This is a genomic window from Helicobacter mustelae (assembly GCF_900476215.1).
Taxonomy (GTDB): domain Bacteria; phylum Campylobacterota; class Campylobacteria; order Campylobacterales; family Helicobacteraceae; genus Helicobacter_H; species Helicobacter_H mustelae.
Genome location: NZ_LS483446.1, coordinates 576,713 through 634,383 on the forward strand (window position 1 = coordinate 576,713; position 57,671 = coordinate 634,383).

General features: G+C 41.7%; 51 protein-coding genes and 1 tRNA gene (2 of these 52 running past the window's edge). 35 read left to right on the forward strand and 17 right to left on the reverse strand.

From position 1 onward, the window contains the following. From DQN48_RS02755 to DQN48_RS02780, 6 genes are all read left to right on the forward strand, one after another. On the forward strand, positions 1-1,390 hold the 3' portion of the coding sequence (locus DQN48_RS02755) for a hydantoinase/oxoprolinase family protein (protein WP_013022848.1). 536 nt of this gene lie to the left of the window's left edge; 1,390 of the gene's 1,926 nt are visible here — the last part of the coding sequence; its start codon lies beyond the left edge, outside the window; it ends in the stop codon at positions 1,388-1,390. 10 nt (positions 1,391-1,400) lie between these two features. Further along, a complete protein-coding gene (locus tag DQN48_RS02760) occupies positions 1,401-1,826 on the forward strand; it encodes an acetone carboxylase subunit gamma (RefSeq protein WP_041913084.1) in 426 nt (141 codons plus the stop codon). Positions 1,827-1,841: 15 nt separating this feature from the next. Next, positions 1,842-3,977, forward strand: a complete 2,136-nt coding sequence (locus tag DQN48_RS02765; RefSeq protein ID WP_013022850.1) for a hydantoinase/oxoprolinase family protein — start codon at positions 1,842-1,844, stop codon at positions 3,975-3,977. Positions 3,978-3,988: 11 nt separating this feature from the next. Beyond that, a complete protein-coding gene (locus DQN48_RS02770) occupies positions 3,989-6,379 on the forward strand; it encodes a hydantoinase B/oxoprolinase family protein (protein ID WP_041913085.1) in 2,391 nt (796 codons plus the stop codon). Between the two features lie 141 nt (positions 6,380-6,520). Continuing rightward, the gene (locus DQN48_RS02775; protein ID WP_013022852.1) at positions 6,521-7,303 is read left to right on the forward strand and encodes a hypothetical protein; all 783 of its coding nucleotides are present in this window, start codon (positions 6,521-6,523) and stop codon (positions 7,301-7,303) included. A 786-nt stretch (positions 7,304-8,089) separates the two neighbouring features. Further along, entirely contained in the window at positions 8,090-8,836 is a 747-nt protein-coding gene (locus DQN48_RS02780) for a 5'-nucleotidase, lipoprotein e(P4) family (RefSeq protein WP_049762176.1), read from the forward strand. A gap of 333 nt (positions 8,837-9,169) precedes the next feature. Here the strand turns inward: DQN48_RS02780 and tgt are convergent, their stop codons facing one another. Next, positions 9,170-10,294: a tRNA guanosine(34) transglycosylase Tgt gene (gene tgt / locus DQN48_RS02785; protein WP_013022854.1), complete on the reverse strand. Its 1,125-nt coding sequence runs from the start codon at positions 10,292-10,294 to the stop codon at positions 9,170-9,172. A gap of 52 nt (positions 10,295-10,346) precedes the next feature. On the opposite strand from tgt, the gene DQN48_RS02790 reads away from it, so the two are divergent. The 7 genes from DQN48_RS02790 to DQN48_RS02825 all read left to right on the forward strand — a co-directional run bounded on the left by DQN48_RS02790 (position 10,347) and on the right by DQN48_RS02825 (position 18,687). After that, the gene (locus DQN48_RS02790) at positions 10,347-11,783 is read left to right on the forward strand and encodes a COG3400 family protein (RefSeq protein ID WP_049762224.1); all 1,437 of its coding nucleotides are present in this window, start codon (positions 10,347-10,349) and stop codon (positions 11,781-11,783) included. Further along, entirely contained in the window at positions 11,770-12,825 is a 1,056-nt protein-coding gene (gene aroB, locus DQN48_RS02795; RefSeq protein ID WP_013022856.1) for a 3-dehydroquinate synthase, read from the forward strand. Before DQN48_RS02790 ends, aroB begins: the two co-directional genes overlap by 14 nt. Beyond that, on the forward strand, positions 12,816-14,402 hold the full coding sequence (locus DQN48_RS02800) for a mechanosensitive ion channel domain-containing protein (protein WP_041913283.1): 1,587 nt from the start codon (positions 12,816-12,818) through the stop codon (positions 14,400-14,402). The genes aroB and DQN48_RS02800 overlap by 10 nt, the downstream gene beginning before the upstream one ends. Continuing rightward, the gene (gene mtaB, locus DQN48_RS02805) at positions 14,403-15,644 is read left to right on the forward strand and encodes a tRNA (N(6)-L-threonylcarbamoyladenosine(37)-C(2))-methylthiotransferase MtaB (RefSeq protein ID WP_013022858.1); all 1,242 of its coding nucleotides are present in this window, start codon (positions 14,403-14,405) and stop codon (positions 15,642-15,644) included. Further along, positions 15,631-17,217, forward strand: coding sequence for an AAA family ATPase (locus DQN48_RS02810; RefSeq protein ID WP_041913284.1), 1,587 nt, complete (start codon positions 15,631-15,633; stop codon positions 17,215-17,217). The genes mtaB and DQN48_RS02810 overlap by 14 nt, the downstream gene beginning before the upstream one ends. Positions 17,218-17,392: 175 nt before the next feature. Then, positions 17,393-17,863 (forward strand): hypothetical protein, encoded by a 471-nt coding sequence (locus DQN48_RS02815; RefSeq protein ID WP_013022860.1) that lies wholly within the window; start codon positions 17,393-17,395, stop codon positions 17,861-17,863. Between the two features lie 464 nt (positions 17,864-18,327). Further along, entirely contained in the window at positions 18,328-18,687 is a 360-nt protein-coding gene (locus DQN48_RS02825; RefSeq protein WP_013022861.1) for a hypothetical protein, read from the forward strand. Positions 18,688-18,727: 40 nt separating this feature from the next. Here the strand turns inward: DQN48_RS02825 and DQN48_RS07585 are convergent, their stop codons facing one another. Then, positions 18,728-18,853 (reverse strand): glycosyltransferase family A protein, encoded by a 126-nt coding sequence (locus DQN48_RS07585; protein ID WP_145980428.1) that lies wholly within the window; start codon positions 18,851-18,853, stop codon positions 18,728-18,730. Positions 18,854-19,484: 631 nt separating this feature from the next. Between DQN48_RS07585 and DQN48_RS02830 the strand changes: the two genes are divergently transcribed. Both DQN48_RS02830 and DQN48_RS02835 read left to right on the forward strand, forming a co-directional pair. Beyond that, complete coding sequence (locus DQN48_RS02830; protein WP_013022862.1) at positions 19,485-21,437, forward strand: HsdM family class I SAM-dependent methyltransferase; 1,953 nt, start codon at positions 19,485-19,487, stop codon at positions 21,435-21,437. Next, entirely contained in the window at positions 21,430-22,680 is a 1,251-nt protein-coding gene (locus DQN48_RS02835; protein ID WP_013022863.1) for a restriction endonuclease subunit S, read from the forward strand. The genes DQN48_RS02830 and DQN48_RS02835 overlap by 8 nt, the downstream gene beginning before the upstream one ends. 1,081 nt (positions 22,681-23,761) lie before the next feature. Here DQN48_RS02835 and htpG read toward each other — a convergent pair. From htpG to DQN48_RS02860, 3 genes are all read right to left on the reverse strand, one after another. Beyond that, complete coding sequence (gene htpG / locus DQN48_RS02850; protein ID WP_013022865.1) at positions 23,762-25,621, reverse strand: molecular chaperone HtpG; 1,860 nt, start codon at positions 25,619-25,621, stop codon at positions 23,762-23,764. Between the two features lie 510 nt (positions 25,622-26,131). After that, positions 26,132-26,707 carry a DJ-1 family glyoxalase III gene (locus tag DQN48_RS02855; protein WP_013022867.1) on the reverse strand — a complete coding sequence of 192 codons (576 nt, stop codon included), beginning with the start codon at positions 26,705-26,707 and terminating at the stop codon, positions 26,132-26,134. Between the two features lie 51 nt (positions 26,708-26,758). Continuing rightward, a complete protein-coding gene (locus DQN48_RS02860; RefSeq protein ID WP_013022868.1) occupies positions 26,759-27,145 on the reverse strand; it encodes a DUF1090 family protein in 387 nt (128 codons plus the stop codon). A 133-nt stretch (positions 27,146-27,278) separates the two neighbouring features. Between DQN48_RS02860 and lepA the strand changes: the two genes are divergently transcribed. Both lepA and DQN48_RS02870 read left to right on the forward strand, forming a co-directional pair. Beyond that, positions 27,279-29,069, forward strand: a complete 1,791-nt coding sequence (lepA, locus tag DQN48_RS02865; protein WP_041913088.1) for a translation elongation factor 4 — start codon at positions 27,279-27,281, stop codon at positions 29,067-29,069. 228 nt (positions 29,070-29,297) lie between these two features. Beyond that, complete coding sequence (locus tag DQN48_RS02870; RefSeq protein ID WP_013022870.1) at positions 29,298-30,983, forward strand: methyl-accepting chemotaxis protein; 1,686 nt, start codon at positions 29,298-29,300, stop codon at positions 30,981-30,983. A 491-nt stretch (positions 30,984-31,474) separates the two neighbouring features. Here DQN48_RS02870 and DQN48_RS02875 read toward each other — a convergent pair whose 3' ends face one another. Genes DQN48_RS02875 through flhA form a run of 3 tightly spaced genes read right to left on the reverse strand, consistent with a single transcriptional unit; the run spans position 31,475 to position 34,961 of the window. Continuing rightward, a complete protein-coding gene (locus DQN48_RS02875) occupies positions 31,475-31,699 on the reverse strand; it encodes a hypothetical protein (protein ID WP_013022871.1) in 225 nt (74 codons plus the stop codon). 2 nt (positions 31,700-31,701) lie between these two features. Beyond that, entirely contained in the window at positions 31,702-32,775 is a 1,074-nt protein-coding gene (locus DQN48_RS02880) for a DHH family phosphoesterase (protein WP_013022872.1), read from the reverse strand. Between the two features lie 8 nt (positions 32,776-32,783). Next, positions 32,784-34,961: a flagellar biosynthesis protein FlhA gene (flhA, locus tag DQN48_RS02885; RefSeq protein WP_049762225.1), complete on the reverse strand. Its 2,178-nt coding sequence runs from the start codon at positions 34,959-34,961 to the stop codon at positions 32,784-32,786. A 151-nt stretch (positions 34,962-35,112) separates the two neighbouring features. Here flhA and rpsO point away from each other — a divergent pair, with 151 nt between their 5' ends. Continuing rightward, positions 35,113-35,385 (forward strand): 30S ribosomal protein S15, encoded by a 273-nt coding sequence (gene rpsO, locus DQN48_RS02890; protein WP_013022874.1) that lies wholly within the window; start codon positions 35,113-35,115, stop codon positions 35,383-35,385. Positions 35,386-35,593: 208 nt separating this feature from the next. Here rpsO and DQN48_RS02895 read toward each other — a convergent pair whose 3' ends face one another. From DQN48_RS02895 to DQN48_RS02910, 5 genes are all read right to left on the reverse strand, one after another. Next, complete coding sequence (locus DQN48_RS02895; RefSeq protein ID WP_081441281.1) at positions 35,594-36,214, reverse strand: glycosyltransferase family protein; 621 nt, start codon at positions 36,212-36,214, stop codon at positions 35,594-35,596. A gap of 50 nt (positions 36,215-36,264) precedes the next feature. Continuing rightward, the gene (locus tag DQN48_RS07755) at positions 36,265-36,543 is read right to left on the reverse strand and encodes a glycosyltransferase family 2 protein (protein WP_081441282.1); all 279 of its coding nucleotides are present in this window, start codon (positions 36,541-36,543) and stop codon (positions 36,265-36,267) included. Between the two features lie 163 nt (positions 36,544-36,706). Continuing rightward, a complete protein-coding gene (locus DQN48_RS02900) occupies positions 36,707-37,681 on the reverse strand; it encodes a glycosyl transferase family 90 (RefSeq protein WP_013022876.1) in 975 nt (324 codons plus the stop codon). A gap of 87 nt (positions 37,682-37,768) precedes the next feature. Beyond that, positions 37,769-38,734, reverse strand: coding sequence for a glycosyltransferase (locus DQN48_RS02905; protein ID WP_013022877.1), 966 nt, complete (start codon positions 38,732-38,734; stop codon positions 37,769-37,771). A gap of 291 nt (positions 38,735-39,025) precedes the next feature. Next, positions 39,026-39,110, reverse strand: a tRNA-Leu gene (locus tag DQN48_RS02910). Positions 39,111-39,261: 151 nt separating this feature from the next. Between DQN48_RS02910 and DQN48_RS02915 the strand changes: the two genes are divergently transcribed. The 11 genes from DQN48_RS02915 (at position 39,262) to DQN48_RS02965 (ending at position 48,016) form a co-directional block, all read left to right on the forward strand. Then, positions 39,262-40,311, forward strand: coding sequence for a ribonucleotide-diphosphate reductase subunit beta (locus DQN48_RS02915; protein WP_041913090.1), 1,050 nt, complete (start codon positions 39,262-39,264; stop codon positions 40,309-40,311). 178 nt (positions 40,312-40,489) lie between these two features. Then, positions 40,490-41,125 (forward strand): protein-L-isoaspartate(D-aspartate) O-methyltransferase, encoded by a 636-nt coding sequence (locus DQN48_RS02920; RefSeq protein WP_013022879.1) that lies wholly within the window; start codon positions 40,490-40,492, stop codon positions 41,123-41,125. After that, positions 41,122-41,736, forward strand: coding sequence for a prepilin peptidase (locus tag DQN48_RS02925; RefSeq protein WP_013022880.1), 615 nt, complete (start codon positions 41,122-41,124; stop codon positions 41,734-41,736). Before DQN48_RS02920 ends, DQN48_RS02925 begins: the two co-directional genes overlap by 4 nt. After that, positions 41,729-42,745, forward strand: a complete 1,017-nt coding sequence (locus DQN48_RS02930) for an LptF/LptG family permease (protein ID WP_013022881.1) — start codon at positions 41,729-41,731, stop codon at positions 42,743-42,745. Before DQN48_RS02925 ends, DQN48_RS02930 begins: the two co-directional genes overlap by 8 nt. Further along, a complete protein-coding gene (truA, locus tag DQN48_RS02935; protein WP_041913091.1) occupies positions 42,745-43,479 on the forward strand; it encodes a tRNA pseudouridine(38-40) synthase TruA in 735 nt (244 codons plus the stop codon). Before DQN48_RS02930 ends, truA begins: the two co-directional genes overlap by 1 nt. Positions 43,480-43,555: 76 nt before the next feature. Beyond that, positions 43,556-43,981: a 50S ribosomal protein L13 gene (rplM, locus tag DQN48_RS02940; protein ID WP_013022883.1), complete on the forward strand. Its 426-nt coding sequence runs from the start codon at positions 43,556-43,558 to the stop codon at positions 43,979-43,981. A 9-nt stretch (positions 43,982-43,990) separates the two neighbouring features. Next, positions 43,991-44,380 carry a 30S ribosomal protein S9 gene (gene rpsI, locus DQN48_RS02945; protein WP_013022884.1) on the forward strand — a complete coding sequence of 130 codons (390 nt, stop codon included), beginning with the start codon at positions 43,991-43,993 and terminating at the stop codon, positions 44,378-44,380. Between the two features lie 476 nt (positions 44,381-44,856). Next, positions 44,857-45,417, forward strand: a complete 561-nt coding sequence (locus DQN48_RS02950) for a pyruvate flavodoxin oxidoreductase subunit gamma (protein WP_013022885.1) — start codon at positions 44,857-44,859, stop codon at positions 45,415-45,417. 10 nt (positions 45,418-45,427) lie between these two features. Then, on the forward strand, positions 45,428-45,826 hold the full coding sequence (locus DQN48_RS02955; RefSeq protein WP_013022886.1) for a 4Fe-4S dicluster-binding protein: 399 nt from the start codon (positions 45,428-45,430) through the stop codon (positions 45,824-45,826). 11 nt (positions 45,827-45,837) lie between these two features. Beyond that, a complete protein-coding gene (locus DQN48_RS02960; RefSeq protein ID WP_013022887.1) occupies positions 45,838-47,061 on the forward strand; it encodes a 2-oxoacid:ferredoxin oxidoreductase subunit alpha in 1,224 nt (407 codons plus the stop codon). A gap of 10 nt (positions 47,062-47,071) precedes the next feature. Continuing rightward, positions 47,072-48,016: a thiamine pyrophosphate-dependent enzyme gene (locus DQN48_RS02965; RefSeq protein ID WP_013022888.1), complete on the forward strand. Its 945-nt coding sequence runs from the start codon at positions 47,072-47,074 to the stop codon at positions 48,014-48,016. Between the two features lie 91 nt (positions 48,017-48,107). Here the strand turns inward: DQN48_RS02965 and DQN48_RS02970 are convergent, their stop codons facing one another. Further along, entirely contained in the window at positions 48,108-48,329 is a 222-nt protein-coding gene (locus DQN48_RS02970) for a hypothetical protein (protein ID WP_231843995.1), read from the reverse strand. Between the two features lie 257 nt (positions 48,330-48,586). Here DQN48_RS02970 and DQN48_RS02975 point away from each other — a divergent pair, with 257 nt between their 5' ends. The 6 genes from DQN48_RS02975 to mnmA all read left to right on the forward strand — a co-directional run bounded on the left by DQN48_RS02975 (position 48,587) and on the right by mnmA (position 54,532). Next, a complete protein-coding gene (locus tag DQN48_RS02975) occupies positions 48,587-50,257 on the forward strand; it encodes a bifunctional chorismate-binding protein/class IV aminotransferase (protein WP_013022890.1) in 1,671 nt (556 codons plus the stop codon). Next, complete coding sequence (locus DQN48_RS02980) at positions 50,254-50,799, forward strand: anthranilate synthase component II (protein WP_041913092.1); 546 nt, start codon at positions 50,254-50,256, stop codon at positions 50,797-50,799. Before DQN48_RS02975 ends, DQN48_RS02980 begins: the two co-directional genes overlap by 4 nt. 242 nt (positions 50,800-51,041) lie before the next feature. Further along, positions 51,042-51,275 (forward strand): acyl carrier protein, encoded by a 234-nt coding sequence (gene acpP, locus DQN48_RS02985; protein ID WP_013022892.1) that lies wholly within the window; start codon positions 51,042-51,044, stop codon positions 51,273-51,275. Between the two features lie 49 nt (positions 51,276-51,324). Further along, complete coding sequence (locus DQN48_RS02990; RefSeq protein WP_013022893.1) at positions 51,325-52,557, forward strand: beta-ketoacyl-ACP synthase II; 1,233 nt, start codon at positions 51,325-51,327, stop codon at positions 52,555-52,557. Between the two features lie 6 nt (positions 52,558-52,563). After that, positions 52,564-53,490 (forward strand): acetyl-CoA carboxylase carboxyl transferase subunit alpha, encoded by a 927-nt coding sequence (gene accA / locus DQN48_RS02995; protein ID WP_013022894.1) that lies wholly within the window; start codon positions 52,564-52,566, stop codon positions 53,488-53,490. A gap of 13 nt (positions 53,491-53,503) precedes the next feature. Next, on the forward strand, positions 53,504-54,532 hold the full coding sequence (gene mnmA, locus DQN48_RS03000) for a tRNA 2-thiouridine(34) synthase MnmA (RefSeq protein ID WP_013022895.1): 1,029 nt from the start codon (positions 53,504-53,506) through the stop codon (positions 54,530-54,532). Positions 54,533-54,985: 453 nt separating this feature from the next. Here the strand turns inward: mnmA and DQN48_RS07860 are convergent, their stop codons facing one another. The 3 genes from DQN48_RS07860 to yedF all read right to left on the reverse strand — a co-directional run. Then, positions 54,986-55,120 (reverse strand): hypothetical protein, encoded by a 135-nt coding sequence (locus tag DQN48_RS07860; protein ID WP_269460492.1) that lies wholly within the window; start codon positions 55,118-55,120, stop codon positions 54,986-54,988. A gap of 12 nt (positions 55,121-55,132) precedes the next feature. Next, a complete protein-coding gene (locus tag DQN48_RS03005) occupies positions 55,133-57,292 on the reverse strand; it encodes a TonB-dependent receptor family protein (RefSeq protein WP_013022896.1) in 2,160 nt (719 codons plus the stop codon). Positions 57,293-57,630: 338 nt separating this feature from the next. Then, a protein-coding gene (gene yedF, locus DQN48_RS03010; RefSeq protein WP_013022897.1) for a sulfurtransferase-like selenium metabolism protein YedF crosses the window boundary here: on the reverse strand, positions 57,631-57,671 show its 3' end. 199 nt of this gene lie beyond the right edge of the window; only the last 41 of its 240 coding nucleotides appear in the window; its start codon lies beyond the right edge, outside the window — the gene reads right to left on this strand; its stop codon occupies positions 57,631-57,633.

Genomic DNA, 57,671 nt, shown 5'->3' on the forward strand with positions numbered 1-57,671 from the left:
TGTGCCGGTGTTGTTTTCTTGGGAATTTGTTCATGATAGTAGCAATGAACGAAGGATTTGGTCCGCGATTTTAAATAGCTTCTTGCATCCTACAATGGAGCGTTTTTTATACTCAGCAGAGCACAGATTAAGGGCGCACAAAATTAAAAATCCTCTTTTGATTTATCGAAATGATGGCGCATCTTCAAGGGTTGCTAAATCTGTAGCGCTAAAGACCTATTCCTCGGGTCCAAGGGGTGGGATTGAAGGCACAAAAGCCCTAGCTAAGGCTTATGGTTTTGAGCATGTGCTAATGGTGGATGTCGGGGGTACCACTTCGGATGTGGGTGAGATTAATGAGCATAAGATCGTCACAAATAGAAGGGGTGATGTAGAGGGCATCCAAGTCTCTTTTGAGCTTAGCGATGTGAAGTCCTATGGTATTGGCGGAGGCTCGATTTTTAGAGTTAATGAGAGGGGTGAGATTACAGTTGGGCCTGATAGCGTTGGTTCCGCACCTGGACCTGCTTGTTTTGGTTTTGGTGGCAAAGAAGCGACCTTGACAGATGTAAATGTAGCACTTGGCATCATTGATCCAGATACCTATCTCAATGGCCAACAAAAGCTAGATAAGGATCGCGCAGTACAGGTCATCACAGAAAACATTGCCAATAAGTTGGGATTAAAGCTTGAAGACACGCTTTTGAAAATGGAAGAAGTCTATGCAGAGAGACTTGCAGAATGCTTGAAAGACAAGGTTCAAAAAGACACCGTGCTAGCAGCCTTTGGAGGAGGCGGTCCTATGAGTGCTTGTGCAGCGGCAAGAAAAGCTGGTATCAAAACAGTGATCGTGCCAAAGTTGGCGGCTGTATTCTCAGCATATGGAATTAGCTTCTCAGATGTTGCGCAGTCTTTTGAGAGGGATATCACCGGTTTGAATAAGGCCCAGATTGAAGAAATCAAAAAAGAAGTGCATGATCATGCAAAGAGGTACATGTACCAGGAGGGCTATTCCATCGATGATTGTAAAACCAATTGGGATGTGATTGTAGAAAATGCAGATGGCTCTGAAAGCCATGTCACAACTCTAGATGACACCACTCAGCTAAACAAAGATCAAAGGCGCATTCTAGCTTACAGAGTGAGGTATGAGCTCTCTCATCCCATATTGCATGCGACCATGCCAAAGCACAAAAAAGAAGTAAAAGTTTCTGGCACTAGAGAGGTGATTGGTGAGCATGGCGTACATCATGACCCAATCATCAATCTATCAGAGCAAGAAACAGCAGCAAGCACTCATGGCCCAGCCATTGTAGAGGGGCCGTTCTTTACAGCTAGGGTACCAAAGGGATGGAGTCTGCTTGTCACAGACAATGGAGATTTAATTCTAAAAGATGAAGAAACCAAATAAGGAGTAAAAAATGCGAGTTCCCATGACTGAATATTTAATGATTGACTTAGAAAGCGAAAGATGGATTTGTCGGATGTGTGGCCATGATTTTGGTGATGCCAGAGACACCTACAAAAAAGGCACTTTGATCTATGATCGCAATCCCGAAGAAATCCATCAAGCAATTATTGACCCCAAGAGATATAAATACACCTTCGCACCAGACCCGAAATTCTGCAGAATTTATGAATACTACTGCCCAACTTGTGGCACTCAAATCGAGACAGACTATGTACCACCACACTATCCACCTATCATAGACATGCTATGGGATATTGATGACCTCAAAAGAAGATGGAAAGAAATTGGCAAAAATCCCGAAGAGGTCATCAACTATGGACCTCGTGAAAATGCTGTGGCTGACTTGAGGGCCAAATTTGATAAGAACAAGAAATAAACAAGGGAGGATCATATGAAGAGAGTATCTGTAGATATTGGTGGAACCTTTACGGATTGTTTTTTTGCTTGGGATGGAAAATACATTGAGTCTAAGTCATTAACCACTCATCATAATTTATCCCTTGGGTTTAACTCAGCCCTAGATAATGCTTGCAAAATCGCTGGGCTAACTAGAGAGGAGGTGCTAAAACAAGTTGACTCCGTGCGCTATGCCACTACACTGGGTACCAACGCCCTGATTGAAGGAAAGGGCCCAAGAGTTGCGGCCATCGTTACACATGGCTTTGAAGACACCATACACCTATCAAGAGGCAAGGGATATGGCGAAGGTCTTGATATAACTGAACAAGGCAATATGCCAAATGCCCAGCGACCTGATCCCATCGTGCCAAGAAAGATGGTGCGCTCTGTAAAAGAGAGAGTGGATTCTGATGGCGTGATTCTAGTGCCTTTGCAAAAAGAGGATGTACGCAAGCAGGTTAGAGAGCTAGTTGATAATGGAGCGCAAGCTATCGTTGTGGCATTGGTCAATGCTACAGAAAATCCAAGCCATGAGCAATTGGTGCTAGAAACCATCCTAGAAGAATACCCAAGCCATGAGCTAGGAGCCATCCCCGTGATTTTGAGCTCTCAAGTTTCTGGTAGAAAGGGTGAATATGTAAGGGCCAATACAACTATCATCGATGCGTTCTTGTATGAAATTATGTTTCATGCGCTCAATCAACTCAGCTCCAACCTAAGGGAGTCCGGGTATGAAAAACCCATGCTAGTTATACATAATAGTGGCGGGATGGCCCAAAGCAATTCTACCGACTCACTCCAGACCATTCACTCAGGGCCAGTTAGTGGGGTGAGCGCAAGCCAGCACTTATCAGAAAATACCGACATTGGCAATGTCGTGTGTATGGACATGGGCGGAACTTCATTTGACATTGGTATCTTGCCAAAAGGTGGAGTGAAGCATTATGACTTTCAGCCAGTGATTTGTAGATGGCTAGTAACCCTGCCCATGATTCACCTAAATACTTTGGGTGCTGGGGGTGGTTCTATCGCGACATATGATAGGATTTATCAATCTGTTAAGATCGGGCCAGAATCAGCAGGCTCAGACCCAGGCCCAGCATGCTATGATAGAGGTGGACTCAACCCGACGGTTACGGATGCTGATTTGATGCTTGGCTACCTAGACCCAGAAAATTATGCAGATGGCTTTATTAAGCTCAATCCTAAGCGATCGGCATTTGTGATTGAAGACAAACTCTGCGATCATCTCGACTTGGATGTAATCGAAGTGTCAAAGGTGATTAAAAGAACCGTAGATGAGCAGATGGCAATTGGTATTGAGATGGAGCTACGAAAAAATGGAGGTAATGTTGAAGACTTTACAATGGTAGCCTATGGTGGAAATGGGCCATTGCATGCCTGTGGTATCGCGCATCATGCTGGGATTAAAAAAATCCTATTCCCTCCATTTGCCTCTGTGTTCTCAGCACTTGGCGCTGGGAATATGAAACCCCTGCATATCCATGAGCGAAGTGGTTACATCGTACTCTATGAACCAATCAAAAGAAAGCTCTTTGATGAATATGACAGAATCAATGGATATATTGAAGAGCTAGAGCAAAGAGGCAGGGAAGATCTCAAGCGTCAGGGCTATGATGTGAGCAAGGTGCAGCATCGTCTAGAAATGGACATGCGCTATGGAAACCAAAGAGTGACAACTTCTGTCGTGCTTGATATGAACCGCATCAATAATGTCGGGGATGTTTTGCGTGCGATTCGAACATTTTCAGATGTGTATGCGCAAAGATATGGTAAAGGCATTGAAGCGCCAGAAGCGGGTGTAAGGGTGCAAACCATTAGAGTTGCTAGCTTTATTGAGACGGATGTTGTTCATTTCGAAGATCTCACTAGTGGCGGGAATCGAACAGTCCCCACTCCAAAAAGCACACGCAAGGTGCATTTTGTAGATGAAAAAGATCCAATTGAGACTGCAATCTATGATGAGAGTGTCCTAAGTGATAAATATGTCATTCATGGGCCTGCGGTTATTACCACTAAGAGTACTACTTATTTGGTGGAGAAGAATTGGAGAATCGAGCCCACTCCACAGGGGGCAGTCTGGCTTTTAAAAGATGATGAAAAATAAAGGAGATGCAAATGAATAAGCAAAAAAATCAAGGAACTCATGTTAAAGCCCATAACCATCCACACGCGCATTCCCATCATGGTGGATGCGGATGTAGTACCAATACAGGCACAAATACAAATACAGGATTAAGCGCTGAAGAGCAAGCCTGGGTAGATGACTTTATGAATGAAACCACGCTCTTTCTAGGACCAGATCCTGAGATCATGCGCCATCATTCAATCGCAGAGCGTACTCCGTTAGAAGAGAAGGCTTTGGCAAAGGGTTCAGATCCGCTATTGTATGACAGAATTAGGAGAAGACTTGGAGGATCGCTAGATGAAGCTTTTGAGATGTGCGAAAGTATGGGAGCGGCACCTGGAGCGAAATGGGCGGACTTGTCTGTGGCGGTTTATACAGCTAGCGGGGATGTGTGCTATATGTCAAACAGAGGTGTTATAGCTTTTGCCGCTGTTTTGCACCATCCCATTCGCTACATCATGAAATACTGGAAGGATGAGCCAACTGTTGGAGTGCATCCAGGCGATGGCTTTTTTCACAATGATGCACGCTTTGGCTGTGTGCATAATACCGACCAGTCCATGCTGACCCCAGTGATTCGAAATGGTGAGATTATTGCATGGGTGGGCGCGACTATCCATGAGGGTGAAAATGGCGCCTGTGAGCCAGGCGGTATGCCAAGCGGATCAGAAACTCCATTTGATGATGGACTGCGTGGAAGCCCGATGAAAATCGTTGAGGGAGGCAAGCTAAGAAGAGACCTTCTGACTTTCTTACAGCATTCAACGAGAGACCCGAAATTGATGCTAGCAGACATTAAGGTCAAGATGGGTGCTGTGCGCAGAGTTATGGAGATCGTGGATAGAATGATTGATGAGTATGGCGTGGATAACTTTGTCGGCGCGATTCGTATGACTGTTGAGGATGTGGAGCGAGAAGTGCGAAAGAGAATCTCTGAAATGCCTGATGGCATGGTAAGAGTGGAGCAGTTTGTAGACTCCACTTTGAAAGAAAATATTTTGATTAAATTTGCATGTGAAATCACCATCAAGGGCGATCACATGACAGTCGATCTAAGAGGCTCAGGCAAGGAAATCATCAACAGAGCGATCAACTCACCACTGGCCTCAACCAAGGCATTCTTTGCTCAAGCCATACTCAATCACTGGTGGCCAGACTTGCCAAGATCCACGGGCGCACTTTCACCCATTGAGATCATTTCAGATGAAGGGACTTGGGGGGACTGCTCCTATGATGCGCCAAATGGTCAGAATTTACAAGCATCTTTTAGAGCCTTTACGGCGTTGCAAGTGGCTTATGCTAAGTTGCAATTCTCACTACACACTAAGTATGCAAATGTGCTAGCCCCTTGGTTCAATCAGATCAATGACTTCTTGTGGGGTGGAGAAACCCAGCATGGAGAGCAAGTAGGGAATCTGTGTGCTGACCTCAATGGTATGGGGGGTGGGGCTAAGGCCTTTAGAGATGGAGAGGATGCTGTTGCTCCCATATTTTGTGCTATGGCTGATATTGGTGAGCAAGAAGTCATGGAAGAAGAAGTTCCTTTCTTGCAGCTGGTTAGTAAGAGGGTGGTAAGAGACAATCAAGGATTTGGTAAATATCGCGGCGGCATGGGGTATGAAATGATCGTTGCGGCGAGAAATACGCCAGAATGGGGCTTTATGACTGTTACTAGCGGTGCTAAGTTCCCAAGTGTTGGCGGGATGTTTGGTGGTTATGGATGCAATACCTATCCTTTAGCCATGGTGAAGGGTATTAACATCTTTGAAATCGTGAAGGAAAATCCAGAAGAGTTTGACCTTTCAATGGAGAGGGTGATGAATGAACAGCCTTTTAAGGGTGGCACTTATACCACTTACCACATGGGCTTGCAGTTTGATAGGTCTCAAGAGGGTGAGCTTTATATGATCTCTCAGGGTTGTGGGGGCGGATATGGTGACCCAATTGAAAGAGATCCCGAGCTTGTTATGGAAGATCTCCAAACAGGTCGCATCTCTGATCATGTAGCTTCTTTTATCTATAAAGTCGTATGGAATAAAGAAACCTATGTCGTGGATGTCGAAGCGACTGAAAAACTGCGCGATAATGAAAGAAAAGCCAGGATAAAAAGAGGGCTACCCTATGATGAGTTTGTAAAAAGACATGTGAAAGATGAGCCACCAGCGGATTTGTTGTACTATGGATCTTGGGGTGAGGAAAACAATGAGGAGCTTATTGCCACTGTTTGGGATCATCATGGTCCAAAAAGAGTGAAGGGCAAACTCAAAGAAATTCCCTTGGTGGTGGTGCCAAATCGCCATGTCCTAAAAATTGCTGAGCTAGAAAAGCGAGTGCAAGAGCTTGAGGAAAAATGTGGCGAGGTCACTCATAAATTAGTCTAGCCAAAGGAGGCTGTGAGTGGCTCCTTGAGTGATGGGCATTGTTCCAGTTATATTGCAAAGCTAGCAGCCCTGCTAGCTTTGCGTGATGAAAGAACATGACAAAATATGTCGTGTTTCAAAAGATAAAACTAAAGGTGAGAGATGCTAAATCCATTGAAACAAATTTTAGAACACCCAAATGAAAAGAAATTTTTTGTAGATGCCAAGGCCTATGCGCATAAAGTGCTGATGCAAGATAAGCCCTATCCTTGGTATGACCCCATGCTCTATAGTAATTACATCAAACAGGTGGCCTCCTTATTGAAGGCTGATGTTTTGGTATTGAGATTTGATAATCTCTTTGAAGAAGAGCTAAACACTAACAAGGAGCTGATCGAAAAAATGAGTGAAAAGACTCGCAGGGGTTATGCCCTAAAAATCTTTTTGAGCGATGAGCGAGTGAGGGATGTGGCCAGTGCGCTCATCAACACCGTCACAAACATCATGCATGTGCATGTTTTGACACAGCTGCCCTCACCCCTGCAATTGCTAAAGCTCACTGCCAAAGCTGCGGGGCAGGATGATGGTCATTTTGAAGACAATGAAATCGAGAATTCCAGCGTTTATTATGCGGACTGGCTGCGCTCTTACAAAGACTCAAAGGTCAAGGGGTTATTATTTGATGAGAGAAGCACTAGCTTGAATATTGAGCATTATATGCCAGTTAAAAACACTGCTGATGGCTATGACTGGGTTATAGGCTTTAGGAGAGATGCTGAGCTTGCCTTTGATGGCTTTGAGTATAGTATCCCTGTGATACCCTCTGATTTCTGGGTGCAGGAAGCAAACCCTGGGCTTGAAAACTACAAGAACAAAATCGTTTTTTCAGAAATCCATAGGGATGCCGTGCCTGAAAAGGTGCTAGAAAAACTAACTTTATTTTAAGGATTTAGCCTTGGTGTGAGTCTACATGAATGGCTGAATAGATGGGATTTGTATGCTCTAAGTAGATATGATCTATAAGGAGTGACCACACTCCTAAAATAAAAGATTTAAAAAGAATTTCAGACATTATGCCTATGTATTGGTGATTGAGTGCGGGGGAAATAATCGCTTTGATGTGGCACCTGTAGTAAGGGGTAATCAATAGCAGATGGGGAATGATAGGTAGACAGGGGTGAGATTGAGGGTTGATGTAGGGCTTAGAAGAGACAAAGCAAAACTGCGTGGTTTGCCGCTCTACTGGGTTTATCATCGCTGCCATGGGGGGGGGTAGGGAAGAGTGAAAAACACCATCAGGTGGATGCAAAAAACGCAAAATCTCTGGGAGTTAGATCCAAAAACTGAGGATTTAATCCTGACGCATTTGGCCAAAAACTATCCGCAAAAAACCTCTTTGCACAAACATCTTTTGATCTCTGACAAACCGCCAAAATAGCACTCAATCCTTGCGGTGCGTTTAGACTGCATGGGATTTTGAATCTAGAGCCAAGCACTCTTTTTGGGTTGACTGGTTTTTTTGATCTGCTTAGTCTTTTTGTTTGCTCACCCCCCCCCTTTTTTTTGCTCCGCGGGCATGGGTTGGCTTGAGCTTGCTCGCCCCGCTGGCTTCCCTTACTATTGTATTGAAAGTTGAGATTTGCTTACAAGTCTTTGCAATGCATTGCATGATTGAGGTTTATTTTCCATCTTTGAACTATAATGAATGCCAAAAATTACGAGGGAGAAGCCATGAAAAAAGTGAAATTCGTCCTATTTGCATTTATGATGCTTGGCCTGTTGAACGCCAAGGAATGCGTCTCACCACTTAGCAGAAGTATCAAGTACCATCAAAATAGTGCAGAAATCAAAGCCTTGCAATTGCAGGCCTATCAAGCGGCCAAAATGGCACTCTTTACCAATCTCAAAAATCTCAAAAAATTCAAAAGCTCTGATGACAAAAAGCCAGCCATCATCCTAGATCTAGACGAAACCGTGCTAGATACCTCAGACTATGCGGCCTATCTTGCCAAAAACTGCCTAGAATACACAGAGCAGACATGGGATGCCTATGAAAAGGATCATACCTCTGTGCTTATTCCTGGGGCGCTTGATTTTTTGCAATATGCTAGTAGCAAGGGGGTGAAAATCTTTTATATTTCCAACCGAGCAAAGAAAAATAAGGCATATTTGCTAAAAACACTAAAAAATCTCCATCTCCCACAGGTTAGTCAGGAATCAGTCCTGCTAAAATCCAATAACACAAAGCAGGAAAGGCGGCTTTTGGTGGCGGAGAATTATGAGATCATTTTGCAGGTTGGTGATACGCTGCATGATTTTGATGCAATTTTTGCTGATGAAAAAGACAGCCAAAAACAGCAGCAAAAGGTCTTTTTGAATGCAGAAAAATTTGGGAGAGAGTGGATTATCTTGCCAAACTCTTTGTATGGCACATGGGAGGGAGACCAGATCTTGCGGACATGGAAACATCGCAAATAACGCGCTGCATCTCTCGCGTGACTAAGCCACGAGGGGGGAGAATAATCACGGGGAATTTTGCCAATACAAAGCGAGTTTATCAAAAGACATCAAGCAAAGGCTGTGTTTTCTTTGTAGGAGCTCTCTCACTCCCCTGCGGGGATTCTTTCTGTATCCCCTACACGCATTCTATTGTGCCGCTTGCACTGCACCTATGTCATACTTCCTCCTCGGTCAGGCTCTACTTTTTACGCGGGCGGGGGCCCACCTTTTCAAGACACTTTTTTTACGCTCAATTGCTTCTCGCCCGCACTAGTCTGCGCAGCTAGCCAATGGGTGAGGGCATGAGGGAAGTCACTGTCTTCTTTTGGCATAAAACTCTCTTTTGAAATGTTGGAATTCATTGGCAAGGATGGCCTCTCTTGCGCCGCGTGTGAGGGTTAGATAGTAGTGGAGATTGTGGATGGTTGCAAGCCGAAAGTAAGTGATTTCATTGGCGCGAAAAAGATGATTGAGATAGGCGCGGGAGAAATTTTTGCAAGTGTAGCAATCGCATTCTTCATCAATGGCTGCATCTTGCTCTTTGTACTGAGAGGATTTGATATTGAGTTTTCCAAAACTAGTAAAAAGGCTACCATTTCGTGCGTTGCGGCTAGGCATGACACAATCAAACAGATCTACCCCACGATCAATGGCCTCAATAATGTTTTCTGGTGTGCCCACCCCCATGAGATAGCGCGGCTTGTGGGCTGGGGTGTAGGCATTGACATATTCGATGCAGTCATACATCTCCTCTGCACTTTCTCCTACTGCCAGCCCACCGATGGCATAGCCATCAAATCCCTCTAGAGCACAGAGCTCTTGCGCGGATTTTTCGCGCATGGTTTTGCTATTGCCCCCTTGGATGATTGCAAAGAGATGATTTTCTAATCCAAGACCCTCTGCTTGATTTTTTTTGTGATATTCTAGACTTTCCTTTGCCCATTTTGTCGTGGTTTGCACAGATTGCAGAATGGAATTTTGCTCTGCTGGCAGGCCGATGAGATCATCTAGCACCATAATGATGTCGCTATTGAGTTGGTATTGGATATCTAGGACTTTTTGGGGAGTGAGAAAATGCCTGCTCCCATCAATGTGAGAGCGGAAGGCAATTCCTTGATCGGATTTTTTCATATTGCCACTGAGGCTAAAGGCCTGAAATCCCCCGCTGTCTGTGAGAAAGCTATGAGGATATTTTGTGAAATGATGGAGTCCACCAAGCTTGGCGATATTCTCAGATCCTGGACGCAGATAAAGATGATAGGTATTTGCCAAAATGATGCGGGTTTGCAGGTGTGTGGTCAAGTCAAAAAAATCTAGCCCCTTCACGCAGGCCTGCGTCCCCACGGGCATGAAGATGGGAGTTTGTATCACAGAATGGGCGGTTTGGATGGTGGTAGCCCTGGCGTGATTTTGTATTTTATCGATTTTAAAATGCATGGAAAACCTTGGTATAATGCTGGAAGTCAAATCAAATTTTCAGGGTATTTTGGTGAAAAAAGTCGTCTTGATATTGGATGGAATTGTAGCAAAAAAATTTCTGCAAATTGTGCTTGAGAAATATTTTAGCAATAATACCTATATTGTCGTGAGTAGTGATGCTAGCATGATTCCTGATGAGATCCCCAGTAGTTTTCATTTCCATATCTTTGATCCTACCTCTTCTTTTCGCCTGCTAAATAGTATTCAGTCTGATGTGGGCGATGTGTTTATCTTGATACAAGATAGCAAAGAGCGCAGCGTGGTGTATGACATCATTCGCAGCAATTGCAAGGATGTTCGCATTATCATCGATTTGCCTGATGATAGAGAGATTTCTTATTATAATCATGAAAAAACAGACATCATTGATGAATCTGCATTTGTTTCCTCAGCCATCATTTCTCGCCTGCCTAATGTCCCCCTGATCCCGCAGGATTTTGGGCTGGGGATTGGGGAGGTGATGGAGATTGGCATCCCCTTTGGTAGCCCCTTTGCTTACCGTCATGTTGGCTCCATCCAGCAAAAAGATTATCGCATCGTGGGGATTTACCGCCAAAATGAATTTTTATTAAGCAATTATTCTTTGGTGATCCAGCCCACAGATGCGTTACTTGTGGCAGGGGATCCCAATACATTGACCAATGTCTATCGCCAGGTCAAAAGCAATATTGGACAATTTCCTGCGCCATTTGGCAAGGATATCTACGTGTATGTGGATATGATTTTGCAGGAATTTGATGAGTTGATGCATGACATTTATCAGGCGGTATTTTTGCATGCGCATCTGCGCAGCACCAAGCTCTATATCCATGTTTTTCGCCCCAATGATATTGAGACAATGAGAGAGATTAAGGCGCTGGATAATAGCGACATTGAAGTGTTTTTCAATTATGCGCAGGATGATTTCATAGAAATGCTAAAAATTCATCTCAAGAAAAAAATCGGGCTTTTGGTTTTGGGAAAAAAGCTTTTTTTAAAAAGAAAGGTGCGCAAGATTCTTTTTGCTAGCGGTGTGCCTGTGTTTAAAACAAGCTACAAGGACATAGCAGATGCGCGCTCTAGCCTTGTAGTCTTGAATGAAGACATGAATGAGGGAGAGAATATTTCTTCAGTGATTTTTGATATTTCCATGCAGATGGATCTAGAAGTAATGGTTTATGACTTTGATCCTGATAGGAAGCATCAAGATGAGATTTTGCAGGATTATCAAGATCTTGCCAGGGCCTATGACATCAAGGTACAGGTGCAAAAAACCAACACCAAAAATCCCATTCTCTATCTTCGTGGGCATAAAAAGCCTATTTTGCATTTCCTGCCCTTTGAGCGTTGCATCACAGGCAGGAGGATTTTTAATTATATTTCCACAAAGGTGGAGCGCATTTCTTTTATGTTTGATGATCATCCTCAAATTTTCATCCCCATTCTTGACCAAAATGATGAACGTTAAAATCCCAATTCTCACCCAAAGCCATGCCTATGATGTGTATATTGGAGCGCTGCAAGATCTCTCTTTTGCCAAAAAATATAGCAAGATTCTTATTTTGAGCAATGAAAAGGTCGCACCCCTTTATTTGGAGCGTATCAAGGCTCATCTGCCTGCTTCCATCCCGCTTGCAAGTTTGATTTTGCCAGATGGGGAGATGCACAAGAATTTTAAGACGGTGCAAAAAATCATTGATTTTGCATCCAAGCAGCGCTTGGATCGCAAGTCTTTGATGATCGCTCTTGGTGGGGGCGTGATCAGTGATATCACCGGTTTTGTGAGTGGAATTTATCAGCGCGGGGTGGATTTTGTCAATGTTCCTACCACGCTGCTTGCCCAGGTGGATGCCTCTGTGGGTGGCAAAACAGGGATTAATACAAGTTTTGGCAAGAATCTTGTAGGGCTTTTTCACCAGCCAGTAGGGGTTTTTGTCTATCCAGAATTTTTATCCACGCTGCCTCCTAGGGAATTTGCCTCTGGGATTGCAGAGATGATAAAAATTGGCGTGTGTTTTGATCGGGGTTATTTTGCTTTTTTGGAGAATTATGATCTCACAGATCCCAAGATCCTCTCCCAGGCCATTGCCAGGGCCATCGCGCTCAAAGCAGATGTGGTAGCAAAAGATGAAAAAGAGCAGGGTATTCGCGCGGGGCTAAATTATGGGCATACCTTTGGGCATGTCATTGAGCTTGAGACGGGTTATCAAAAATACCTACATGGAGAGGCGGTGGCAATGGGGATGCAGATGGCAAATGTGCTGGCCTATGAGCTAGGGTGGCTGAGTCTAAATGAATGCGCGCGTATTTCTAGCGTGCTAGAAAAATATCATTTGCTACTCAAATATCAGGTGCGAGATTTGGAGGCTTTTTATCAAAAATTTTTCTTGGATAAAAAAACCACTCAGGATGTTTTGCATTTTGTTTTGCCTCGTGGGATTGGCGCGATGGAGATTTGCAAAAATATTTCCAAAGAGCAATTATTCAAGGTTTTAGGGGTATTTTCTTGAGAGTTTTTTTGTGGATTTTTGTTTTTGTGGGTGTTTTGTTTTCTGATTCCCTTGCTGAGTCTTTGGAGGAGTTGAAAAATAAGCTTGAGATACTGGATAAAAGCATGCAGTGGAAGGATAATATCTGGGTCAAAAAATATGCCAATTTTGAGAATTATACTAAGGTTGCCAAGCAGGTGCAGGATCTCAAAAAAGAGCTCAAAAAGCAAAAGACTCTACCTAAAACTTCTCATAATCTCTTTCGTGTCTATCAGCTAGAAAATCAGATTGATACGCTGCAAAGGCAGATGGTTTTGCTGCATGTTTATAAGGAGGATCCCTTTGCAGATCTCATCCAAAAGCCAAGTATTGGCGAGGCTCCCTTTGTGGCTAATCCCATTGCCATCATCGGGGCATTTAGCTTCATCAAAAAACTAGAAGATCAAAAAAAATCCCTCTACAAAAGGAAGCAGAGTTTGCAGCAGACGCTAATAGCCCTCAATGAAAGGCTGAAAATCCTGCAGGAGATGCATCAAATCGATGCCAAGGCCTATGCGCAGGATTTTTATCAGACCCAGACCAAGCTTTTGGAGCTGCGATCTGCTGAGGAGATTTTGGAGACGACCACAGACATTTACACCAAAGAAAGCGATGAGATCAAAAATCGCATTTCCCTGCAGATTAAAGCTCAGATCTTCAAACTCATTTACATTGCCATTGGGATTTTGATTAGCATTGGCTTTGCCTTTGTGCTTAAAATCATCACACGAAAATATATTCATGACAATGAGCGCGCCTATGTGACCTCAAAAATCATCAATTTTTTCAACATTACCATCATTATCTTCATCTTGCTTTTTGCCTATCTAGAAAATGTGACCTATCTTGTCACGGTATTAGGATTTGCATCTGCGGGTTTGGCCATTGCCATGAAGGATCTTTTTATGAGTATTTTGGGTTGGTTTGTCATTGTTGTTGGAGGCAGTGTGCATGTGGGGGATCGCATCCGTGTGACCAAGGATGGCAGCACCTATGTGGGGGATGTTTTGGATATTTCTCTGCTTCGCATTACTATCTATGAGGATGTCACCCTCACGACATTTTTGGAGAATCGCAGGGCTGGGCGCATTATTTTTATCCCCAATAATTATATTTTTACTACCATGTTTTCTAATTATACTCATGGAGGCATGAAGACTGTATGGGATGGGGTGGATTTTACTATTACTTTTGACAGCAATATTCCCAGGGCTTGTGCTATTGCTAGTGAAGTGGCCACGAAATATGCCAGGGGTTATACCGAGGCTACTCGCAGGCAGCTTGCTAAAATGCGCGATAAATATTCCCTGCGCAATTCCAATGTCGAACCAAAAACCTTCAGCCTGCTTGAAAATAATGGGGTGAGAATTTCTGTGTGGTATCAGACCAATGCCTATGCCACTTTGAGCCTGCGCAGTACGATCTCCATGGAGATTATTGAGCGTCTTCTCAAAGAGCCAGACATCAAAATCTCATATTCCACAACAAAGCTTATCAAAGATGGCACGGATGGCTTTGGAAACAAAAGTGCTGCACAATTTCCTATCGAGGCAAGTTAAATGAAAGTATTTTTTAAAACCTTTGGTTGTAGGACCAATCTTTTTGACACACAGGTGATGCGACAAAATCTTAAGGATTTTGTGGTTTGTGAAAATGAAGAAGAGGCAGACATCATCGTGGTAAATTCCTGTACCGTCACCAATGGCGCGGATGCGGGTGTACGCAGCTATGTCAACAAAATGAACCGCAGTGGAAAAAAAATCTATTTTACAGGTTGTGGGGCAAAAACCCAGGGCAAAAATCTCTTTGACAAAAATCTTGTTTTTGGGAGTTTTGGCCATACACACAAAGAAAAAATTAATGATTTTTTGCTTGCAAAAGGGCGCTTTTTTTATGAGGAGAGAAGTGATGCCAGTCATATTGACACGACGCTAGTTAGCGAGTTTGTGGGGAAGGTGCGTGCATTTATCAAGATCCAAGAGGGCTGTGATTTTGCTTGCAGCTATTGCATCATTCCTAGTGTGCGAGGGATTTCGCGTAGTTATCCTCAAGCAAGGGTCTTGGAGCAGATAGGGATTCTTGCAGATCATGGGGTGAGCGAGGTGGTGCTCACGGGTACGAATGTGGGAAGTTATGGCAAGGATTTTGGTAGCAATATTGCAAAACTAATCCATGAAATTTCCAAAATCAAAGGGATTTTGCGCATTCGCATAGGCAGCCTAGAGCCAAGCCAGATTGATGAGGAATTTTTAGAGCTTTTGGAGGGGGATTTTTTGGAAAGGCATCTGCATATCGCCCTGCAGCATAGTAGCGACAGGATGCTAGAGATTATGAATCGTCACAATCGCGTTGCAAGCGATCGCGCGCTTTTAGAAAAGATCGCAGACAGGGGTTTTGCCATCGGCACGGATTTCATCGTTGGGCATCCAGGAGAGAGTGTACAGGTATGGGAAGAGGCGCTAGAAAATCTCACACAGCTTCCGCTCACCCACATCCATCCCTTCATTTATTCCATCCGCGATAACACCCCTTCTGCAAAAATGAAAAACACCATTCGCGGTGATGTTGCAAAAGAGCGCCTGCACATCATCAATGCGCTTGTGGCAGAGAAGAATTTTTCTTTTCGCCAGAAAATGTCTCCTTTGCGCGTGCTAGTAGAAAGCGGGAAAGATGGCCTCTATAGCGGTTTGGATCAATTTTTTAATCGTATTAGCATTAAGTCAGCCAAAGATTTGAAAAATTGTTGGGTGGATGTGGAGGATTATGGGATTGAAAAAAGAGGGAATTATGCAGAAATCTAAAAAAAGCCTATACATTGGCATCATTGGGTTAGTCATAGTGATTTTGCTCTCTATGATTTTGCTGATGCGCGAGCATGGGACTTTGGTAAGTGCGCGAGATTTTCAGTATTTCATGCAATCTCCCAATGCTCCAAAGAATGCCCAGATTGATTCTAAATATCTGTATTTCCAGCTAGACCAAAAAACCTATCGCGTTCATAAAGATGGTATTAGCCCACAGGCCCTACAAAGTCTCAAAATCACAGATAAAACTAGCGATGATACTTATTTTTTGTTTTTTGCATTCTATGGATTGCTGTTTGTGTTTGGGATTTTTATCCTAAAAAACAAAGGCCCCAAACAGACAAGCAATATCATAGAAAAAAGCCAGGAGGTGCAAAGTAGCATTACATCCATGGAATCAAGCGTAAGATTTAGTGATGTGGCAGGCATTGCAGCAGCAAAGGAGGAGCTATTAGACATTGTGGATTTTCTCAAATCCCCGCAAAAATATCAAAGATTTTGCATTTCCATGCCTAGGGGAGTGCTTTTGGTGGGACCCCCAGGAGTGGGGAAAACCTTGATCGCCAAAGCGATGGCAGGGGAGGCGGGCGTGCCATTTTTTTATCAAAGTAGTGCAAGTTTTGTGCAGATTTACACAGGAATGGGAGCCAAGCGCGTGCGCGAGTTATTTTCTGTGGCCCAGAAAAATGCCCCTGCAATTATTTTCATCGATGAGATCGATGCGCTGGGAAAGGCACGCGGGGGTAATCGCAGCGATGAGAGGGAGGCCACTCTCAATGAATTGTTGATGCAGATGGATGGTTTTAGCGAAAATGCAGGGGTGATTGTCATTGGTGCGACTAATAAGGTCGAGGTGTTAGATGAGGCGCTATTAAGAAGTGGGAGATTTGATCGCAAGGTATTTTTGGAATTACCCAACTTGGAGGATAGAAAAGAGATTTTAAAAGTGCATCTGCGCAAGAAACATTATGATTTTGATCTTTTGGAAGTGGCGCGGCTTTGCGTGGGATTTAGTGGCGCTGCACTTGGCGTGCTCATCAATGAAGCAGGGATTGTTGCGCTAAAAGATGAGCGGGATATCATCACAAAAGAAGATATTTTGGCGGTCAAAGATAAGGTATTTTCGGGCAAAAAAATGCAGACGCATCTGGATTTGGAGCAGCGCGAGATTATAGGGATCTATCAGAGCACCAAGGCTCTGAGTGCCCTTTTGCTGGGGCTAGAATATGAAAAATTTTCTCTAGTTGGGGATTTTTTCATCCTTAGTGATGGCAAATTTTTATCTGCGGGGTATTTGGAGAAGAAAGTGAAATTCTATCTTAGCGGCGCGCTGGGAGTGATGATCCTCAAGGGGGAGCGCTACAGCCTTGGTGCCCAAGATATGCAGCTGGCACAAAACACCATTGAAGAGGCCAAAAAATATCAAATAGATATCGATCTCAAAGAGGTGCAGCAGGAATTTTTGGAAGTTTTGCAAAAAAATCAAGCAAAAATCTCACAGATCCAAGCAAAGCTGCTAGATTTGGAGGTGCTAAGCTTTGAAGATGTGCGCGCGATTGTGGAATCTTAATGTTTTTTAGTGATTTTTATTTGTTTGGCGAGGAGGGTTTTTTTGGAGTGGGAGGATTTTTGGAGAGGAGATGAGGGTGGCTTATGTGGCAGATTTTGTGGGTGGAATGTGAGGATCTGATGCCTTTGGGTGATTGGTTAGGTGAAGATTTGCCAGGTTAGCGAGGGGAGCGTTGATGTTTTTTGGTGATTTTTGTTTGGGATGGGATTTTTTGGGAGGGCAGGGGGAGTTTTGTTTTTTGGATCTTGGATGCTATGATGTCGCGGGGCTTGGTTATGGAGCGTGGGAGGCCTTTTGTTTTGCACGCGCGCAAATGCAAAAAAAGCGCCGCATTCAAAAATTAATCCTCCTCTCTCCTTGGTTAGAACCTCTAGCATCCAGCAATCTTGCTCGCATCCTAGCCCTTTATGCAAAAAGCAAATTCTCTCCCTATCTGCTCCAAAATCCCACCACCCCGCACCCTCATGTTTGGAATCTGGAGGCATTGTTAGAGCTTGTGGTTTATGGAGTGAGTATTGAGGTGTATGTCGGCGGAAAAAATGAGATTATGGATGCTGATGGGGTTTGTGAGCTTTTCTCTCGGGTTGGGGTGGTGTATTATCTCAAGGATTTTGGCTATTTGCTGCAGGATTTTTGCTTTGTATAAGCGTTTTTAGCCCAGAGATTGTTTGCAAGCAGGTGTAGGGTTTTGACTTTTTTTCCCAGGGCTTTGGTTGGGGTGTTTTGATTTGCCTAGGCTTTAATTGAGCTTTTGCATTCTCTTTGCCTTGGGTTTCTCTCCCGGACTTTTTAGCTGATGGTGCAGGATGTTGGATTGGAATGCGTGGCTCCAAAGCTTCTATTCTCAGATTCGCGGGGCTGATGGGGTGATAATATCGCTTAGTGATAGAGATTCCAAAGCTTTGGCGCAGGCTTTTATCACGTATTAGAAGGGGTGGCTAATATATAGAGCATGTAGATGATTAAGCACCAGCCAGCAAGTGCGAGCAGATAAAGAATCCTAGATAAAATTTTATTTTTCATTTTTTTGATGACACTTTTTTGGGCATTATAAAATCTTTTGGTATTCTCTGTCAAGACGCATTCCTGATAGATTTAAAAGGAGTTTTCATGATTTGGTTTTCTTTATTGTGGTTTGTGATTTGGAGATTTTTTGTCGTGTGCATCCCGGCTTGCATCTTTTGTGCGTGGGCTTGTTTTTATCTCATTGAGGATGCATTATTGGCAACGATTTGTGCGATATGTATTTGCATCGTAGTGGTGGCAGTATGGGTGAGCGTGATCATCGTGCCCTATTTGAAGGATTTGCTCCAAGAGAGCAGGGACATGGTGGTAGAAAGCACGCAGCAGAAGGTCTTTGGATTTTCTGGTTTTTTATTTTGGCTTGTGTGGGGAGTGGTGAAATCTGTAGGGAAGGGGATCTGTGGGCTATTTTCCAAAATTCTTGGCAGAAGATCCAAGCGACCTTAGAGAATTTTGGCGCTAGGGATGCATCAAAGCCTTGGCCAAGTCAGTGAGGAATTGTTCGAGATTTTTTGGGATTTTTATGAGTCTGGTTGAGACAAGATTGTATACAGGTATCCAAAAAATCTGCCACGTTATAAAAGGGAATGATGCAAGCGATAAGTTTTTCCATATAAAAAAATCCTCAATAAAGCCTTGATTATAGCATAGATTATAGTTTATTAGAAATCCTAAAGGAGATTTGTCGAGGGTAGAAATCCATATGTTTGATGGATAAAACTTTCTAAAACTTCTCAATTTTTTGGTATTTTTAACACTTTAAGATCGAATGTTATAAGGAGTGATAATGCTAGCTTTTGATTTTGTTTCTACGGGGGGGGGGATAAAGATTTTTTAGCTACAAGCCTAATAAAAATTCTAAAATTTACAAACTACAAAATAATCTTCAAAAATCTATCTTTTACTTCGTTTTTATTGTTCTATCCGCTGGCTTTTTTCAGGAGATGCAAAAAAGAGATCTTGCAATGAGCATAAGATTTTTCTATGGAATATTGTCGCATGTGTATACAAAAGCATTGGAATCATTGAGAATCTATCGGGAGAAAAATATTTTTATCCCTTTAGAAGAAAATTTTTGAGAGGGGAAGAGCGGAAATAAACCCTCTTCTAGAAAATAGAAAATCTTATTTTTCATCTCTTATGAAAAGATAAGAGGAGGAAAGGATTCCATTGCACAAATCATTAAAAAAGAAAGAAAAAACAAGTAAGGGCTTGGTTTTGTCTTTATGGAGAAAAGGAAAAAAATGGCAAGAGATGAGGTAAAAACAGATTCTTGGGTGAGGGGTTTATTAGAGGTTGCAAATATACCCTTTACAGAGCAGGGAGGGGGGATTAAGGAACTAGATGAAGCGTTTAAAACCGCTTCAAAATCCCTGAGTGGTAACGCAGGCTATCCAGACTTTTGTGCAGTGGTAAAAGACTTTGTATTTGTGTTTGAAGACAAGGCGGATGTAAGCAAACATTGCAAATTGGATCCAGAAGGCTGCATTGATTTAGAAAATGCAGATTCTGTTAAAAATTATGCCGCTAATGGTGCGATTCATTATGGTAAACACTTAGCCAAACATACAAATTACAAAAAGATTATCGCCATCGCGGTAAGCGGCAATGAGAAACGTCATAAGATCACGCCTTATTTCATTGATGAAAAGGGCTTTGTGACCAAAGATTTAGAAGACTTAGAAGACTTTATTGTTTTTAATGAAGAGAATATTGAAGAATACTACACTAAAGAGATTTTAAAAGAACAAACTAGCCAAGAGAAAACAACAGAGCAACTTTTAAAAGATGCGAGTGATCTGCATGAAGATCTACGCAACTATGGCAATTTGCGCGATACTGAAAAGCCTATCGTGGTTTCTGGCATTTTGCTTGCCCTAGAAGAGATAAGGTTTAAAAACTTTGATTTAGAGAGATTGAATGCAGATGGACAAAAAAGCGATGGGGCAAAAATCTATGGAGCAATAGTAGATAATCTAAAACGCGCAAATGTTGGCCCTGATGTGAAAAAAGATAAATTATTAAGTCAATTTTCCATCATAAAAGACGCACCAAAAATCAATGAAGTGAATAGCACTTTGGGCAAAACTCCGCTAAAACATTATGCAGAATTTCTTTATAAGCGCATCTATCAAAATATCAAATACACGCAAACAAGCGAAGATATTTTAGGCAGGTTTTATGGCGAATTTATGAGCTATAGCGGCGGCGATGGGCAGACTCTGGGTATCGTGCTTACACCTAAACACATTTGCGAGCTTTTTTGCGATTTAGCAAAGCTAAAACCTGATGATAGAGTTTTTGATCCATGTTGTGGGACAGCTGGATTTCTAATTGCTGCTATGCACAATATGCTTTTACAAGTTACAAATGACACACAAAAGCAAGAAATCAAAGAAAATCAACTTTTTGGCATAGAAGAAAGGGCTGATATGTTTTCTATCGCAACGACAAATATGATTTTACGTGGTGATGGTAAAAGTAACCTTGATAATAAAGATTTTTTAAAGCAAAATCCTCCAGATTTGCAAAAAGACAAAGCTGCAACGGTCGGAATGATGAATCCGCCCTATTCTCAGGGTAGCAAAGCAAACCCAGCCCTTTATGAAATCGCCTTTAGCGAGCATTTGTGTGATTCTATCCTAAAGGGTGGCAGGGTAATCGTCATCGTTCCGCAAAGTGCAATGACAGGCAAAAGCAAAGAAGAAAAGGCAATCAAAGCAAATATCCTAAAAAAGCACACGCTAGAGGGTGTCATCACGCTCAATAAAAATACTTTTTATGGTATCGGCACAAATCCTTGTATCGCGATATTCAAGGCTGGCATCCCCCACCAAAAAGATAAGATTTGCAAATTTATCAATTTTGAAAACGATGGCTTTGTAGTGCAAAAGCACAAAGGCTTGGTAGAGACTATCCACGCAAAAGACAAAAAGGCGCATTTGCTCAAAGTCTGGCGTGATGAGAAGGAAGCAGAATCGAAATTTTGTGTAAAAACCACGATAGAAGCCGAAGATGAATGGCTGCATAGCTTTTATTATTTCAATGATGAGATTCCACAATATGAGGACTTTGATAAGACAATGGCAGATTATCTGACTTTTGAATTTAATATGATAACGCACGGGCGGGGCTATCTCTTTGGCTTAGAAGAGGAAAAGGCAGATGAAGCTCATAAGGGGCTTGAGAATGAATGAGCATTTAGAATTGATGCAATGGCGGGAGTTTGTCGTAGGGGAAATCTTTGAGGTAAAAGCCACAAAAAATGGAATTGATAAAAATAAGCTCAATGGTAAAAAAGGTAAGTTCCCCTATATCACACGCACAGAAAATCAAAATGGTATTGATGATTTTATCGCAGAGCAAGAAAATTATCTCAAAAATGAGAGTAATGTAATTATTATAGGGCTTGATACACAAACCGCCTTTTATCATAATAGTGAATTTTATACAGGACAAAATATCCAAATCCTGAAAAATACAAATCTTAATAAACATAATGCCCTTTTTATGATACAAGCCTTAAAAAATCTAATGACTAAATTTAATTGGGGAGGTAATGGGGCGACATTAACAAGACTAAAAAGAGGAAAAATTCTTTTACCCATAGATTCCAAAGGAGAGCCCAACTATACCTTTATGGAATCTTTTATGCGTGATTTAGAATCCAAACATTTACAAAAAATCCTAGCCTATTACACCCATAAGCTAGAAGTTATCGGGGGCAAACTTAACCCACTTTATCGTTCTCAAGCTAGCTCTTATTGCCTTAAATCTTATTTTGATTCTAGCTCCTCTTGTCATTCTGAACGTAGCAAAGAATCTTTTAAGGATTCCAAAAGAACACTCAATCAACCTCAAAACAACGATTTTGTAGCCTTCCTTGAGGGTAGCCTAATGGAAATTACAAAAAATGAATTAGGCTTAGAATCTGTGCAATGGGGCGAGTTTGTCGTAGGGGAAATCTTTGATTTTGTAATACGTGGTAAAAGACTCATTGAGCGAGATAGAATCAAAGGAAATATTCCTTATTATTCCGCAAGTAAGGAAGGTAATGGTTTAACCGATATGATAGCCAACCCGCTTTTTATAGCAAAAAATAAACTCATTATAAGCACATTTTGCGATTGCTATTATGTAGAGGGGGAATTTACAGCAAGTGATGAAATTACGATTTTTGGTAATGATAAGCTTAATAAACACAATGGACTTTTTATAGCAAGAATCGTAAAAAGCAATGCTTCAAAATATGCTTTTGGACGTAAAGCATTTTCTGAAAGATTAATGAAACAAGTTGTTCTACTTCCCATAGATTCCAAAGGAGAGCCCAACTATACCTTTATGGAATCTTATATGAAAGCTTTAGAGGCAGAGCATTTAGAAAAAATTATCGCTTACTATAATGCGAAATTAACCAAACTAAATAACGCTGTGCAATAACGCTATTGCTATAAGGGGGGGGTAGAATGACCTAATGGGTATCATGATTGGCCATCCTAGAGATTAAGAGATAGAGAGTGGAAAGAATTTAAGATTTTTGATTTGTTTGAAAATAAAAAAAGGTAAATGCAAAAATTTTAATGAGGAAACCAATTTCTAAAAAATAGCGTTTCGTTTTTATCTGCTACGATGAATAATGGTGTGGATGCTTTTGTGGCAAAAAATCATCTTTTGCAAAAAGGAAATTGCATAATGTTTGTTTATCAAGATGTAGGGGGGGGTTAAATCTTTGGTATACGTTTTGAATCTTAGTATACGTGCAGAAAGCTGATAACCATAGATAAATATTTCTTTAACAGTAAATAGGCTAGGATTTTTTGTAAATGTTTGGATTCTAAATTGCGCATAAAAGATTCCATAAATTCCCAATGCACTTGCCTTGAGTGTCATGGAGGGGCTGGAGACATGCAGTTGTAAGCAAGAGAATTTTTCTACAACATGCTCTTTTGGCTATGTAGAATGGATGAAAGATAGGTTTATTTGTAGCAAGTGTAATGCAGATTCAGAGAAAAATATTCTTTTGGTTATGGAGAGGCAAGGTTGAAAAATGACATCATTTTACTCCCCATATTCCAAAGGCAATCCAAATTGGCAATTTATGTGAAGATTCTATGAGAAGGATAAAAAGATAAAAATCGCACGAGATTTACCAAGAAAAAAACTTTTCATTTTTTCAAGTATGTTTTAAGCGCAAAAGTAATTTTGCTAAGTTGCAATCATAAATGAGAAAGCAAAAGCCCAAAAAAACAACACAAACACAAATGGAATCCTAGAGCAAAAATCGGTGTTGCAAACACTTATGTAAAAGCTTATGATTTTGGGGAAAGCCAGTAGGAATGATGATGTCGGTTTTGTGCCATTTAGAGAATATCAGGGTAGCAACCCGCAGGATCATGAGAATGGTATAAAATGTATTTTAGTGATATTGGGCTCTAAGCTTTGGCGGCTAGATAGATTTCTTTTGCTGATGAGAGATGGTAGAGAGATAAGCGCATTGGGGTTTAATGCGCTTATCAAAGTTTTATAGGCCTTGCTCGATGAGCTGGAATATTTTCTGCGTGAAGTTTTTTGCATCTTTGATTTGTCCAGACTCTAGCAATTTTGCAGAATCCAATAATAAAATCATATTTTCCTGTATTGCTTGCTTATCCCTTGTTTTGAGCTTTTGGATGATGGGGTGATGGATATTGAGTTCTAGTATTTTTTGTGGCTCTGGCACGGATTGGCCCATTTGGCGCATGAGATTTGCCATCATCGCATTTTCTTCTTCGCCAATCAATGCCACAGGTGAATTGAGTGTGTTTGAGAGTCGGATTTCTTTGACTTGTTCTCCCAACACTTCTTTTGCAATTGTGCAAAGATTTTCAAATTCTTTTTTTGTATTTTCCTCGATCTCCTCTGACCCTAATTCTTCTAATGCTTGTTTGCTTGCGGCATCTTTGAGGGGGGTTTTGTCATATTCGCTGATATTTGGCATAACAAAGCTATCGACTTCATCACTCAGTAATAACACGCTAAAGCCCTTTTTGTTGTATTTTTCCAAAATAGGAGAAGCTTTGAGGAGATCTAGGTTTTCTCCTAAGAGATAATAAATGCTCTTTTGTTCTTTTGGCATTGCTTCTTTGTATTTTTTGAGGGATTGGAGGGATTCTTGTGTGTTGCTAGCAAAGAGTAAAAGATCCAAAATTTTATCTTTATTTTCAAAATCATGATAAAGACCTTCTTTTAAGACCTTCCCGAAGTTTGCATAAAACTCTTTATAAACTTTCTCATCCTTGCTAAGGTTTGCAATTTCGCTCAAGATTTTTTTGGTAGATGCGCTTTTGATGTTGGCAAGGATTTTATTTTGTTGCAAGATTTCACGACTCACATTGAGTGGTAAATCTTCACTATCAATAATTCCTCGAATAAAACGCAAATATTGAGGAAGCAGTTCTTTGTCATCATCTGTGATGAAAACACGCTTTACATAAAGCTTGATGCCAGATTTGTAATCCACACGATAAAGATCAAAAGGCGCTTTTTGTGGGATAAAAAAGAGGGTAGTATATTCTAGATTCCCTTCGACCTTGGTGTGGATCCATTTCAAAGGTTCGCTATTATCATGCGCAAAGCCTTTGTAAAACTCTTTGTAATCTTCATCTTTCAAATCACTTTTAGGGGTTTTCCAAATCGCCTTTGCAGTGTTGATTTGCTCTATCTTATCTTCTTTGATTTCTTTTTTCTTATCCCCCTCTCCTTCAAATTTGCTTTCTTGATAATGTAGGAAAATAGGGAATTGAATATGTTCAGAATATTTTTTTACGATATTTTCAATCTCCCATCTTGAGGCAAAATTTTTATCTTCCTCTTTGAAATAAAGAGTGATTTGTGTCCCTTGCTTTTCTTTGGTGCAAGAGGTGATTTCATACTCTCCTTTCCCATCGCTAATCCATGCAAAGGCTTCTTTATCACCAGCCTTTTTGGTTTGTACGATGACCTTTTCTGCCACCATAAAGGCAGAATAAAAACCCACCCCAAATTGTCCAATCAGTGCGTGATCCTTTTTTTTATCACCGCTTAGATTATTGAGAAAGCTTTTTGTTCCAGATTTTGCGATGGTACCCAGATGGCTTTTGAGATCTTCTTCATCCATGCCGATCCCATTGTCGCTGATGCTTAGCGTTTTTTTCTGGGAGTCAAATTCAATATCAATGCGCGGATCAAATGCGAGGCTTTTGAGCTTCTCATCTGTTAATGTGAGATAATTCAATTTATCCAGTGCATCCGATGCGTTAGAGATGAGTTCGCGCAAAAAGATTTCCTTATTGCTATAAAGAGAATGAATCATTAAGTCTAGAAGTTGATTGATCTCGGTTTGAAAACTATGTTTGTTACTCATATTTTTTACTCCTTTTAAAAAATTGGCAGATTATAGCATAAATTGATAAATTATCATAAAGTTTATATAATTGCTATAAACTTTTATTAGTGTATAAGTCATAATTTTCAAAAAAGAATCGATTTTTTGGGTTTTTTGTGCAAGGGGGAATTTTGAAAAACAGTACAAGGAATCCAATGCCAGCAGGTGAGGCGCAAGGGATTTGGAAACATGTGGATATTTCAAGGACGTGTAGGGCGTATATGCGGGACTTGTGAGCCTAGGCATGCAAGGGCTAGGCATCGCGGCGGGTGGGACGCAGGAGAGCGAGGACGCGTAGGGGTGGGGTTGATGTTGACATGGAAAAAAGGAGGTGTCATAGCCTTCATGCAATGAGGGGGTGCCAAACCAGGCTAAGAACCCCAAGCCCGGCCAAGTAAACCTAGTCAAAAAAAGCCAAACAAACCCAGCCAAGGTATTCAGTCAAAAAAGTAGCCCGAGCAAGGGTCTGGGAAATTTGGGAGAAAATTTTTAGAGAGAGGATTTTAGCAGAGGAATCAATAGCCCCTCATACAGACTTTGATAAGCCTCATTTCCTAGCAAGTAGCGCACGATTTCTAAACCAAACAAAATCGCAGTCCCAGGGCCTGCGGATGTGATGATATTTTGGCTAACCACGATGGCTTGATTCTTGCGTGTGCCAGGGATCTCTGCCTCACAGCCTGGATAGCAGGTGAAATCTCCTCGCAGCACTCCTGCATGATTGAGAACTATCGGGGAAGCACAGATGGCTGCTATGAGTTTCTTTTTTGCATGGAGTTCTTGGATGGTTTTGATGATGATGGGGGAATTTTTGAGATTGTTCATGCCATCAAATCCACCAGGGAGTGCGATGGCATCAAGAGAATCTAGGGCAATGGAGCTCAGCGAGGTTTCTGCTTGGATTTTTATGCCATGTGCGCCTTTTACAAGTAGATGATCTGTTAGTGAGGCGGTGATCACCTCAAGTTCTGGATGATCAAGGCTCGCTCTTTTTAGCACATCAGCAATTCCGATGAATTCGGCTTCTTCAAAACCTTCTGCAAGGGGGACTAAGATTCTTTTCATTTTTGCTCCTTTGGTGAGATATGGCAGCATTATATAGAATCAAAGACAAACTTAGGGGTTTTTGATTTTGTCTTTGAGGCGCAGGAGTTCGAGTTTGGCAGCGATAATTTGAGGATGCAAAAGCTCAATTTCTAGCATTTGCTTTTTGATCTCTGTCTCATTTTTTGAGAGTTTTGCCTCTTGCAAGGCTTTTTTGTGATGGGCCATCTGTGTTTGTAACTCTTTGATGTAGTTTTGGGTCTCTTGCAAGATCTCTGCATTGTTGCAATGAGCTTTGAGTTTTTCCATTTGCGCGCGCAGGGAATTTTGGCGGGAGTGATCAGATTTTTTTGCTGCGATCTCTAGGCTTTGGCTTAGCATATCAAGCCTTTGCTCACATAAAATCTCTCTGGCAAAAATGCCGCTGCAATAAAGCAGGGCTAAAACAATAATTTTCATGGGATTCCTTGAGTGAGAATGAAATTCTAATTGTAGCAAAGACTTGGAAGGGGTGGCTTTGGATTCTTGGGATGCTGTGCCCATAGGGATTTTGGCTATAATGCCAAATTTATCAAGTAATGAAGGGTTAGGGATGAAAAATATTCGGAATTTTTCCATCATCGCACATATTGATCATGGCAAATCCACACTTGCAGATCGATTGATCCAGGCATGCCATGGTGTAAGTGATCGAGAGATGGTTAGCCAGGTCATGGATACCATGGATATCGAAAAAGAGCGCGGCATCACGATCAAGGCGCAATCTGTGCGTTTGGAATATGTGTATAACAAGCAAACCTATATTCTCAACCTGATTGACACTCCCGGACATGTGGATTTTAGCTATGAGGTTAGCAGGAGTTTGAGTAGCTGTGAGGGTGCGTTATTGGTAGTGGATGCATCTCAGGGTGTGGAGGCACAAACCATTGCCAATGTCTATGTGGCATTGGAGAATCATTTAGAGATTATTCCTGTAATCAACAAAATCGATCTTCCTGCAGCCGATCCCCTGCGTGTAGCAGAAGAGATTGAGCAAAGCATTGGAATTGATTGCACAGATGCTTTGAGAGTGAGTGCCAAAAGTGGCGCGGGAATCCAAGAATTAATCGAGCGTATTATCACGCAGATTCCACCGCCAAGTGGAGATAAAACTGCGCCAACAAAGGCATTGATTTATGATTCTTGGTTTGATAATTATTTGGGGGCCCTAGCGCTGGTGCGCGTGCTAGATGGAAATATTTCTCTAGGGCAAGAAGTGATGATTATGAGCACAGGGAAAAAACATGAGGTTTTGGGATTGTATTATCCCAATCCTGTGCAAAAGATCGCTGCCAAACAAATTGCTTGTGGGGAGATTGGCATCATTTCTCTGGGGCTAAAAAGTGTAACAGATATCGCTGTTGGGGATAGCATCACGGATGCAAAAACCCCCACAAAGGAGGCTGTAAGGGGATTTGTCCCTGCTAAGCCTTTTGTGTTTGCAGGGCTTTACCCTATTGAAACGGATCGTTTTGAGGATCTGCGCGATGCACTCAATAAGCTAAAACTCAATGATTCTGCTTTAAGTTTTGAGCCAGAAACATCCATAGCCCTGGGATTTGGATTTCGCGTTGGTTTTTTGGGATTGCTGCATATGGAGGTCGTCAAAGAGCGCTTGGAGAGGGAATTTGATCTCGCACTCATCGCCACCGCTCCTACAGTGATCTATGAAGTGGAGCTCACTGATGGCAGTGTGGTCATGGTGCAAAATCCCAGTGAATTGCCTCAAGAGCAGCGCATCGTAAAGATTAGGGAGCCCTATATCAAGGCTTCCATCATTACCCCCACAGAATATCTAGGAAATATCATTCATTTGCTTAGCAGTCGTAGGGGCATCCAGGAGAAGATGGATTATCTCACCCAGACGCGCGTAATGCTTGAGTACGCGATCCCCAGCAATGAAATTGTGATGGATTTTTATGACAAGCTCAAATCCTGCACCAAGGGCTATGCAAGTTTTGATTATGAGCAAATCCCCAATCGTGAGGGGGATTTGGTGAAACTTGATGTGCGCGTGGCAGGGGAGGTGGTGGATGCGCTCTCCATCATCGTGGATAGAAGCAAGGCCTATGAGAGGGGCAGGGCGCTTGTGGAAACCATGAAAGAAATCGTGCCCCGCCAGCTCTTTGAGGTTGCGATACAGGCAAGCGTTGGGAATAAAATCATTGCCAGAGAAACGATTAAATCTATGGGAAAAAATGTTACTGCGAAATGTTATGGGGGGGATATTACGCGTAAAAGAAAATTGCTAGAGAAGCAAAAAGAGGGCAAAAAGCGCATGAAGGCTATTGGCAAAGTGGAGCTGCCTCAAGAGGCATTTTTGGCAGTGCTAAAAATTGATTGAGATTGAGCTTTTGATGTAGGTGCTAGAGAGATTGTGAGTCTTGTGTGGCGCAGCAGTGGATCAAGGGAGGTGCATGGCCATGTCAGACCAAGCAGGCTGGCATGTCACCTGATGAAATAGAGGGGGATTAAAGCCGTGCTGAATTTGGTTTATTAAACAAGGATTAAGGATTATTTTTCTAGTATTCTGGGTTTTAAGCCATAGAGAAAATAACGATTAGGAGAGAATATGAAAATATCTTATAAGATACTTTTATGCATTTTGGCGATGCTTAGCGTCTTGTGTGTTGGAATGATTGTCGTATCTTGGCATGGGTTTAATAATGTCAAAGAAGTGAGTCATGGGGCCATTGAAAAATTTGCACTCAATGATGCTAGAGACACTGCCAAAAGCGTGGTGAGTGGGATCAAATACTTTGTGAATGGGTTTTATCAAGAATTGCATAAGCAGGGATATACCGATGCTGAGATCCGCCAAAAAATCATCCAAAGACTTTCTGGAATGAACTTAAAGCATAGCTTTATTCGATTCTATACCTTGGATACCAACGGGACCTTCCTCACACATTATCAAAAAGAAAGAGTGGGAAAAAACTATTTCTATGATAAGGATAGCAAGGGGCGGTATTATGTCCAGCAGCTCATCAAAAATGGAGTTAATGGAGGTGGCTTTACTGAAACAACTTTTTATGACAAGGTTGCCAAGGTATCAAGAATCGTTATTAGCTATACGGAAAAGGATTTGTATCTAGACATCATTTATGGCACTACCATTGATATTGGCGTGACTGAGCAGATTATCGAAAAAACCGATGCTTTGATTAATGCAGGGATTAAGTCCTCTCTAGAGGGGAATATCATCTTTTTTGTCATCATTTCTATCATTGCAATGCTAATTGTTTGGTTGTTTGTCAATCTAAGTGTCAGCAAGCCCTTGAACAATCTTTCTGAAAAATCCACAGAGCTAGGAAGTGGATATGGCGATCTCACCAAGAAGCTTAATGCTAGAGGAAATGATGAGATAGCACGTGCGAGCAGTGGAATCAATCTTTTTATCGATAAGATCCGAGAAATTATCAATCAATCTAAGGGAATTGCAAAAGATAATGCTAGCATCGCGCTAAAGCTTGCAAGCATTAGTGGTACTACAGAGGCACAGGTGCGAGAGAGCGCGCAGCATCTCATCAAAATGCAGCATTCTGGAATGGAAACCAAAGACAATTTAGACAGTGGAGTAGAACGTGCTAGGGCAGGTAAGGATGCATTGCATGAAGCAAGTGTTTATCTTGGCAGCGTGACACAAACAATTGGCGACCTCAATCAAAAAATCTCTAGCGTCTCAGAGATTGAGAGTGATCTTAGCCGTCAGGTGGAGCAGCTTAGCAAGGATGCAGATGGAGTGAAAAGCGTGCTTGAAATCATCAAGGACATCGCAGATCAAACAAATTTGCTTGCACTCAATGCTGCCATTGAAGCGGCTCGTGCAGGAGAGCATGGAAGAGGATTTGCAGTAGTGGCAGATGAGGTGCGCAATCTTGCAGAGCGTACGCAGAAATCTCTCAACGAGATTAATGCAACCATCTCTGTGATCGTGCAGGCCATCAAGAATTCCAGTCAACAGATGGATACCAATAGCAAATCCATGTATGAACTCATTGAAATCTCTAATCAAACTAGAAAAGAGATTTATGGCATGCAGGATGTAATTGCTAAAGTGCTAGATAGTAGTGAAAATACAATTAATGATTATATTTATGTAAGCAATGAGATGACCAAGATGCTAGAAGTGGTCAAGCAAGTCACAGGCATTGCTGATGGCGCAGTTAAGAATATCGAAGAGATCTCTAAAGTGGTGCATAACATCAAGGAAACTTCTTCTGATCTTGACAAAAAACTCTCTGAGTTTCAAACTTAAAAACTTGCTTTTCCTAAGAAGGGATAGGGTCCTCTAGGGGGGGAGCATCACAATCCACGCACAGGGTCTAGTTCTCCACGCAGGATATCCCTGCACCCTAGCCCCCTTACCCTCACAAAAGAATTTCTAGAATCACTCCAAATGACCTATTTTGTCTTCAATGCGACAAATTGTCCCATCAGAGATTTTTGAAAATGGGCTGGGCTATTTTGATGGTGTGATTCATTGGGGTTTTTTTGCTTCGTTTTGATTTCTTTGCTTTTTCTTTACTTTCCCTGTGCAGTTTTTGACACAGCTTGATTCATCTGCCTAGCTTTGAGAGGACATAGGGCAGTTTTTTGATTTGATTTTGTGGTTTTTTGAATTTCATGAATTTTCTTACTGTGGTTTTGGGTCTTGGATGCTGCTTTGATGGAGTTTTTGCAGTGAATCTAATCAAGGCATTAGAGCCTAAAACTTACACTGCGCCATCAAAGAGCATTCTTAGGCTATCAAGCATTATGGAAAAAATTGGGATTTTTTGTCTTGAGATTTTTGATGATGGCAATCATGGCTTGTTGATTGTACTCTTTATCATTTTCATTTTGCTCCACTGCTAGGATATAAAGATCAATGAGTTTTTCGATGCACTCTTCTTTTGCTCCCGCAAAATGTAGTGCTACAGCAAGCATGTCCATAATTTCTATCGCCAATTCTTCGTATTCTATATCTTTCATTTTTATCCTTTTTGCAGGGTTTTGATGACTTGATTTTTGATATCTTCATAGATGAAGCTTTCCCTAAATCCCTCCAATCTTCCACCAGAGGCATTTTTATGCCCCCCGCCATTGAAGCATTCTTTGCTAAGTAGACTTACATCGCATTTTCCACTAGCACGCAAAGACACATTGCCTTTGGAATTAATGTCCATGTAAAAATCATATTCTTCATTATTGCGCAAAAAGAGATTTGCAAGCACGCTGATTCCACCCATAGAGTAGCTTAAAAACCCTTTTTTGTCTTTGTAATAGATAGTGCACTGTTCTTTTTTGGTTTCTAGTAGCTTGGCTTGAGCGATGGATATGATATTATCCATGGTTTGTGCATCTGGATCTCCGCCTAGCGCGATTTTTTTCAGGCGAAAGATGGCATTATCAAAGATAACATTGGCCTTTGGTAGTTCGATATAATCCTTGATGGATTCTAAGAGCTTGAATTTATAATTTCTGTGTTCCTCATCAAACATGAAGCGATTGAGTTCATTGCTATTAGCAATGAGGCTGAGTGCAACTTTTCCAAACTCAAAGCCGTAGTTTTGTTCCTTCCAGATATCGATGGAGTTAATCATTTCCACCATCAGATCCAACATGTATTCATTGCTTGGATCTTTGAGCTTGTAGTGTTCTTTGAGATGCTGGTAGGTGATTTTTGTAGCACATCTTTGGGTATCAAGGTGATACCATCGAAATGTTTTTGCGCTTTCTTCCCCGCTAACATGGTGATCCAATAATAACAATTCGATATCCACTCCATCAACACGCAAGAGATCTGCTTGCTCTTGGAGATAGTGACATTCTTGCAGGGAGAGATTGAGATCTGTGATGAGGATCAGATTTTTTTGTGGCTTTTTGGAGCGAAATTTTGCCTCCAGCTTGCAGTGATTTTGGATATGCTGCAGGATGTTCTGGAGCCTTGCTGTGATTTCTTTGCCATAATTGGCATTATAAAAAGAGATGTTTTCAAAAAAATTTCTTGCGATGAACTGGCATCCATAGCCATCCAAATCAATGTGAGAAAGGTGAAAAACATGCATGGGATTCCTTAATTAAAATTTATATCAATATTGCCTAGGACTTCGTATTTTGCACTGGCATCAAGTTCTGCGTGGCTTAGCACAACCACATCGATTTTAAATTGCTCGAGTTTATTGGCCAGTGCACGGCGTAGCAATGGATCAACAATGAGGATGACAGGCGCGATGCCTCTTTGGAGGATCTGCATGGATTCCTGTGAGATGCCATCAATAAGGCGCTGGGTTTCTGTGGTGTTGAGCAGCAGCATTTTTCCAGAGGGCTGTTCGCGTAATTTTCCTAGTAGATATTGCTCTGTATCTAGTGAGAGTGTGACAAGCTTGAGCATCCCATCATCGGATTTAAAAAGATTTGTAATTACGCGAGAGAGTTTGGCGCGCACTTGTTCGGTAATAAGTGCGATGTCATTTTGCAGAGGTGCTGCGACATCTGTGATGGTTTCTAGAATTGTGAGCATGTCTTTGATGGGTATTTTTTCATGCAGGAGTTCTTGGAGCACAGAGCGGATGACGCCAGATTGAATCTTTCTGGCTTCATCAATGATGGTGGGATAGTTTTCTGCCAGGCGATCTAGCATTGCCTTAACTTCATCTTTGGTGATGAATTCCTCTGCATAATTTTTCACAAGTTCACTGATATGCGTGGTAATCACAGTGGATGGGTCGATGACGGTGTATCCTTGGATGATGGCTTCATCTTTGATGTTTGCATCAATCCACAGCGCATCCATGCCAAATGCAGGCTCTTTTGTGGGGATGCCCTGGATCTCTGTGCCCACCATTCCGGTGTTTATGGCTAGAAATTTATCTGGCATCACGCTTCCCTCTCCGATGGTGATACCCTTTAGCTTGACTTCATAATGGCTTGGGGGGAGCTGGAGATTGTCACGAATCCGCACCTGAGGCATCAAAAAGCCATAGTCATTGGCAATTCTTTTGCGGATCCCACGCACACGCTCTAACAAATCCCCTTTTTGTTTGATATCTGCAAGGCTTATGAGTTGATAGCCTAGATCAAGAGCAAGGAGTTCTACTTTTAGCACCTCATCAATAGCCATCTCTTCCTCTTTTTTGATTTCTTCGGGGCTTTTTTGCGCAGCAGGTGTTGGGGTATGCTGAGCATTTTCTTTTGCGGCCTTGGCATCAGAGGTGGGGGAGAGATTGATATTGGTTTTTTTGCTGAGCCATTTTTCAAAGATGCTAAAAAGACTTTCTTGATCTTCCCTGGAAATGAGCCAGGAAATAAAAAGAAACAAAATTCCTACAAATCCAAGAGAGAAGGTGGGCAATCCTGGTACCGTGGCAAAAAGCAAAAGAATGATGCCTACAATGAGAAGGGTTTTGCTTTTGTCAGTGAGCTGGGTGACGAGTTTGCTGGCAAAATCTTCTGTTTCATTTTGTGTAGTTCGAGTGGCAACAATGCCTGTGGCAGTGGCAATAATGAGTGCAGGGATCTGTCCTACAAGTCCATCTCCGATAGTGAGGATGGTGAAGGTCGCTGCACTATCGCCTGCTGGCATCCCGCGCTGGAAAACTCCGATCAAAAATCCACCAATGATATTAATGATCGTGATAATGATAGAAGCAATTGCATCCCCTTTGACAAATTTGCTCGCACCATCCATTGCGCCATAAAAATCTGCTTCTTGCGTGAGTGCTGCGCGGCGAGACTTGGCCTCTTCATTGTCAATGAGTCCTGCATTGAGATCTGCATCAATTGCCATTTGTTTTCCTGGCATTGCATCAAGAGCAAATCTTGCACGCACTTCCGTAACGCGTGTAGAACCATTGGTGACTACAAGGAGATTTACAAGCACCAAAATGATGAAAATAATACTTCCAATGACATAATTTCCGCTTATGGTGAACTCACCAAAGGCTGCGATAATATCACTTACAGCCTCTGGGCCCTTGTAGCCTTCTGTCAAAATCATCCTTGTGGTGGCGACATTGAGTGCGAGACGATAGAGTGTAACAATAAGCAATAAGGTGGGAAATGCAGAAAAATCTGTGGGCTTGGTAATATAGAGTCCAATGAGGATAATTAGCACAGAGAGGGCAATGGAAATTGTTAGCAAAAAATCCAATAAAAACGGGGGCAGCGGCACAATAATAATTGCCAAAATGAGAATCACAAAAACAACAACGGTGAGATCTTTGGATTGTGAAAAAGTCCGCAAAAAAGACATTGCAGACTGCAGAGCGTTGATTTTCTTTTTAGCCAAAATTTTCCTTTGGAGAGATGCCTTGGTTCATTGTGCGTATTTTACAGTATTTTGGCGACTTTTTACTTTTTTTATGTAAGATTAGATTTTGATTTTATACCATCAGGAGGTCATTATGGCTTTAGACTCGGCGAAAAAACAAGAGATTATTAAACAATTTGCAAGAGATGAAAAAGATACAGGTTCTTCAGAAGTGCAGGTGGCATTGCTTAGCAAAAGGATCGCGGATCTCACAGAGCATCTCAAGGTGAATAAAAAAGATCACTCCAGTCGTTTGGGGCTTTTGAAGCTTGTGGGAAAGAGAAAGCATCTTCTAAAATATCTTAAAAAAACTCAACAAGATCGCTATATCAAACTGATTAACGAGCTTGGTCTCAAAGATCGCTAACCCTCCCCCAATTTGGGGATTCTCCTTATTTTGGATTTTTTTAGTTTCCTTGCTTTTTGGTGTTTGTATTGCGCGCTGATTTTTTGGGATTTTTCCCGTTTCCCTCAGTTCTCGCGCGAGTTTTGGACATTCATTCCAAGTGCTTCATCCCTCTGCCTCACTCCCACCATTTCATTGCAGTGAATTTTTTTACTTTTAAAATTGTCAATCAGGACTTTAGCTTGTATGCAATGGATCTAAAGAAATGATAAAAAGGATAGATGGAAGCTTTGAAGCGTTCTTTTGGTGCTAGGTAGGGGAAGAGAGGAGCAAAATTTTTGTGATTTTGATAAAGCAGCCTAGGGATGAATCGCATGCGCACCACAGAGAAAGTGTAATAGGTATAAACCTGGCGGTAAAAAATCTTTTTGAGCAGAGGGTCTTTTTCTTGCTCAGCAAAAGCAATGAATTTCTTTGCGATGATGAGACAGGAGTGCATGGATTGGAGCATCCGTTCCTTGGTGGGCTTGGAATTCATGATGGAACCCTCCCGCAAGCGATAATAATAAAGCTCCATTGCAGTGAAAAGAATGCTCCTAGTATACAAAAAAATCTCCGCTGTAAAAACCATATCCTCATGGAGGATATTTGGGATAAAGCTAAGATTATGGCGTATGATAAAATCTTTGCGCAATGTATAGAGCCAGACGCATCCACGATAGAGACACTGTGGGTATTTTAGGAGGTATTCTTTGCCCCTGATGGGTGTGGGTGTAGTAGGCAGGGTTATAGAATTCTCGCTTTTGTTGGAAATGTCATAGCATAGCACTTCGATGGGCTGATTTCTCAAAATCTCATGAAGTCTCTCACAAGCATCAAGTGCTAAATAATCATCAGAATCTACAAAGATGATATACTCCCCCCCCCTTTGCTTTTGCTGCAGTGAGAGAGGCCTGCATTTCTGGCCATGCTTAATCCTTGATTTTCTTGGTTAATGAGATGGATGCGAGGATCTTTTCTGGCATATTCCTCTGCGATAGCACCACTGCTATCTGTGCTACCATCATTGATGAGGATGATCTCTATATCTTTGAAGCTTTGATGAATGAGGGAATCTATACATTCCCTAAGATAGAGCTCTACATTGTAAATTGGCACGATGATGGAGAAAAACGCCATAATTCTTCCTAGAAATTGAAATTATCCATAAATTTTATCTATTTTTTGGGATTTTTGTGAAGAGAAAAATTTGTGAGAGTTTTTCGCGGAACTGTGTTCTTGGGAATTTTATAGTGGCATTTTATTCGTGTGTTCCTGGAGGGCCAAAGAAAAGGGAGTGTGGTTATTCATAGAGTTCTTTTTCCTCTTTTGCCACAGAGATTTGATTGCTTTGATAGAAGAATTTGCGCAATACCAAAATCCCTAAAAACCTTTCTTTTTCCTCATCCAAAAATTGCTGCGTGTAGGTATTGGCATTGTGGATAATCTCCTTGGCATGATGGGGATGGGCGAGATAATACTCCACAACAGATTCCAGATCTTCATAATCCTCGCTAATTTCTGCATAATGCACGCCCGCTTGCAATTGTCCCTCCATAAACCATGTCTCAAATTTGGGCTTTGGCATGAGGGCTAGGGAATTGGAGTGCAAAATCCACTTGAGATTGGTGGCGACATCATTGCCCTCTAGTGAGAGGATGAATTTGTATTGTAGATGCGTGGCGAGATTTGCTCTGCCTTTGTGCCAGTGCAGATATTCCTCTTCTTTCAGCGATCCAGTGTGGCCAGCATTGATGAGGGGGTGGTGGAAGAATTTGCGCATAAATTTTTTGCGGTGAGGTTGGTAGCAACCCCCGCGGAAAAATATTTGATCAAGTTTTTGAGAATAGGGAATTGTGTGAAGTTTTTTGGCATTGTGCTGCAGGATTCCAAAATGACGCTTTTTATCTAGCTTTAGCAAAATGTTTTGTGTGGGGCGCGGGGAGATCGGGCGGGATTTGCAAAAACTCGCAACCGGGGTTTGGTAGTTCACATCTCCAGACTCCAAGTGATAGCAGAGCCTTGAGTCTAAATAGCGCATCACCTCCCAAAAATCATAGCAGTAGCGCGAAGACTTTTTTAGCATTTGTATTTTTGTCTGCGCGTGCTTTGGTAGCGTGAAATTCTCTGGAAGATCGCAGTAGTATTCTAGGCGCTTTTTGAGTTCCCATCTTGCATCATCTTTGAGTTCTTTGATTTTTGCTGCAAAATCCTTGGCATTTGCGGGTATAAAGGTGTAATACAGGCCCTTGAGATTGTGAAAAAATGTCTCTAACAATGCTTGACTCCCACATTGGTTTGGGGTATTTTAGCATTTTCTCTCCTGGCTCTCCTTATTTTTCCCAAAGATGGGGACTTTGCTTTTTTAAAATCTTAAAATCAGGGCTTTAAATCGGTTTACAAGGGATTTGAAGAAGTAGAAAAACGCATGAATGGGGATTTTTAATCGCTCTTTAGTAGGCAGATAAGAAAAGAGGGGAGAGAAATTTTTGTAGCTTATATAGAGAAATTTAGGGTTAAGGCCAGAATAAAATAGAGAGTGGAGAAAGTAGGTATAAATCTGAATCAAAAATATCTTTTTTAGCTGGGGAGCTTGTGTCATTTCTGCGAGGTGGATGAAGTTTTGTGCTATGATGTAATAAGATGTCAGAGCTTGCAAGATGCGCTCTTTGGTGGGCTTGGAATTCATGATGGAACCCTCACGAATGCGATAATAATAAAGCTCAAGGCTTGTAAAAAGAATGCTTTTTGCGTGCAAAAGAATTTCTGCGATAAAAACCATGTCCTCATGGAGGATAGAGGGAATAAAGCTAAGATTATGGCGTATGATAAAATCTTTGCGCAATGCGTGGAGCCACACACATCCATGACCAATGCAATGGGGATGTTTTAGGAGGTATTCCTGCCCACTAATAGGTGTTTGTGTAGTGGGCAAATCCCTGTAGCCTTGACGTTTGTTGAGGATCTCATAATGCAGCACTTCGATGGGCTGATCCTTCAAAATCTCATGAAGTCTCTCACAAGCATCAAGTGCTAAATAATCATCAGAATCTACAAAGATGATATACTCCCCCCCCCCTTTGCTTTTGCTGCAGTGAGAGAGGCCTGCATTTCTGGCCATGCTTAATCCTTGATTTTCTTGGTTAATGAGATGAATGCGAGGATCTTTTCTGGCATATTCCTCTGCGATAGCACCACTGCTATCTGTGCTACCATCATTGATGAGGATGATCTCTATATCTTTGAAGCTTTGATGAATGAGGGAATCTATACATTCCCTAAGATAGAGCTCTACATTGTAAATTGGCACGATGATGGAGAAAAACGCCATAATTCTTCCTAGAAATTGAAATTATCCATAAATTTTATCTATTTTTTGGGATTTTTGTGGAGTTTTAGTATGGTTTGCGGGGGGGGGGGGGTGATTTTGGTGCGTATTCATGGGGTTTTAACGCTTTTTCTTGTGAGATTTAGCAGTGGTGCTTTTGAGGGAAATATTTTGTGAATAAAATAGCGCTTTGATTTTTGGCGTGTAGGATCTGTCTGGAAATGTCTTGAGTCAACTTGAAGTGAAATGTTTTGGATTTTTAATGAATTAAGTGAGTTAAAGAGGATTTCAAGATGGTGCGGAAAAGAGGACTTGAACCTCCATGCCTTGCGGCGCCAGATCCTAAGTCTGGTGTGTCTGCCAATTTCACCATTTCCGCAAAATCTTTTGGGATTATAGCATAAAGTTTTTGACTTTTATAGAGTTTTTTTACAAAATAAGCTAAAATTTCAAAATTCTGATTCCAAAATCAAAAATTCATCATTTTTATTCCATATTTTAGAGAATTTAAAAAATAAAAAGCATCACAAATGAAGGAGTGTCTTGTGCAGGATGTTAGGGTAGATCGCAAGAAAATTTATAATCCAGAATCCATAGAAAGCGTGAATGATCGAAAGATTTTTGGAGGGAATCCCACCAGCATGTTTGATTTAAATAAGATTAAATACCAATGGGCCTATGATTTGTGGAAAACCATGCTTGCAAATACTTGGTTCCCCGAGGAAGTGAGCATGAATGAGGACAAACGCGATTACAATAACCTCCTCACAGCGCAGGAAAAACTCGGATATGACAGGGCTTTGGCGCAGCTTATCTTCATGGATAGCTTGCAGACAAATAATCTAATCGATAATGTAAATCCCTACATCACAAGTCCCGAGATTAATCTCATCCTCGTGCGCCAGGCCTATGAGGAGGCCCTGCATTCCCAGAGTTATGCGGTGATGGTGGAGAGTATCTCTGCAAACACTGATGAAATCTATGATATGTGGCGCGTGGATATGCAGCTCAAAAGCAAAAATGACTACATTGCCAATGTCTATATGAAGTTGGCGCAAAATCCCACCGAGCGCAACATTGTTAAGGCAATGTTTGCCAATCAAATTTTGGAGGGGATTTATTTTTATAGTGGTTTTGCATTTTTTTATGCGCTAGCAAGCACGGGCAAGATGTTGGGCTCCTCACAGATGATCCGCTTCATCCAGCGCGATGAAGTCACGCATCTCATTCTTTTTCAAAACATGATCCGCACGCTTAAAAAAGAGCGCCCCGATCTCTTTGACAAGGATTTGGAAGAAGAGATTGTAGAGATGTTTCGTCGTGCTGTGGAGATTGAGGCAGCTTGGGGGGAATATATCACACAGGGGCAGATTTTGGGGCTTACAGGGGAGGTCATCCATCAATATATCCAGTACCTTGCTGATCAGCGCCTTTCCAAAGTAGGGATGCCAAAGCTCTATAATGTCGAGCATCCCATCAAATGGGTGGAGCAGTATGCGAGCTTCAATGAGCAGCGGACGAATTTTTTTGAAGCAAAGGTGACGAATTATGCCAAGGGAAGCTTGATTGATGATTTTTGAAACATCCCAGTGGAATTTTCCGCTGGCCTGCGGCTAAGCGAATTTGGAATGCAAGTTTTTTCTGGCTTTATGTGCTCTTTTATTTGTAGGATAGGGAGTCTTTTTATTGGTCTTGGGTTCCTGTGGAGAGTTGTTGTGCTGGTTTTACTTCAAAGATATCTAGAAGACAGGGGAAAAAATGCTAAGTAGTATCAATCTTTCTAGGATGTGTGAGGAAATAGAGCGTGTTTTCCCGCTCTCTGAAGAGGTGCGCAGGGCATTGATGCAGGTGGATCGCGCCTTGTTTGTGCCCTCTTCGATGCAGAGGCATGCCTATATGCTCAATCCCCTTCCACTACAAAAAGAGCAGTGGGTGAGCTCTCCTCTGACTGTGGCAAAAATGACGCAATATCTATTACCTCAAGGTGGGGATAGTGTGCTAGAGATTGGATGTGGCAGCGGATATCAGGCCATGGTGCTCTCCAAGCTTTTCCGCCGCGTGTTTTCCATCGAGCGGATCGCAAAGATTTTGCTAGAGGCCCAAGAGCGAATCCGCCAGTGTGGAGCGTATAATATCAATACCAAGCTTGATGATGGGCAGAAGGGCTGGAGTGCCTATGCGCCCTATGATCGCATTTTGTTCTCTGCCTGCGCAGAGCACATCCCTGCTAGCATCATCGAGCAGCTTCAAGAGGATGGAGTGCTAGTGGCGCCTATGATCCAGGATCAAAAGCAATTCATCATGCGCTTTTTCAAAAAAAATGGCAAGCTAGGTGAGGGTGAGATTTTGGAAGAGTGCTTGTTTGTCCCTGTGAACAATGGTGTGATCTATTGAATTTTTTGCATTTTGGGAGGAATTTTGATCTTGTCTTAGATTTTGGATTCAAGCCCATTTTTTGGACACTGCCTTTATTTTTGGCAGCGTTGTATGGACTTCTTGTCCTGCATCATTTTTCAAGACTATGGCTATTGCCAGGCTTCTTGGTGTTGCTAGGGATTTTCTTTGCTTTTCCTTCTTTTTTTGCGATGATTTTTGGAGGATTTTTTGCCTTGGCATTCTTGCTTGCGCTCACAGATTGGCGCGATCTTGCCGTGCCTACTTGGCTGAATTTTTCGCTGGTTGTTTTGGGATTTGTGGCTCTTTTTGGCGTTTTGGATCCCTGGCAGAGGCTTTTAGAGTCTTTTGGGCTGCTAGGAATTTTTGCATTTTTGCAGAATTTAGGGCGTTATTTTATGAAAAAAGAAATGCTTGGGGATGGAGATTTGATCTTTGTGCTGGGGCTTTGTTTGGTTTTTGGTTGGGTTTCAAGTATGGAGGCGATTTTTTTGGGTAGTGTTTTTGGTATGTTTTTTGTTTGCATCAGAGGCAGAGTGCCCATGCCCTTCATCTCCTTCATGAGCATTGGTATATTTTTTGATTTTTTATTAGGTTTGCTTGATGTTTAAAAACTATCTCTTTGGCTCCATTGCACAGATTTTTTTCCCTTTTTTTATTGTGTTATTTTTCATCTCCTCGGTGGTTTTGCTCATCAGTATTGCAAACATCACGCTTGTGGTCAAGATGAATTTCATGGATTTGTTGTTAGTGTTTTTGTATCTAATGCCTGGCACGGTGTTTTTCATCATCCCTATCACATTTTTTGCAGCCTGCGTGCTAGGACTCTCACGCCTCTCTTTTGATTATGAATTATTGGTATTTTTTTCCCTAGGCGTCTCTCCTCGCAAGATTTTGGCCTATTTTATCCCCATCGCAGGGATTGTGAGTCTGGTGCTCTTGTTTTTTTCCCTGGCTCTCATTCCGCTTTCAAAAAGTGCATATTCTGATTTTATTGCAGAGAAGCGCACCAAAATTGATGTCAACATCCGAGCAGGGGATTTGGGACAGAAGTTAGGAGACTGGCTGGTGTATATTGATAGTATTAAAGACAATGAATATCGGGATTTGGTGCTATTTTCTGGGTCGGATTTGGGGCAGGAGAGCTTTGTGGTTGCGCAAAAGGGTAGGGTGGAGAATCTCGCAGGAGTTTTTCGCTTGAGCCTGCAAAATGGCGATGCGTATTTTGCCAAAAACAATGAATTGCAAAAAGTAAATTTCCAAAATATGATGATTCAAAGCGAGATTAAAAAAATCAATCTTAGCTCCTATGATCTCGTGGCATATTGGAAAAGTGCATTTGAGGGCAAGAAATCCCAGGCAAGGAGATTCTCTCAAGCAATCATGACATCACTCTTTCCTCTAGCTAGTATTTTCTTTATTCCGCTTTTTGGTATTGCAAATCCAAGATTTCAAAGGAATCTTTCTTATGTGTACATTCTAAGTGCTGTGGTGGGGTACTTTGCAGGGGTGCATATCTTGAGCGAAAATGCACCATTTTTTGGGATCTTTGCATTGCCTCTAGCATGGTTTTTTCTGGGATATTATTTCTTTAGAAAAAAGATTCTCAAAGTCTATTGATGTTCATTGCTGCAAAAATCGCTTATGATGGCAGTAAGTTTTTTGGTTTTGCCAAGCAGGATGATGGACATAAAAGCGTGGTGCAAGCTTTGGAGTTTGCGCTCAAAAGTCTGGGGATAACAAGTAATATCATAGGTGCAGGACGCACAGATAGGGGGGTGCATGCTACAGGCCAGGTCATACGTGTGGAGATTCCTGATTTCTGGGAGCTTGAGCGCCTAAGAAATCTACTCAATCAAAAACTCCATCCCTCTATCTTTTTGCGCAGGATCTGGAGGGTGGAGGCAAGTTTTCATCCGCGATTTTCTGCAAAAAAGCGGGAGTATCGCTATATTTTTGGAAATTATTTGGGAAATGTTTGGATGGCATCCTATGTCTCTTGGGAGCGCTATGGTGATAAAAAAAGAATTTCAGAAGCCTTGAATCTTTTTGTGGGGAAAAGAGATTTTGGATACTTTTGCAAAAGTGGAAGTGATAATAAGACCACAATTCGCCAAATTTATCACACTCGTCTTTATACACATCAAATTTTTAAGCATGATTATTTGGTGGCTTGCATCCAAGCCAATGGCTTTTTGTATGGGCAGATCCGTCTGATGATGGGGGCGGTTTTGGCATACTCTCGCAAAGAGCTCACATACGAGGAATTGGAGTTGCAGGTCCTTGCAAAAAAGCGTTTTTATAGCATTCCTGCCAGCCCTAATGGCCTTTATTTGAGCAAGATATTTTATTAATCTTTGCTTAAATTCAGTAAAATTTAAGTTTTAAAAATTATAATTCTGACTTTATCACAAAATAAAGGTTTGATCTATGGAATTGACAAAAACCGCTAAGGTAAAGGAATTGAACCGCAATTGGATCGTACTTGATGCAAAAGACAAGACTTTTGGTCGTTTGGTGAGTGAGATCGCGGTGTTGTTGCGAGGGAAGCATAAGCCTTGCTTCACTCCAAATGTGGATTGTGGTGATTTTGTTGTAGTCATCAATGCGACTGCTGTGAAATTTTCTGGAATGAAATTGGAAGATAAAGAGTATTTCACGCATTCTGGATATTTTGGTAGTACAAAAAGCAAAACCCTTAAAGAAATGTTGGAAAAAAGCCCTGAAAAGCTTTATTACCTGGCTGTTAGGGGTATGTTACCAAAAACAAATCTAGCCCGATCTATGATCAAGAAGTTAAAAGTATATAGAGGTGCAGAGCATCCTCATACTGCACAAGTATCAAAAAGTAAGTAAGGATAAAAGATGGCAAAAGTTTATGCAACTGGAAAAAGAAAAACTGCTATTGCAAAAGTGTGGTTAACTCATGGTACGGGAAAACTGATTGTTAATGCCATGGATTTGGATACTTGGCTTGGTGGGCGCGAAGCAATTAAGATGAAGGTGATGCAGCCTTTGGTATTGACCAATCAAAACAAATCCGTAGACATCGTGGCTGTGACTTTTGGCGGTGGTTATTCTGCGCAAGCAGAGGCACTAAGACATGGGATCTCCAAGGCATTAAATGCTTATGACATCGCATTTCGCGCGATTCTAAAACCCAAGGGGTTGCTCACAAGAGATGCTAGAGTGGTAGAGCGCAAAAAATATGGAAAAAGAAAGGCAAGAAGAAGCCCTCAATTCTCCAAGAGATAATTTTTTATCCCCATTTCTCTCCCTCTGGGGTAGAGGAACGGAATAATACAAGTCCTGACAAAATAAAACTCATAAAGACAAAAATTCTTCTGTTTCCCGCTCTTGTATTTTTAGGTTTCTTCATCATTAGCTGGATTGATGGGGCGCAAGCGTTTGTATTCTGTGTTGAGATTTGTTCACGTTGCTTGCTGAACTTATTTTTTGTTTCTTTGGCGGAAATTTCAAGATCTGCTGTCTGGTTTTTCTCAAGGGCATTTATGTCTTTGTACCCCAGATTCTAAAACCCTCTCTTGTTGCTTTTGCTTTCTTAGCTTCTTGATTTTTTTCATCTTTGTGGCTATGGCATTTTCACTGGGATAAATCTTCTCTCTCCTTCTTATTTTTCTCTGATTATGGCTTACTTGTTCAATAAAGTTTAATATAATACAGCGCTATTTTCCAAAATAGTTGGGTTTATTCTTTAAAAGGAGAAGATAATGTTAGAAATTCGATGGCATTCTCGGGCTGGTCAAGGGGCAGTTACGGGTGCAAAAGGTTTGGCAGATGTAGTGGCAGGTAAGGGGAAGCAGGTACAGGCCTTTGCTTTTTATGGTTCTGCCAAAAGAGGAACGGCGATGACTGCGTATAATCGCGTGGATGAATCTCCCATATTAAATCACGAGAAGTTTATGCAACCAGATTATGTTTTGGTCATTGATCCGGGTTTGCCTTTTATCGTAGATATTTGCGCCCATGAGAAGCCAGATACTAAGTATATTATCACTACACATTTGAGCAAGGAAGAATTACTGCAAAAAAAACCAGAATTGCAGGGCAAGCAGGTTTATACCCTGGATTGCATCAAAATCTCTTTGGATACCATTGGAAAGCCTATCCCCAATGCCCCAATGCTAGGCGCATTGATGAAGGTTTCCAAGATTTTGGAATTGGATTATTTTTTGGAAGCGTTTATTAAGCTTTTGGGGAAAAAGCTCCCGCAAAAAATCATCGATGCGAACAAAGAAGCGATTGTTCGAGCTTATAACGAAGTAAAATAAGGAGTACAACATGGATGACAAAAAAGGTTGGAATGAATTTGAAATTGGTTCAGTGTTGTTTCCATTTGAAGAAAATGGCATGGAAGCACAGGAGAAAATGAGAGCTGATAGATCCTACACACAAAATAGCTCAAGAACTGCAAGTGTCTCACATTGGAGAGTGCAAAAACCCGTGCATAATCACGATCATTGTATCAATTGTTTTTTTTGCTGGGTGTATTGCCCAGATGCCTCTATCGTGGCCAAAGATGATCAAATGAGTGGGGTGGATTATATGCATTGCAAGGGTTGTGGTGTTTGTGTTTCTGTTTGTCCAACCAATCCCAAGTCGCTTTTGATGTTTGATGAATATGAAAGCAATGAAGATGCAATTAAACAATGGCCTAAAAAAGAAGCAAAACAGAAATAAGGAGAGTAAGAATGGCGTTAAAATATGAATTATCAAAAGTAGAGGTATGGGATGGAAACATGGCGGCAAGCCATGCGTTGAGACAGGCTCAGGTTGATGTTGTAGCAGCATATCCTATCACTCCCTCTACTCCTATTGTGCAAAACTATGGAAAATTTGTAAGCGATGGTTATGTTGATGGCGAGTTTGTGATGGTGGAATCTGAACATGCTGCTATGAGTGCGTGTGTGGGCGCTGCTGCTGCTGGTGGTAGGGTGGCGACAGCGACAAGTTCTCAGGGGTTTGCATTGATGGTGGAGGTGCTCTATCAGGGATCGGGCATGCGTGTTCCCCTGGTGCTCAATCTTGTCAATCGTGCGCTCGCATCTCCGCTCAATGTCAATGGCGATCATTCTGATATGTATTTGAGTAGAGACTGTGGATGGATTAGCCTTTGTGCCTTTAATCCTCAAGAAGCTTATGATTTCAATCTTATGGCATTTAAAATCGGGGAGGATTTGCGCGTAAGAATCCCAGTGATTGTAAATCAGGATGGGTTTATTTGTTCTCATACGGCCCAAAATGTCGCACCTTTGAGTGATGAGGAGGCCTATGCTTTTGTTGGGGATTATCAGCAAAAAAATGCCATGCTTAACTTCGCTAAGCCCGTGACCTATGGATCGCAGGCAGAGGAAGATTGGCATTTTGAACATAAGGCCCAGCTCCATCATGATCTCATGCATTCTTCTGCAGTGATTGAGGAGGTTTTTGAGCTCTTTGCTAAAAAAACTGGTAGGAAATATAATCTAGTAGAAAAGTATGACATGGAGGATGCGGAAGTGGCGATTGTGGCTATTGGCACGACTGTAGAATCTGCTAGAATTGCAGCGCATCAAGCAAGAAAAGAGGGGATCAAAGCGGGTGTGGTGTCTTTCCATACATTGAGACCCTTCCCCTATAAACTTGTAGGAGAGGCACTCAAGCACTGCAAGGCCATTGCCATGCTAGATCGCAGTTCACCAGCAGGCGCCATGGGCATGCTCTTTAATGAAGTGGGGGTGGCAGTGCTAGATAGCGCAGAAAATCACAATCCTATTTTGTCCAATTATATCTATGGCCTTGGTGGACGTGACATCACGCAGAATGATCTTTTGGGAGTTTATAAAGATCTTGATGCCAGTTTAAAGGCAGGAAAACTCACACATCCCAGACAGCAGTTTATCGGACTTCGCGGTAAAGCAATGGCTTTTAATTGAGGAGAATACAATGACAAAAGAAATCAAAAATCTAAAACAATTTCAAAAATCAGCAGAAAAATTTGAAGGTGCCAATCTCCTTTGTCCGGGCTGTGCTCATGGGATGATTATCCGAGAGATCCTTAATGTGGTAGAGGGGCCAATGGTGATTGGAAATTCTACAGGATGTATCGAAGTATCCACTGCTGTGTATCCCTATACTTCTTGGGATGTGCCCTGGATTCACATTGGATTTGAGAATGGATCCACTGCTGTGGCAGGCGTGGAGACCATGTACAAGGCGCTTGCAAAAAAAGGAAAATATCAGGGGCAAAAACCTCGATTTATTGCATTTGGTGGAGATGGTGCGACTTATGATATTGGATTCCAGTGGATCAGCGGCTGCTTTGAGAGAGGACATGACATCACTTATGTATGTTTTGACAATGAAGTCTATGCCAATACCGGTGGGCAAAGAAGCGGATCTACTCCCATAGGATCTTCTACCTCTACCACTCCAGCAGGCAAGGTGAGCTATGGCAAAAAAGAAAGAAAAAAAGACATGCTTGCCATCATGGCATCCCATGGCTCTCCTTATGTCGCGCAAGTCGCTCCCAACAAATGGAAGGACATGAACAAAAAAATCAAGCAGGCTATCGATGCAGAGGGCCCCACCTTCATCAATGCTTTGAGTGCTTGCACAACAGAATGGAGATTTGATTCTCATAGCACTGTGGATATCATGGATCTAGCAGTGGATTCCTTGGTGTTTCCTCTTTATGAGATTGTCAATGGAAATGAGCTAAACATCACCTATCGTCCCAAAAACATCATTCCTGTGAGAGATTATTTGGGCGCGCAGGGTAGATTTAAACATCTCTTCAAGCCTGAGAATGAACATATCATCGAGCAATTTCAAAAAGATGTTGATAAGAAGTGGGAGTTTTTGCAGCGCAGAGAAGAGGCTAGGGTATAAAAGGAGAGGGATGGGGGAGAGAGGACTCACCACTTTGTGGATGGGTTGAAGTTCTACCCGATTTGGATTGGGTTGATGTGAGGAGAGCTTGTTATTTGTCGTATTGTTTGATGATATCTAGCAATAAATCAAGCTTCTTGCTTTTTTCGTAATGATGGAGAAGGACGCAGGCCCAATAAGGAACGCCTTTTGACTTCCAGTTGGCGATGGAGTGGTAATTCATGTCCACCATCCTGGCAAACTCTCCCTTTGTGATGCGCAGCTGCTTGAGCTTCTCTGAAAATTCCGTATAATCCATATTCAACTCTTTCATGACTGCTTTTATTCTAACATATTTTTTGACATTCAAAAATAATATTTTTAACTATAAAATGTTATTTTATTGAAGATTGGGTAAAAATGACAATTGTGAAGAATTCTGAAAAATGTTAGGCAAAAGTGCCCAATAGATGGTGTTTCACGGCAAATAGTGGCAGCCCCTAGTGATAAAGATTGTCAAAGAATGTGGCAGGGAAGTTGGTGTGATACCGGCTTGGGATTATCATAAGAGATTGTAGAGTCGGAGAAGATATGATTTTTGGAGAATATCTCTATACGCAAAGCGTGTGTAAAATTGTAGCATTTTGTAAAGAAGAATTTTTGCTTGCGCTAAAAAAACTAGATGACTTGCGTAGGGATGGCTATTTGGTAGGCTATATTCGATATGAGGCCTATCATCTTTTTTCGGAGGAATCCTATTCTTGTGCTCTCCCATTGCTTTACTTCGAGCTTTTCAAAAAACGAGAAATTTATAATAACGCAGAAAAAAGCAACAAAATTTTTTATCCTAGCGTGATGAAATCTCAAGGTTTTTCCACTTATGCCAAGAGAATTTCTCAAATCAAAACTGCAATCAAGCGCGGAGATACCTATCAGCTCAACTACACCTACAAAATCAAACTCCTTAGCCACTGTGATTCCCCAAGTATCTTTTCTCAAATTCTATCAAACCAGCAAACCCCCTATAGTGCATGGATTTCCAATGAATATGAGGAGATTTTTTCTTTTTCTCCAGAGTTGTTTTTTGAATTGCGGGGCGATGAGATTATTACTAAACCAATGAAAGGGACAATTGGGCGCTCTAGGGATTTGCAACAAGATGAAGGGTTGAAAAAATTTCTATCCAGTGATGTCAAAAATCGTAGTGAAAATGTGATGATTGTGGATTTATTGCGCAATGATTTGAGCAAAATCTCTGAAGCAATAGAGGTGCCAGCTCTCTTTGAGGTGATCACGCTAAAGACCTTGCATCAGATGATTTCCACCATCAAAGCAAAGTTGCGCCAAAACGTTAGTTTTGCAGAGATTTTTTTAGCCCTCTTTCCCTGTGGCTCTGTCACAGGTACTCCTAAAAAAAAGACGCTAGAAATCATTCAAGCCCTAGAGGGGTATGAGCGTGGTGTGTATTGCGGCATGATTGGAGTGATGGATGGGGATGGCATGTGTTTTAGTGTGCCCATTCGCACTCTTACCAAAGATGCAGAGGGTTTGAGTCTTTGTGTGGGAAGCGGGATTGTTTGGGATAGTGATGCGCGTGCAGAATATGAAGAAAGCCTGCTAAAATCGCAATTCATTTACCCTCAAATCCATTTTTCTTTGATTGAGACTATGCGTGTGCGTGGGGGAAAGATTCAGAATTTTTCTTTGCACAAAAAGAGGCTTTTAAAATCCGTGCGTTATTTTGGCTTTTGTAAACCAGATCTATCCAAGCTCTCCTATGGAGAGGATGGTGTTTTGCGCATCGAGGTGGATAAAAAAGGCAGAATCCAGCAGGAATTTAAAAAGCTCGTGCCCATTGTGAGCACAGAGATAAAGTTTGCCCTGCGCCAAGAATGGCGCAATGATTTTTTGCATCACAAGAGCAGCTATGCCCCATGGTATCAAGAGGCTCGCGAAAGGATTGCCAAAGGAGAGGTTTTTGATTGCATTTTTTATAACCCAGATGGCGAGATTAGCGAGGGTGCGCGCAGTAATATTATTTTGGAGCTAGATGGGATGCTTTATACGCCTCGCAAAGAGAGTGGGCTACTCAATGGCATCATGCGTCAAAAACTTCTCAAACAGGGAAAAATCAAAGAAAGAGCACTCTATCTCTCTGACTTGCAAGCAGCCCAAAGGATTTTTTGCATCAATGCTCTGCGTGGAATGGTGGAGGTGTTTTGTCAAAATTTCCCCTCAATTTCAGTCGGGGGAATTTCATGATTCTCCTTATAGATCATTATGATTCTTTTACTTACAACATCGTGCATTATCTCAAGGATTTTCCTCTTTTGGTGCGCCATCCCCAGGAATTGGATAGGGAGGAAATTCATCACTATTCCCATCTTATTCTCTCTCCTGGTCCTGGCCATCCCAAAGATTGCAAGGTGGCATTAGAAATCCTAGAGTGCTATCACAAAAGTAAAAAGATTTTAGGAATTTGCTTGGGGCATCAAATTATTGCATATTATTTTGGCAGCAAGATTGCAGGGCTTAGCGCGCCCATGCATGGCAAGATTTCAAAAATTTCCATGCATCAAGGAAGGCTATTTACGGGGATAGGGGAGGAGTTTTTTGTGGGGCGTTATCATTCTTTGCATGTGTCAGATCTTAAGCCTCCCCTGCGTGCCTGCGCATACAGCGATGATGGGATATTGATGGCGCTGGAGCACAGAGATTTGCCCATTTTTGGATTGCAATTTCATCCCGAATCCATTTTGTCGGATTTTGGCAAAGAAATTTTGCGGAATTTTGTAATGCAGTAGAGTGGTTGATTTTGCATGCAGCAAGGCAGCCATGCCAAAGCCTGCGATGCGATGAAATTTATGCACAAAGTGTTGCCATGGGTAATATCGATGTATAAGATACTTAGGATCGCATAAAATCACGATAATTCCACACATAATACTCAAGACTCCTGCGTATAAGGCGTTTGCAAAATTTTAAGTTTCATTTTTTATAAAATTCTGCTAAAATGCCTACCTAAAATATTCTGAAGGAGATTAAGATGGCGGTTTTTGATGAAGTAAAAGAAGTTGTAGTAGAGCAGTTGAGTGTCGATGCGAATCAAGTGAAGCCTGAGGCGGAATTTGTAAAAGATTTGGGTGCAGATTCACTGGATGTAGTTGAGCTTGTGATGGCCCTGGAAGAGAAGTTTGGCATTGAGATTCCAGATGAGGAAGCAGAGAAAATCAGCACTGTTGGGGATGTTGTGTCGTATATCGAGGCAAACAAAAAATAAACAAGACCACGTTTTGCCAGGGCATTAAATTTATGTAGAAGGAGTTGGAGTGCATCGTGTAGTTGTGACAGGTTTGGGAATGATTAATTCATTGGGGTTGAATCGTAGGGATTCTTTTAAATCCATAGTGGAGGGAAAGTGCGGTGTCAAGAGAATTACTAGCTTTGATGCTGGTGATTTTCCTGTGCAGATTGCAGCAGAAATTACAGATTTTGATCCCAATGAAGTGATGAATCCAAGAGATGTGAAAAAGGCTGATAGATTTATTCAACTCGCGCTAAAAGCCGCAAAAGAGGCGATGCAAGAGGGTGGTTTGCTTAATAGCGAGGGGAAATGCGATGAGGCAATTTCCTCTAGATTTGGTGTTAGCAGCGGTGCTGGCATCGGTGGGCTTGGCAATATCGAAAAAAATTCCATTGCCTGTCTAGAAAAGGGACCAAGGCGTGTGAATCCCTTTTTTGTCCCCTCCGCTCTTGTAAATATGTTGGGGGGTTTTACCTCCATTGAGTTTGGAATCAAGGGCCCCAATCTGGCTAGTGTGACTGCCTGCGCAGCTGGCACGCATGCAATCATCGAGGCAGCAAAGACCATCATGCTAGGCTGTGCGGACAAAATGCTAGTTGTTGGCTCAGAATCTACCATTTGCCCCGTGGGTATTGCTGGATTTGCTGCGATGAAGGCGTTAAGCGATCGCAATGATGATCCTCAGAAAGCTTCTCGACCCTTTGACAAGCATCGCAATGGTTTTGTGATGGGAGAAGGTGCGGGTGCTTTGGTTTTGGAGACTTATGAGGCTGCAAAAGCAAGAGGTGCTACAATCTATGCTGAGATCGTGGGCTTTGGAGAGAGTGGGGATGCCAATCACATTACCACGCCAGCTCCAGAAGGCGAGGGTGCAGCCAGGGCTATGAGAGCCGCGCTTCACATGGCAAATCTCAAGATCGACTATATCAATGCCCATGGTACAAGTACACCTTATAATGACTTGTTTGAGACACTGGCTATCAAGCGCATCTTTGGTGCTGAAGTGCCACTTGTGAGTTCGACCAAGGGGCAGATTGGGCATTGCCTAGGTGCAGCCGGTGCGCTAGAGGCAGTGATTTCCATCATGGCGATGCAAGATGGTGTGTTACCTCCGACCATCAATCAAGAAGAAAGAGATCCAGAATGCGATCTTGATTATATTCCCAATGTGGCAAGGGAGAAAAAAGTGGATGTGGTCATGAGCAATTCTTTTGGTTTCGGAGGAACCAATGGAGTAGTGATCTTCAAAAAAGTGTAAAAAAGTATGGCTGTTTATTTGGATTTTGAGCAGAAAATCAAGGTTTTGCAAGATGAAATCGAGATGGCGATTATCCGCGGAGATCATGCTGCCAAGGAGATCTTAGAGATCGATTTGGAAAAAGAAGTACGCTCTGTCTATGGTAATATGAGCGATTATCAAAAGCTTCAGCTTGCCAGGCACCCCGATCGTCCCTATGCGCTGGATTATATTCATTTGATCCTCAAGGATTCCTATGAGATTAGTGGCGATCGTCATTTTGGTGATGATAAAGCAATTGTATGTTATCTTGGCAAGATTGATAGTCAACCCACTTTGGTTATTGGCGAAGAAAAGGGTCGAGGGACGAAAGCAAGGGTCCTGCGGAATTTTGGCATGCCCAATCCCGAGGGTTATCGAAAAGCGCTCAAGGCTGCGAAATTTGCAGAAAAGTTTAATATCCCCATTTTGATGCTTGTAGACACTGCGGGTGCTTATCCTGGGATTGGGGCAGAGGAGAGAGGACAGAGTGAGGCAATCGCCAAAAATTTGCAGGAATTTTCTAGACTAAAAGTTCCTACAATTTCTATTATCATTGGTGAGGGTGGAAGTGGTGGCGCGCTTGCCATTGCTGTGGCAGACAGACTAGCGATGATGCAGTATTCTGTCTTTAGTGTGATTTCTCCGGAGGGCTGTGCTGCGATTTTATGGAATGATCCTGCAAAGATTGAGTCCGCCACAAAGGCTATGAAAATCACTCCTGATGCCCTCAAATCCTTTGGACTCATTGATGATGTTATCATGGAGTCAAGTAGGGGTGCACATCGTGATAAAGAATTTGCCGCCCAGGCCATCAAAAAATATTTTTTAGACAGCCTACGTGAAATCAAAGAACAAAAAGATTTTATGAAAAAAAGATATCAAAAATTAATGTCTTATGGAGCCTTTGCTTAAAGAAGGAGGATCTATGAAAGTAGCCTTATTGATGAGTGGAGGAGTGGATAGCTCCTATTCTGCATATCTGTTAAAAAAACAGGGCTATGAAGTAAAGGGTTTTTATCTCAAGTTGCATGACAAAGAAGAAAAACACCAGGTTTTTTTGAAAAACTGTCATAAGGTTGCACAGAATTTGCAAATCGATTTTCAGGTGATTGAGGCCAAAGAAGAGTTCCGACAAAAGGTCTATAATGAATTTGTGAACGCCTATCAGAGGGGTGAGACGCCAAATCCCTGTGCACTGTGCAATCCTTTGATGAAGTTTGGTTTGGCGCTAGACATCGCACTCCAGCAGGGATGTGAGAGAATTGCTACGGGGCATTATGCAAGAATCGGTCATGTGGATGGTGTTACAAGGATTCGCGAGGCTAAAGATAAAACCAAGGATCAGAGTTATTTTCTCTATGCCATTTCTCAAGATGCGATTAATCGTTTGATTTTTCCATTGGGGGATATGCTAAAAGAAGAGGTAAAGCCTCAGGCCTTTGCTGCGATGCCATGGCTAGGAAATTTAGAGACTTATAAAGAGTCTCAAGAGATTTGCTTTGTGGAGACAGACTACATTGACATTCTCAAAAAGCATGTGAATGTAGAGCAGGAGGGTATCGTGCGGGATGTAGAGGGGAATGCGATTGGCACACACAAGGGATATATGCAATATACCATCGGCAAGCGCAAGGGTTTTAGTGTGAGGGGCGCGCATGATCCCCATTTTGTGCTAAAGATTCATCCAGAAAAAAATGAGATTGTCGTGGGCAAAAAAGAAGAGCTTGCCACCTCTCTCATAGAGGCGCAAAATAAGTCCCTGCCCCAGAATTTTAAAGCTGGGAAATATCTTGTAAAGATTCGCTATCGCAGCGCTCCCAGTGAGGCAGCGCTAGATCTGCAAGATGGCAGGATTATTGCAAATTTCACAGAGCCTGTGTATGGCAGCGCCAAGGGTCAGGCTTTGGTTGTGTATGTGGAGGATAAGGTGCTGGGCGGGGGCGTGATTTTGTAGCGTTTGTAAAATTCCTCCTCAAATCTCCCAAGCCCCTGGCCACCTAAAAATCCTTGAAATCTTCTGCCTTCTGATTCTCTTGCTTTTGAATTTCTTTCACTTTGAAATTTACAAGCCAGCCCTCAAATCTCATAAGCTTTGCTCTTGCAAATTTTTGAAACTGTTTATGAGATTCTTTGCTAATTCTCTCTTAAATTTTCATCACTCAATTAGTAAAACTTCTTTATGCTCAAATTTAAAGCTCACCTAAAATTCCAAAGAATCTCTCCCAAATTTTGCGCCCAAATCTAGAAATTGTCCTTTAAATTTTTATTCATGGTGGACGAAAAAGATTTTTTATGGAGGGGATGTTTTAGACTTTGTAAGTCTATGAGTTATAGCCTTGGGATGTGAGCTCTCACAAAGGCAAAACAGAGTATCAATCCCACACAAGCTACCAATGCATCGCACAGGCTATGCAAAATCCCATCCATGTAAAACCCAAAATACAAGTTCCCTAGTGGGAATCCACAAGGTATCTATCACGCCAACACAAGTCGCGCCAATCAATGCCCAAGTGGTAGTGGGGGAAATCCCAAGAATTCTCATTCTTTTAAAAAATTAGAATTTATAGCTTACATATACAGTTATGGACCTACCCGGTGCTGGTTGGCGTCCTATGGGGCTTGTGCCAATCCCTCGGAAATAATATTTGGCATTGAAGAGATTGTTTGCTGAGATGGATCCCTCGATGGATCTATTTCCTTGTTTCCATAGAGTGCGAGAAATCTGGACATTGAATACAAAATAATCAGGCAGCTGCCCTGCTGTTCCAGCGAGATTTTCTTTTAGGGTGTTTAGGATGTCAGAATAGGATTTGGAATAATAATATCCTGAAGCTCCTAGGGTGGCAAATTTGGGGATGGCATAGATGACATCAAAGCTGAAGTGTTGCGGGGAAATATAAGGAAGGAATTTACCATAAATATCTATGTCACCGTGCTTGCTGTGACTGCTCACTCTTGCATCTGTGAAGCTATAAGCAAAATGAAATTGTAAATCCCGCACAGGTGTGAGATAGAGTTCCACCTCTACTCCTTGAGAGATCGCAGAGATTCCATATTGGCCTTGGGCAAATCTTCCAATTCGATAATTGTCTGCAAAAATAGCAAAATAATTCACATTGATGCTGCCATACTTGGAGAAGAGATAGCGGATCCCTGCTTCTGTGCTTTGGAAGGTTTGGGTTACATCAAAATTTGTCCCCATCATGTCTCCGAGTTGTGGCGGCAAGAAGCTGCGCTGATAATTTGCATAAATATTAATATTTTTGATTGGCTTATAAGAAACGCTCAATGCGGGATTGAATTGATTGGAGGTTTTGTTGATGATGCCAAGATTTTTAGTATTTTTAAAATTCACATATCTTGGATTTAAGAATACATAGCGCAGTCCTGGATTGATGCTTAGTGTATCGCCAAAGAATTTGAAATTATCACTGATATAAAATGCCCAATAGTTATTGTAATAATTCGTGTCTTTTCCATTTTTTGGGTCTGCCTTGCCATTTCTGTAGATATTGTAGAAAATCGTTTCTGATGTATAGCGCATTCCAAAGACGATTTGCTGCTTGAGTCCCTTTGTGATGATATTAAAATTTACTTTTGGTTCAAGCATATTGACAACATAGCGACGGATATTTTCTCTGAGTATTTTGCCATAGAGGGGGACGCCATTGGTAAGCTTATTAAAATCACTATCAAGTGCAAAATTTCTTGTCATATCATGGAAATAATAATTAAGATTAAAGCTTCCTTCAAATTCTTCTTTGCTGCCAAAAAACCAATTATAATTCACCCCCATGCGTTTGGCCACACCGCTATTGAAGTCTCTGGGATGGAGATTTTGCAAACGATTGGCATAGTAATCTTTTGTGGAGAGTGAACCAGGACTTTTGGCATGGTAGTAGTAATACTGATAGAATCCCTTGAAGATATGATTGGGATTGACTTTGTAAATGGCATCTAATTTGTAGTTTTCAATTTTTGTATTGCTGTTTTCGCGGAAACTCTGTCCCCCAATGATATTTACCTGTGCTTGAATGCCAAAATGCTCCCCAATCATTCCCCCACTGCGCAGAAATGTATCATAGAGGATGTTATTTGCAAGCCCTGCTTTGCTATTATAGGGCTCTCCTGTGTCCTTACTCCAAAAGATTGTGCGTTGTGCGATTTGATTTGTCCATTTTTTTGGAATTTCCTTGCTAATGAAATTAATTACACCCGAAAAGGTATTGGGACCATACTGCACGCTTGCTCCGCCTTTGATGATATCAATATGATCCACCATTTGAAAGGTTATGGGGAAAATGGCTAATTCAACATTGCTATAAGGACCGCCATAAACCGTGTTGCCATCAAGCAGGAGCATTCCTGTGTTGCTATGGCCATTTCCTGCACCCCCAAAACCACGAAGCTCAATTTTTGGCAAAATACCAGTCCCAGAGGTGTCTCGGATCTGTACCCCTGGGACATTTTGTAGTGCTTGTTCTACGGTGTTGTAGCCGGATTCCTTGAGTTGCTTGGAGCTCACCACAGAGCGAGATCCAGCATTATTGAAAACATCTTCGCTTCGAAAGCTTGTCCCTTGTGTGATTGCCTTTTCTTGAGTGAGAATGTGTTCAAGTTTGAGATTTTTGAGTGCATGTTGAGTTTTTTCTGTCTGTGTGTTTTCTGCAAAAAGAAAGCAGGCACACGGGACTAAGTAAAATATTTTTTTCATATGCTAATTCCTTGTTGAATAAAAATTAATGAGACTCATTTTTGATTTTGAATAATATAATAATTATTATTATATTTATTTTAAAAATTATTTTTTCAAGGATTTTTGCATGTTTTTATCCAGGGTTTAAAAAAGAATAGGGCTTTTGCATGATGTGAGGCTTTTGGTAGTATTTCTGGGAGGTTGAGGGACATGAGATGGGGGTTGTGAGAGAATTCTAGGGTTTTGAGAAAGCTTAGTGGGTTATGTGGGCTACAAAGTATGGTGGGGATTTTGGCAAAGTCATGTGGGGGTTCTTGAGAAATTCTCCCAATGTTTTGAGAAATTCCCCTGAATTTTTAAAAATTTCGCCCAATGAAATAGTGGATTTCCACTCCTT

Coding starts and splice junctions, on each gene's coding strand:
- DQN48_RS02760 (WP_041913084.1), top strand. CDS start 1,401: ATGCGAGTTCCCATGACTGAATATTTAATGATTGACTTAGAAAGCGAA.
- DQN48_RS02765 (WP_013022850.1), top strand. CDS start 1,842: ATGAAGAGAGTATCTGTAGATATTGGTGGAACCTTTACGGATTGTTTT.
- DQN48_RS02770 (WP_041913085.1), top strand. CDS start 3,989: ATGAATAAGCAAAAAAATCAAGGAACTCATGTTAAAGCCCATAACCAT.
- DQN48_RS02775 (WP_013022852.1), top strand. CDS start 6,521: ATGCTAAATCCATTGAAACAAATTTTAGAACACCCAAATGAAAAGAAA.
- DQN48_RS02780 (WP_049762176.1), top strand. CDS start 8,090: ATGAAAAAAGTGAAATTCGTCCTATTTGCATTTATGATGCTTGGCCTG.
- tgt (WP_013022854.1), bottom strand. CDS start 10,294: ATGCATTTTAAAATCGATAAAATACAAAATCACGCCAGGGCTACCACC.
- aroB (WP_013022856.1), top strand. CDS start 11,770: ATGATGAACGTTAAAATCCCAATTCTCACCCAAAGCCATGCCTATGAT.
- mtaB (WP_013022858.1), top strand. CDS start 14,403: ATGAAAGTATTTTTTAAAACCTTTGGTTGTAGGACCAATCTTTTTGAC.
- DQN48_RS02810 (WP_041913284.1), top strand. CDS start 15,631: ATGCAGAAATCTAAAAAAAGCCTATACATTGGCATCATTGGGTTAGTC.
- DQN48_RS02815 (WP_013022860.1), top strand. CDS start 17,393: ATGTTTTTTGGTGATTTTTGTTTGGGATGGGATTTTTTGGGAGGGCAG.
- DQN48_RS02825 (WP_013022861.1), top strand. CDS start 18,328: ATGATTTGGTTTTCTTTATTGTGGTTTGTGATTTGGAGATTTTTTGTC.
- DQN48_RS07585 (WP_145980428.1), bottom strand. CDS start 18,853: ATGGAAAAACTTATCGCTTGCATCATTCCCTTTTATAACGTGGCAGAT.
- DQN48_RS02830 (WP_013022862.1), top strand. CDS start 19,485: ATGGCAAGAGATGAGGTAAAAACAGATTCTTGGGTGAGGGGTTTATTA.
- DQN48_RS02835 (WP_013022863.1), top strand. CDS start 21,430: ATGAATGAGCATTTAGAATTGATGCAATGGCGGGAGTTTGTCGTAGGG.
- htpG (WP_013022865.1), bottom strand. CDS start 25,621: ATGAGTAACAAACATAGTTTTCAAACCGAGATCAATCAACTTCTAGAC.
- DQN48_RS02855 (WP_013022867.1), bottom strand. CDS start 26,707: ATGAAAAGAATCTTAGTCCCCCTTGCAGAAGGTTTTGAAGAAGCCGAA.
- DQN48_RS02860 (WP_013022868.1), bottom strand. CDS start 27,145: ATGAAAATTATTGTTTTAGCCCTGCTTTATTGCAGCGGCATTTTTGCC.
- lepA (WP_041913088.1), top strand. CDS start 27,279: ATGAAAAATATTCGGAATTTTTCCATCATCGCACATATTGATCATGGC.
- DQN48_RS02870 (WP_013022870.1), top strand. CDS start 29,298: ATGAAAATATCTTATAAGATACTTTTATGCATTTTGGCGATGCTTAGC.
- DQN48_RS02875 (WP_013022871.1), bottom strand. CDS start 31,699: ATGAAAGATATAGAATACGAAGAATTGGCGATAGAAATTATGGACATG.
- DQN48_RS02880 (WP_013022872.1), bottom strand. CDS start 32,775: ATGCATGTTTTTCACCTTTCTCACATTGATTTGGATGGCTATGGATGC.
- flhA (WP_049762225.1), bottom strand. CDS start 34,961: ATGTCTTTTTTGCGGACTTTTTCACAATCCAAAGATCTCACCGTTGTT.
- rpsO (WP_013022874.1), top strand. CDS start 35,113: ATGGCTTTAGACTCGGCGAAAAAACAAGAGATTATTAAACAATTTGCA.
- DQN48_RS07755 (WP_081441282.1), bottom strand. CDS start 36,543: ATGGCGTTTTTCTCCATCATCGTGCCAATTTACAATGTAGAGCTCTAT.
- DQN48_RS02905 (WP_013022877.1), bottom strand. CDS start 38,734: ATGGCGTTTTTCTCCATCATCGTGCCAATTTACAATGTAGAGCTCTAT.
- DQN48_RS02915 (WP_041913090.1), top strand. CDS start 39,262: ATGAAGGAGTGTCTTGTGCAGGATGTTAGGGTAGATCGCAAGAAAATT.
- DQN48_RS02920 (WP_013022879.1), top strand. CDS start 40,490: ATGCTAAGTAGTATCAATCTTTCTAGGATGTGTGAGGAAATAGAGCGT.
- DQN48_RS02930 (WP_013022881.1), top strand. CDS start 41,729: ATGTTTAAAAACTATCTCTTTGGCTCCATTGCACAGATTTTTTTCCCT.
- truA (WP_041913091.1), top strand. CDS start 42,745: ATGTTCATTGCTGCAAAAATCGCTTATGATGGCAGTAAGTTTTTTGGT.
- rplM (WP_013022883.1), top strand. CDS start 43,556: ATGGAATTGACAAAAACCGCTAAGGTAAAGGAATTGAACCGCAATTGG.
- rpsI (WP_013022884.1), top strand. CDS start 43,991: ATGGCAAAAGTTTATGCAACTGGAAAAAGAAAAACTGCTATTGCAAAA.
- DQN48_RS02950 (WP_013022885.1), top strand. CDS start 44,857: ATGTTAGAAATTCGATGGCATTCTCGGGCTGGTCAAGGGGCAGTTACG.
- DQN48_RS02955 (WP_013022886.1), top strand. CDS start 45,428: ATGGATGACAAAAAAGGTTGGAATGAATTTGAAATTGGTTCAGTGTTG.
- DQN48_RS02960 (WP_013022887.1), top strand. CDS start 45,838: ATGGCGTTAAAATATGAATTATCAAAAGTAGAGGTATGGGATGGAAAC.
- DQN48_RS02965 (WP_013022888.1), top strand. CDS start 47,072: ATGACAAAAGAAATCAAAAATCTAAAACAATTTCAAAAATCAGCAGAA.
- DQN48_RS02970 (WP_231843995.1), bottom strand. CDS start 48,329: ATGAAAGAGTTGAATATGGATTATACGGAATTTTCAGAGAAGCTCAAG.
- DQN48_RS02975 (WP_013022890.1), top strand. CDS start 48,587: ATGATTTTTGGAGAATATCTCTATACGCAAAGCGTGTGTAAAATTGTA.
- DQN48_RS02980 (WP_041913092.1), top strand. CDS start 50,254: ATGATTCTCCTTATAGATCATTATGATTCTTTTACTTACAACATCGTG.
- acpP (WP_013022892.1), top strand. CDS start 51,042: ATGGCGGTTTTTGATGAAGTAAAAGAAGTTGTAGTAGAGCAGTTGAGT.
- accA (WP_013022894.1), top strand. CDS start 52,564: ATGGCTGTTTATTTGGATTTTGAGCAGAAAATCAAGGTTTTGCAAGAT.
- mnmA (WP_013022895.1), top strand. CDS start 53,504: ATGAAAGTAGCCTTATTGATGAGTGGAGGAGTGGATAGCTCCTATTCT.
- DQN48_RS07860 (WP_269460492.1), bottom strand. CDS start 55,120: ATGAGAATTCTTGGGATTTCCCCCACTACCACTTGGGCATTGATTGGC.
- DQN48_RS03005 (WP_013022896.1), bottom strand. CDS start 57,292: ATGAAAAAAATATTTTACTTAGTCCCGTGTGCCTGCTTTCTTTTTGCA.